The sequence below is a fragment of the Hydrogenothermus marinus genome, from assembly GCF_003688665.1.
Taxonomy (GTDB): Bacteria; Aquificota; Aquificia; order Aquificales; family Hydrogenothermaceae; genus Hydrogenothermus; species Hydrogenothermus marinus.
In genome coordinates this window covers 57,672-114,652 of sequence record NZ_REFO01000010.1, presented here as the reverse complement: position 1 = coordinate 114,652, position 56,981 = coordinate 57,672, and the positions used below count along the sequence as shown (strand labels likewise).

The 56,981-nt window shown below is 26.6% G+C and carries 62 protein-coding genes and 3 tRNA genes (2 of these 65 cut by a window edge); 20 read left to right on the top strand and 45 right to left on the bottom strand.

Annotation, left to right across the window (positions count from 1 at the left end):
• The 3 genes from hisC to CLV39_RS01010 form a co-directional block, all read right to left on the bottom strand.
• Positions 1–9: the 5' end (the start) of a histidinol-phosphate transaminase gene (hisC, locus tag CLV39_RS01020; RefSeq protein WP_121922373.1), read on the bottom strand. Its footprint begins 1,032 nt before the window's first position; only the first 9 of its 1,041 coding nucleotides appear in the window; the start codon lies at positions 7–9; its stop codon lies beyond the left edge, outside the window.
• Between the two features lie 32 nt (positions 10–41).
• Positions 42–128, bottom strand: a tRNA-Leu gene (locus tag CLV39_RS01015).
• A 62-nt stretch (positions 129–190) separates the two neighbouring features.
• Positions 191–739 carry a DUF507 family protein gene (locus tag CLV39_RS01010; protein ID WP_121922372.1) on the bottom strand — a complete coding sequence of 183 codons (549 nt, stop codon included), beginning with the start codon at positions 737–739 and terminating at the stop codon, positions 191–193.
• Positions 740–819: 80 nt separating this feature from the next.
• Between CLV39_RS01010 and aroD the strand changes: the two genes are divergently transcribed.
• Both aroD and CLV39_RS01000 read left to right on the top strand, forming a co-directional pair.
• Positions 820–1,524 (top strand): type I 3-dehydroquinate dehydratase, encoded by a 705-nt coding sequence (gene aroD / locus CLV39_RS01005; RefSeq protein ID WP_121922371.1) that lies wholly within the window; start codon positions 820–822, stop codon positions 1,522–1,524.
• On the top strand, positions 1,524–2,384 hold the full coding sequence (locus CLV39_RS01000; RefSeq protein WP_121922370.1) for a YicC/YloC family endoribonuclease: 861 nt from the start codon (positions 1,524–1,526) through the stop codon (positions 2,382–2,384). The genes aroD and CLV39_RS01000 overlap by 1 nt, the downstream gene beginning before the upstream one ends.
• On the opposite strand, the gene CLV39_RS00995 is transcribed toward CLV39_RS01000, so the two are convergent.
• Both CLV39_RS00995 and CLV39_RS00990 read right to left on the bottom strand, forming a co-directional pair.
• Entirely contained in the window at positions 2,385–2,795 is a 411-nt protein-coding gene (locus CLV39_RS00995; protein WP_121922369.1) for a molybdenum cofactor biosynthesis protein MoaE, read from the bottom strand.
• Between the two features lie 11 nt (positions 2,796–2,806).
• Positions 2,807–3,694, bottom strand: coding sequence for a hypothetical protein (locus CLV39_RS00990; RefSeq protein ID WP_121922368.1), 888 nt, complete (start codon positions 3,692–3,694; stop codon positions 2,807–2,809).
• Between the two features lie 153 nt (positions 3,695–3,847).
• Between CLV39_RS00990 and CLV39_RS00985 the strand changes: the two genes are divergently transcribed.
• From CLV39_RS00985 to ispD, 4 genes are all read left to right on the top strand, one after another.
• Complete coding sequence (locus tag CLV39_RS00985; RefSeq protein ID WP_281271961.1) at positions 3,848–4,180, top strand: transposase; 333 nt, start codon at positions 3,848–3,850, stop codon at positions 4,178–4,180.
• Positions 4,181–4,269: 89 nt separating this feature from the next.
• Entirely contained in the window at positions 4,270–4,563 is a 294-nt protein-coding gene (locus tag CLV39_RS00980; protein ID WP_121922366.1) for a metal-sensitive transcriptional regulator, read from the top strand.
• Positions 4,564–4,722: 159 nt separating this feature from the next.
• Entirely contained in the window at positions 4,723–6,354 is a 1,632-nt protein-coding gene (gene merA, locus CLV39_RS00975) for a mercury(II) reductase (RefSeq protein ID WP_121922365.1), read from the top strand.
• A gap of 49 nt (positions 6,355–6,403) precedes the next feature.
• Positions 6,404–7,081 (top strand): 2-C-methyl-D-erythritol 4-phosphate cytidylyltransferase, encoded by a 678-nt coding sequence (gene ispD, locus CLV39_RS00970; RefSeq protein ID WP_121922364.1) that lies wholly within the window; start codon positions 6,404–6,406, stop codon positions 7,079–7,081.
• Here the strand turns inward: ispD and ccsB are convergent, their stop codons facing one another.
• Positions 7,082–8,197: a c-type cytochrome biogenesis protein CcsB gene (ccsB, locus tag CLV39_RS00965; RefSeq protein WP_121922363.1), complete on the bottom strand. Its 1,116-nt coding sequence runs from the start codon at positions 8,195–8,197 to the stop codon at positions 7,082–7,084.
• Positions 8,198–8,382: 185 nt separating this feature from the next.
• Here ccsB and CLV39_RS00960 point away from each other — a divergent pair, with 185 nt between their 5' ends.
• The gene (locus CLV39_RS00960) at positions 8,383–8,649 is read left to right on the top strand and encodes a NifU family protein (RefSeq protein ID WP_121922362.1); all 267 of its coding nucleotides are present in this window, start codon (positions 8,383–8,385) and stop codon (positions 8,647–8,649) included.
• 41 nt (positions 8,650–8,690) lie between these two features.
• Here the strand turns inward: CLV39_RS00960 and CLV39_RS00955 are convergent, their stop codons facing one another.
• Positions 8,691–9,920: a glycosyltransferase family protein gene (locus CLV39_RS00955; RefSeq protein ID WP_121922361.1), complete on the bottom strand. Its 1,230-nt coding sequence runs from the start codon at positions 9,918–9,920 to the stop codon at positions 8,691–8,693.
• Positions 9,921–9,983: 63 nt separating this feature from the next.
• On the opposite strand from CLV39_RS00955, the gene CLV39_RS00950 reads away from it, so the two are divergent.
• The 3 genes from CLV39_RS00950 to CLV39_RS00940 are packed head-to-tail and all read left to right on the top strand — an operon-like array spanning position 9,984 to position 13,217.
• Positions 9,984–11,417: an NAD-binding protein gene (locus tag CLV39_RS00950; RefSeq protein ID WP_170145575.1), complete on the top strand. Its 1,434-nt coding sequence runs from the start codon at positions 9,984–9,986 to the stop codon at positions 11,415–11,417.
• A complete protein-coding gene (locus CLV39_RS00945) occupies positions 11,410–12,582 on the top strand; it encodes a cation:proton antiporter (protein WP_121922359.1) in 1,173 nt (390 codons plus the stop codon). The genes CLV39_RS00950 and CLV39_RS00945 overlap by 8 nt, the downstream gene beginning before the upstream one ends.
• A gap of 17 nt (positions 12,583–12,599) precedes the next feature.
• Entirely contained in the window at positions 12,600–13,217 is a 618-nt protein-coding gene (locus CLV39_RS00940; RefSeq protein ID WP_121922358.1) for a 3'-5' exonuclease, read from the top strand.
• On the opposite strand, the gene ychF is transcribed toward CLV39_RS00940, so the two are convergent.
• From ychF to polX, 7 genes are read right to left on the bottom strand one after another with little or no spacing between them, the layout of a single operon-like run.
• The gene (gene ychF / locus CLV39_RS00935) at positions 13,214–14,326 is read right to left on the bottom strand and encodes a redox-regulated ATPase YchF (RefSeq protein ID WP_121922357.1); all 1,113 of its coding nucleotides are present in this window, start codon (positions 14,324–14,326) and stop codon (positions 13,214–13,216) included. The two genes, CLV39_RS00940 and ychF, sit on opposite strands and share 4 nt — an antisense overlap.
• 38 nt (positions 14,327–14,364) lie before the next feature.
• Entirely contained in the window at positions 14,365–14,649 is a 285-nt protein-coding gene (locus CLV39_RS00930) for a hypothetical protein (RefSeq protein WP_121922356.1), read from the bottom strand.
• Positions 14,650–14,680: 31 nt separating this feature from the next.
• Positions 14,681–15,076 carry a hypothetical protein gene (locus tag CLV39_RS00925; protein ID WP_121922355.1) on the bottom strand — a complete coding sequence of 132 codons (396 nt, stop codon included), beginning with the start codon at positions 15,074–15,076 and terminating at the stop codon, positions 14,681–14,683.
• Positions 15,057–15,506 carry a protein-tyrosine phosphatase family protein gene (locus CLV39_RS00920; protein WP_121922735.1) on the bottom strand — a complete coding sequence of 150 codons (450 nt, stop codon included), beginning with the start codon at positions 15,504–15,506 and terminating at the stop codon, positions 15,057–15,059. Before CLV39_RS00920 ends, CLV39_RS00925 begins: the two co-directional genes overlap by 20 nt.
• 4 nt (positions 15,507–15,510) lie before the next feature.
• Entirely contained in the window at positions 15,511–16,947 is a 1,437-nt protein-coding gene (gltX, locus tag CLV39_RS00915) for a glutamate--tRNA ligase (RefSeq protein ID WP_121922354.1), read from the bottom strand.
• 34 nt (positions 16,948–16,981) lie between these two features.
• A complete protein-coding gene (locus CLV39_RS00910) occupies positions 16,982–17,377 on the bottom strand; it encodes a hypothetical protein (protein WP_121922353.1) in 396 nt (131 codons plus the stop codon).
• 2 nt (positions 17,378–17,379) lie between these two features.
• Positions 17,380–19,146, bottom strand: a complete 1,767-nt coding sequence (gene polX, locus CLV39_RS00905; RefSeq protein WP_121922352.1) for a DNA polymerase/3'-5' exonuclease PolX — start codon at positions 19,144–19,146, stop codon at positions 17,380–17,382.
• A gap of 61 nt (positions 19,147–19,207) precedes the next feature.
• Between polX and ribD the strand changes: the two genes are divergently transcribed.
• Positions 19,208–20,308 carry a bifunctional diaminohydroxyphosphoribosylaminopyrimidine deaminase/5-amino-6-(5-phosphoribosylamino)uracil reductase RibD gene (gene ribD / locus CLV39_RS00900; protein ID WP_121922351.1) on the top strand — a complete coding sequence of 367 codons (1,101 nt, stop codon included), beginning with the start codon at positions 19,208–19,210 and terminating at the stop codon, positions 20,306–20,308.
• A 4-nt stretch (positions 20,309–20,312) separates the two neighbouring features.
• Positions 20,313–21,332 (top strand): LptF/LptG family permease, encoded by a 1,020-nt coding sequence (locus CLV39_RS00895; protein WP_121922350.1) that lies wholly within the window; start codon positions 20,313–20,315, stop codon positions 21,330–21,332.
• Here the strand turns inward: CLV39_RS00895 and CLV39_RS00890 are convergent.
• Complete coding sequence (locus CLV39_RS00890) at positions 21,315–21,992, bottom strand: DUF445 domain-containing protein (RefSeq protein WP_121922349.1); 678 nt, start codon at positions 21,990–21,992, stop codon at positions 21,315–21,317. The two genes, CLV39_RS00895 and CLV39_RS00890, sit on opposite strands and share 18 nt — an antisense overlap.
• A 52-nt stretch (positions 21,993–22,044) precedes the next feature.
• On the opposite strand from CLV39_RS00890, the gene CLV39_RS00885 reads away from it, so the two are divergent.
• A tRNA-Phe gene (locus tag CLV39_RS00885) sits at positions 22,045–22,120 on the top strand.
• On the opposite strand, the gene folK is transcribed toward CLV39_RS00885, so the two are convergent.
• Positions 22,121–22,591, bottom strand: coding sequence for a 2-amino-4-hydroxy-6-hydroxymethyldihydropteridine diphosphokinase (gene folK, locus CLV39_RS00880; protein ID WP_121922348.1), 471 nt, complete (start codon positions 22,589–22,591; stop codon positions 22,121–22,123).
• A gap of 49 nt (positions 22,592–22,640) precedes the next feature.
• Here folK and CLV39_RS00875 point away from each other — a divergent pair, with 49 nt between their 5' ends.
• Positions 22,641–23,903 (top strand): L,D-transpeptidase, encoded by a 1,263-nt coding sequence (locus tag CLV39_RS00875; protein ID WP_121922347.1) that lies wholly within the window; start codon positions 22,641–22,643, stop codon positions 23,901–23,903.
• Between the two features lie 3 nt (positions 23,904–23,906).
• Here the strand turns inward: CLV39_RS00875 and CLV39_RS00870 are convergent, their stop codons facing one another.
• From CLV39_RS00870 to CLV39_RS00760, 23 genes are all read right to left on the bottom strand, one after another.
• Entirely contained in the window at positions 23,907–24,308 is a 402-nt protein-coding gene (locus CLV39_RS00870; RefSeq protein ID WP_121922346.1) for a hypothetical protein, read from the bottom strand.
• A gap of 88 nt (positions 24,309–24,396) precedes the next feature.
• A complete protein-coding gene (locus CLV39_RS00865) occupies positions 24,397–25,596 on the bottom strand; it encodes a cation:proton antiporter (protein WP_121922345.1) in 1,200 nt (399 codons plus the stop codon).
• Positions 25,589–26,077, bottom strand: coding sequence for a cation:proton antiporter regulatory subunit (locus tag CLV39_RS00860; RefSeq protein WP_121922344.1), 489 nt, complete (start codon positions 26,075–26,077; stop codon positions 25,589–25,591). The genes CLV39_RS00865 and CLV39_RS00860 overlap by 8 nt, the downstream gene beginning before the upstream one ends.
• Positions 26,078–26,090: 13 nt before the next feature.
• Positions 26,091–27,263 carry a bifunctional phosphopantothenoylcysteine decarboxylase/phosphopantothenate--cysteine ligase CoaBC gene (coaBC, locus tag CLV39_RS00855; RefSeq protein ID WP_121922343.1) on the bottom strand — a complete coding sequence of 391 codons (1,173 nt, stop codon included), beginning with the start codon at positions 27,261–27,263 and terminating at the stop codon, positions 26,091–26,093.
• Entirely contained in the window at positions 27,260–29,938 is a 2,679-nt protein-coding gene (locus tag CLV39_RS00850; protein ID WP_121922342.1) for an AAA family ATPase, read from the bottom strand. Before CLV39_RS00850 ends, coaBC begins: the two co-directional genes overlap by 4 nt.
• A 231-nt stretch (positions 29,939–30,169) precedes the next feature.
• The gene (locus tag CLV39_RS00845) at positions 30,170–30,496 is read right to left on the bottom strand and encodes an MTH1187 family thiamine-binding protein (protein ID WP_121922341.1); all 327 of its coding nucleotides are present in this window, start codon (positions 30,494–30,496) and stop codon (positions 30,170–30,172) included.
• A gap of 140 nt (positions 30,497–30,636) precedes the next feature.
• Entirely contained in the window at positions 30,637–31,473 is an 837-nt protein-coding gene (speE, locus tag CLV39_RS00840) for a polyamine aminopropyltransferase (protein ID WP_121922340.1), read from the bottom strand.
• A 12-nt stretch (positions 31,474–31,485) separates the two neighbouring features.
• A complete protein-coding gene (locus CLV39_RS00835; RefSeq protein WP_121922339.1) occupies positions 31,486–32,760 on the bottom strand; it encodes a M16 family metallopeptidase in 1,275 nt (424 codons plus the stop codon).
• Positions 32,761–32,771: 11 nt separating this feature from the next.
• Complete coding sequence (locus CLV39_RS00830) at positions 32,772–33,458, bottom strand: phosphatase PAP2 family protein (RefSeq protein WP_121922338.1); 687 nt, start codon at positions 33,456–33,458, stop codon at positions 32,772–32,774.
• A gap of 192 nt (positions 33,459–33,650) precedes the next feature.
• Positions 33,651–34,103, bottom strand: a complete 453-nt coding sequence (gene rplI, locus CLV39_RS00825; RefSeq protein ID WP_121922337.1) for a 50S ribosomal protein L9 — start codon at positions 34,101–34,103, stop codon at positions 33,651–33,653.
• A 16-nt stretch (positions 34,104–34,119) separates the two neighbouring features.
• On the bottom strand, positions 34,120–34,359 hold the full coding sequence (gene rpsR / locus CLV39_RS00820) for a 30S ribosomal protein S18 (RefSeq protein ID WP_121922336.1): 240 nt from the start codon (positions 34,357–34,359) through the stop codon (positions 34,120–34,122).
• Between the two features lie 19 nt (positions 34,360–34,378).
• Positions 34,379–34,798, bottom strand: coding sequence for a single-stranded DNA-binding protein (locus CLV39_RS00815; RefSeq protein WP_121922335.1), 420 nt, complete (start codon positions 34,796–34,798; stop codon positions 34,379–34,381).
• A 19-nt stretch (positions 34,799–34,817) separates the two neighbouring features.
• Entirely contained in the window at positions 34,818–35,138 is a 321-nt protein-coding gene (gene rpsF / locus CLV39_RS00810) for a 30S ribosomal protein S6 (RefSeq protein WP_245960266.1), read from the bottom strand.
• Between the two features lie 54 nt (positions 35,139–35,192).
• Complete coding sequence (gene pth / locus CLV39_RS00805; protein ID WP_121922333.1) at positions 35,193–35,762, bottom strand: aminoacyl-tRNA hydrolase; 570 nt, start codon at positions 35,760–35,762, stop codon at positions 35,193–35,195.
• 4 nt (positions 35,763–35,766) lie between these two features.
• Positions 35,767–36,372: a 50S ribosomal protein L25/general stress protein Ctc gene (locus CLV39_RS00800; RefSeq protein ID WP_121922332.1), complete on the bottom strand. Its 606-nt coding sequence runs from the start codon at positions 36,370–36,372 to the stop codon at positions 35,767–35,769.
• A 15-nt stretch (positions 36,373–36,387) separates the two neighbouring features.
• A complete protein-coding gene (locus CLV39_RS00795; protein ID WP_121922331.1) occupies positions 36,388–37,323 on the bottom strand; it encodes a ribose-phosphate diphosphokinase in 936 nt (311 codons plus the stop codon).
• Between the two features lie 33 nt (positions 37,324–37,356).
• Positions 37,357–37,432 (bottom strand) — tRNA-Gln (locus tag CLV39_RS00790).
• Positions 37,433–37,435: 3 nt separating this feature from the next.
• Entirely contained in the window at positions 37,436–38,260 is an 825-nt protein-coding gene (gene ispE / locus CLV39_RS00785; RefSeq protein WP_121922734.1) for a 4-(cytidine 5'-diphospho)-2-C-methyl-D-erythritol kinase, read from the bottom strand.
• Positions 38,261–38,541: 281 nt separating this feature from the next.
• Positions 38,542–40,059 (bottom strand): ArnT family glycosyltransferase, encoded by a 1,518-nt coding sequence (locus CLV39_RS00780; protein WP_121922330.1) that lies wholly within the window; start codon positions 40,057–40,059, stop codon positions 38,542–38,544.
• Positions 40,046–40,246 (bottom strand): rubredoxin, encoded by a 201-nt coding sequence (locus CLV39_RS00775; protein ID WP_121922329.1) that lies wholly within the window; start codon positions 40,244–40,246, stop codon positions 40,046–40,048. The genes CLV39_RS00780 and CLV39_RS00775 overlap by 14 nt, the downstream gene beginning before the upstream one ends.
• A 27-nt stretch (positions 40,247–40,273) precedes the next feature.
• Positions 40,274–43,036 (bottom strand): DEAD/DEAH box helicase, encoded by a 2,763-nt coding sequence (locus CLV39_RS00770; protein ID WP_245960265.1) that lies wholly within the window; start codon positions 43,034–43,036, stop codon positions 40,274–40,276.
• Positions 43,014–43,511 carry a phosphate-starvation-inducible PsiE family protein gene (locus CLV39_RS00765; protein ID WP_121922327.1) on the bottom strand — a complete coding sequence of 166 codons (498 nt, stop codon included), beginning with the start codon at positions 43,509–43,511 and terminating at the stop codon, positions 43,014–43,016. The genes CLV39_RS00770 and CLV39_RS00765 overlap by 23 nt, the downstream gene beginning before the upstream one ends.
• The gene (locus CLV39_RS00760) at positions 43,508–45,034 is read right to left on the bottom strand and encodes a LysM peptidoglycan-binding domain-containing protein (protein WP_121922326.1); all 1,527 of its coding nucleotides are present in this window, start codon (positions 45,032–45,034) and stop codon (positions 43,508–43,510) included. The genes CLV39_RS00765 and CLV39_RS00760 overlap by 4 nt, the downstream gene beginning before the upstream one ends.
• A 315-nt stretch (positions 45,035–45,349) precedes the next feature.
• On the opposite strand from CLV39_RS00760, the gene CLV39_RS00750 reads away from it, so the two are divergent.
• The 3 genes from CLV39_RS00750 to CLV39_RS00740 are packed head-to-tail and all read left to right on the top strand — an operon-like array spanning position 45,350 to position 48,391.
• Positions 45,350–46,150, top strand: coding sequence for a PhoH family protein (locus CLV39_RS00750; RefSeq protein ID WP_245960264.1), 801 nt, complete (start codon positions 45,350–45,352; stop codon positions 46,148–46,150).
• Positions 46,131–46,577, top strand: a complete 447-nt coding sequence (gene ybeY, locus CLV39_RS00745) for an rRNA maturation RNase YbeY (protein WP_121922323.1) — start codon at positions 46,131–46,133, stop codon at positions 46,575–46,577. Before CLV39_RS00750 ends, ybeY begins: the two co-directional genes overlap by 20 nt.
• Positions 46,574–48,391 (top strand): DUF255 domain-containing protein, encoded by a 1,818-nt coding sequence (locus CLV39_RS00740; RefSeq protein ID WP_121922322.1) that lies wholly within the window; start codon positions 46,574–46,576, stop codon positions 48,389–48,391. Before ybeY ends, CLV39_RS00740 begins: the two co-directional genes overlap by 4 nt.
• On the opposite strand, the gene CLV39_RS00735 is transcribed toward CLV39_RS00740, so the two are convergent.
• The 6 genes from CLV39_RS00735 to CLV39_RS00710 all read right to left on the bottom strand — a co-directional run bounded on the left by CLV39_RS00735 (position 48,362) and on the right by CLV39_RS00710 (position 54,845).
• A complete protein-coding gene (locus CLV39_RS00735) occupies positions 48,362–49,171 on the bottom strand; it encodes a metal ABC transporter permease (protein WP_121922321.1) in 810 nt (269 codons plus the stop codon). The genes CLV39_RS00740 and CLV39_RS00735 overlap by 30 nt on opposite strands.
• Positions 49,172–49,395: 224 nt before the next feature.
• On the bottom strand, positions 49,396–50,154 hold the full coding sequence (locus tag CLV39_RS00730) for a metal ABC transporter ATP-binding protein (protein ID WP_121922320.1): 759 nt from the start codon (positions 50,152–50,154) through the stop codon (positions 49,396–49,398).
• Positions 50,154–51,185, bottom strand: coding sequence for a zinc-binding dehydrogenase (locus tag CLV39_RS00725; protein WP_121922319.1), 1,032 nt, complete (start codon positions 51,183–51,185; stop codon positions 50,154–50,156). Before CLV39_RS00725 ends, CLV39_RS00730 begins: the two co-directional genes overlap by 1 nt.
• 10 nt (positions 51,186–51,195) lie before the next feature.
• Positions 51,196–51,876, bottom strand: coding sequence for a site-2 protease family protein (locus CLV39_RS00720; protein ID WP_121922318.1), 681 nt, complete (start codon positions 51,874–51,876; stop codon positions 51,196–51,198).
• Between the two features lie 67 nt (positions 51,877–51,943).
• Entirely contained in the window at positions 51,944–53,164 is a 1,221-nt protein-coding gene (locus CLV39_RS00715; protein ID WP_121922317.1) for a type II secretion system F family protein, read from the bottom strand.
• A gap of 4 nt (positions 53,165–53,168) precedes the next feature.
• Positions 53,169–54,845 carry a GspE/PulE family protein gene (locus tag CLV39_RS00710; RefSeq protein ID WP_121922316.1) on the bottom strand — a complete coding sequence of 559 codons (1,677 nt, stop codon included), beginning with the start codon at positions 54,843–54,845 and terminating at the stop codon, positions 53,169–53,171.
• A 72-nt stretch (positions 54,846–54,917) separates the two neighbouring features.
• Here CLV39_RS00710 and CLV39_RS00705 point away from each other — a divergent pair, with 72 nt between their 5' ends.
• The 3 genes in view from CLV39_RS00705 to CLV39_RS00695 are tightly spaced (at most 3 nt apart) and all read left to right on the top strand, a layout consistent with a single transcriptional unit that may run on beyond the window.
• Entirely contained in the window at positions 54,918–56,291 is a 1,374-nt protein-coding gene (locus CLV39_RS00705) for a hypothetical protein (RefSeq protein ID WP_121922315.1), read from the top strand.
• Positions 56,288–56,758 (top strand): hypothetical protein, encoded by a 471-nt coding sequence (locus CLV39_RS00700; protein WP_121922314.1) that lies wholly within the window; start codon positions 56,288–56,290, stop codon positions 56,756–56,758. Before CLV39_RS00705 ends, CLV39_RS00700 begins: the two co-directional genes overlap by 4 nt.
• 3 nt (positions 56,759–56,761) lie before the next feature.
• Positions 56,762–56,981 carry the start of a hypothetical protein gene (locus tag CLV39_RS00695; protein WP_121922313.1) on the top strand. 281 nt of this gene lie beyond the right edge of the window, so only the first 220 of its 501 coding nucleotides appear in the window; its start codon is at positions 56,762–56,764; its stop codon lies beyond the right edge, outside the window.

Below are 56,981 nucleotides of genomic sequence, written 5' to 3'. Positions count from 1 at the left end.
TAAAAACAATAATTGAACCTCTTTTTAAGTGAGATTTAAAGTGGTGCGAGAGGGGGGAATCGAACCCCCACGGCCTTGCGGCCAAGGGATTTTAAGTCCCTCGCGTCTGCCAGTTCCGCCACTCTCGCATATAAGGAACAATATTATAAAGCAAAAAAAATTTTTTTACAAGATTTTTTGGAGTAATTAGCTAAGCAAGACCCCTTTTTATTAATTCATCTTGGTAAATTCTATTGTAAAGAATTTTCCATTCAGGGGTTCCTTCTAATATTTTCTTTGAGTAAGATTTTATTCTTCTTCTTACTTCTCTGTCTATATCTCTTTCTTCTCTAACAAGCTGTTTTAATTTTTCAAATATTCTTTTTCTAATTTTATTTGGATGTTCAAAAATTTCAACAGTATCATCTGTCTCAATAAGTTTTTTTATTCTGTGGGCTACCTGGTTCATTCTTTCTTCAGGATCAAGATGTATATTTCTTTCTTCTGCTAACTTTTCTTTAACCTTTTTAACAGCAGTAGAATATCTTAGTTCTTCTGATTGGACTATATGAAGATTTTCTTCTACTAATCTTTCTGCTTCTTGTTCTATCTCTTTCTCTTCTTCTATAGCATGAACTATTATTTCTTTTACTTTCCCTTTGAACTCTTCAGGATTTTCTGGCTCTATTATATGATTTTCTATCAATTCATCTATAATATTATCTGATACTCTTTCCACCAGCTTTGCTGGTAGTTTCATATGCTTATCCTCCAAATTTTAAATAGGTTTGTTATTATATTATAATTTTAATTATTTTCCAAATATGGAGGTTTTTAAACTTGTTAAAACTTGGTGAAAAACCACTTATTGCTATACCTGTAAATGATAAAGATTTTGAAGAAACAGTAAATAAAGCTAAGGAAAAAGGAGCAAATATAATAGAACTTAGGATAGATCAATTTAGAGATAGAAATATAAATTATATTTTAGAAAAAATATCCTTCATAAAAAAATTAGGTCTATATGTACTTGCAACTATAAGATCAAAAAAAGAAGGAGGAACGCCTATTTCTGATTATGAAAGAGAAAGAATATTTAAAGAAATAGCTCCTCAGGTTGATATTATAGATATAGAACTTTCTTCAGAAGGATTAAGAGAAAAGGTTATTAAAATAGCAAAAGAGAATAATTGTCTTGCTCTTGTTTCTTACCATGATTTTGAAAAAACTCCTTCAAAAGAAGAGATTCAAAAAATAATAGATAAAGCTTTAGAACTTGGAGCTGATATTATAAAGTATGCTTTTAATGTAAAAACAAAAGAAGATGTTGCAAGAATATTATGTATTACTAATAAAAATAAAGATAAAAATATAGTTGCAATTGGAATGGGTGAACTTGGAAGAATTACAAGAGTATCTGGGTTTTTCTTTGGTAGTGTAATTACTTATTCTTATATAGGAGTAGCTTTTGCACCTGGACAAATAGAAATAGAAAAATTAAAAGATGAACTTGAGTTTTATGGATTACTAAAAGGAGATAAATAATGCCATATAGCATGACAGGAATAGGTTTTTCAGAAATTCAAACAGAAGATTATGAAATATTTGTAAGAATAAAATCTGTTAATAACAAAGGTATAGATATATCTGTAAAAGGAAGTAGAGATATTTTATTTTTTATTGAAAATGAAGTAAGGAATTTTCTGAAAAATTATTTTTCAAGAGGAAGTTTTCAAGTTTTTATTGATGTTAAATATAAAAACCCAGAAAAAATATTAAATATAGATGTATTAGAAAAAGCAGTAGATTATGTAAAAAACATAATGCAAAAAATAAATTTAAATCCATCTGATGATAAAATTTATGAAATTTCTTCATCTTTAATGTCTTCCTTAGAAAAAGAAGAACCTATAGATGAAAATCTTAAAGAAAATGTTTTTAAAGCCTTAGAAAAAGCATCTGAAGAACTAAAAAAAGAAAGAAAAAAAGAAGGAGAAAATTTAGTTAAAGATATTGAAAATAGATTAAATGAAATAGAAAATCTTCTTGAGAAAATAAAACAAGAAAAGGATAATATTATTGAAAAGCAAAAAAATAAGATGATAGAAAAATTAAAAGAACTACTCCAAGAAGAATACAAAGAAAGAGCTTTTATTGAAACAAGTATAATTGCAGAAAAATTAGATATTACAGAAGAGATTGTAAGACTTGAATCACATTTAAAAAGATTTAGACAACTTTTAAAACTTGATGAACCAATAGGAAGAAAATTAGACTTTCTATGTCAAGAAATGCATAGAGAAATAAATACTCTTGGAAATAAAATACCAGATTTTAGTAAATATACTATAGAAATAAAATCAGAAATAGAAAAAATCCGCCAACAAGTAGCTAACATAGAATAGCTACTTCCAGCTTTCTGTTTTATCTTTGAAAATTTCTTTTTTCCATATTGGAGCTCTTGCTTTTACTTCATCAACTATATATCTACAAGCTGCAAATGCTTCTTGTCTATGGCCTGCCCATACAGCTACTAAAAAAGAAGGAACTAACAATGGTACAACTCCTGTTCTATGGTGGACTACTGCATGTTTAATTCCGAATTTATTTTTGGCTTCATTTATTATCTCTTTTATAACTTTTTCAGCCATTGATTCATAAGCTTCATAATGAAGTTCTAAAACCTCTCCATCTTCTGGAGCAGACCTTGGAATACCAAGAAATATATCCACTGCACCACAACTTTCATCTTTATAAGAACTAAATATTTCTTCTAAAGAATACCAGGTTTCACCAATATATATTTCTGGAACCATTATTTACTCCTTTATAAATTTTTAATTTGTCTTACAATAATTATAAACTCTTTTTCTATTTGGGGCTTATTTTGGAAATTTTTTTCTATAAAATTAATCTGATTTAAAAATCCTTTTATCATATCTTTATTTTCATCTATAGAAACTTTATAAGCAAGTTGGAGAAAGTTTTTAGCTAGTTGTAGATAAACCTTAGATATTTCAATATTATTATTGAAATATGCTTTAGAACTATAATAAATTAAATTTTTAAATCTTACTAAATATAGATTTTCTCTACTTGTAAGTTTTATCATAGGGTCTAAAGCTATTTCTATAGATTGTTTTGCTTTTTTTAATCTAGATGCTTTCAAATTGTCGTAAGCTATAGCAAGGAAAGTTTTTGCATCTTTTAATGGATTATCTATTAATGGAAGATTAATATTTTCTGATAACTTCTGTAATTCAGATATCACTTCTTTATTCTTGGATATAGTGTAGTTGTTTAATATCTTGTCTATATTTTCCTTAATATTATCATAATCTGTTAAATTAGCTTCAATACTTTCAATTTCATACTTTAAAGAAATTAAGTCTTTTTTATAATTTTCATCTGGAAAATTTTTCATCCTTTTTATTAAGGTTTCAATATGTTTTTTAATAATATAAGAAGGAGAATAAATAGAAGCTTCATTTAAGAAAAATAAAGCAGATTCTAAAAACGTTTGTGTATTTTTTTTATTTGGTCTCAAACTTTTAAGCTCTGAATAAGCATTTAAGCTAAGATTTAGAGCTTTATATGTATATACTTTTATATTTGTTATCTGATTTTCAGTTATTGATGATGGTATGTTTTCATTTGAAATAGAAACTTTATATATAACTAAGATTAACAAAAATAAAGATGTAAATTTTTTCATTTTTAATCCCTAACTTATTTTGTTTTTTGCTTAAAGAGTATACAACAAATTTTATTGGATAAAAATATAGCTTATGACAACTTTTACCTTTCTTTTTTTAAAAGTATTAAAGCTGTTCTAAAAATAGAGAGTCAGATGTAAAATTTTGATAGTATTAAAATAATGGAAGATATAGCAAAATCAGGAATAGAATTAGCTATTAGAGTAAAAGAAACATTTAGGATAAATGTAAAACATCCATTAAGGAAAAAATCAAAAGAAGGCTGGAATAAGTTTGGTAGGTATAGATATTTAATAGAGAGTTTATTTGGTAATGTAAAACAGAAATTAGGTTCCCACTTTAGGGTAAAAAATCAAGAAATAGCTGAAAAAATGGGTTTAGCTGTTTTTGCTATTTATAATATGTATCTTTTAGTTATTTTTTTCTTTTTTATTACCGCCTTATTTTTAATAATATTTCACTTATTTTTATTTTTGATTGCTTAATTTTAGAATACCTTATTTAATTCTTGACGTTTTATTTATCTTACTATAATTTATAATTATAAATAATTATACCTATAGGGGGTATATGTATGAATAAATGTGATGTTTATCTTTCCGATGAAGCAATGAAGGAATTACTATCCCGTTTATCAAAAATTGAAGGACAGATTAGAGGAATTCAAAAAATGATAAAAAATAAAAGAAGTTGTGATGATATTCTTGTTCAGATTTCTGCTATTAGATCTGCCCTTAAATCTGTAGGAGAAAGACTGCTTGAAGAACATGTAGAATTTTGTGTGAAACCAAGAGTAGAAGCTGGAGATATTAAAGCTTTAGAAGATTTTCTTCAAGCAGTAAAAAAGTTTTCAAAAGGAGGTTGTTAAAATTAAAGATTTAGGTACCATTGTATCTTTACTTGCTGTTTCTTGATGTATACATATAGCAGTAGTTGTAAGAGATGACAATATTAAAAATATACTAAAAGCTGGACATTATAAAGGTAAGATTATAGGTAAAACTAAATTTTGAGGAGGAAACAAACTATGATAAAACTTAGAATAATAGGAATGACTTGTGAGCATTGTGCTGAAACAGTTAAAAAAGCCTTAGAATCAGTTAAAGAAGTAAAAGAAGCTAAAGTATATTTTCCTCAAGGATTTGCAGAAATAGAAACTAAAGAAGAAGTTTCAGTAGAAAAACTAATAAAAGCAGTAGAAAAAGCTGGATATGGAGCTCAAGTTATAAAAGAATCTCCAGAAATATATATTCCAAAAAAAGATATTTATGATTTATTTATTCTTGGAGGTGGCTCTGCAGGTTTTGCTGCAGCTATAAAAGCTTCCGATTTAGGTGCAAAAGTTTTAGTGGCTGAAGATAATATAATAGGAGGAACTTGTCTTAATAGAGGATGTGTACCTTCTAAATATCTTATAGAAGTAGCAAATACATTTTATACACCTTTAAAAAACCCATTTTCTGGTATTAAACTTGAAAAAGGAGAAATAGATATAAAAAAAGTTATTAATGAAAAAGAAGATTTATTAAATGAACTTAGAAAAGAAAAATACTGGAATATTCTTGATGCTTATCCTCAGATAGAGTATAGAGATTGTAGAGGAAGGTTTGTAGGTAATACATTAGCACAGGTAGGAAAGGACAAAATAAGCTTTTATAAAGCAGTTATAACAACAGGAGCAAGACCGGGTATTCCACCTATAAAAAATCTTTCTAAAGTCAAATACTATACAAGTGATGATATATTTAACATAGATCATTTACCAAAACATTTGATAATTATTGGCGGTGGAGCTATAGGTTTGGAACTTGGACAAGCATTCTTTAGAATGGGAAGTAAAGTAACTATTGTTGAAGCTTTACCAGAAATTGCGATGGTAGAAGAACCAGAAATAAGAAAAGAATTACATAAAATTCTTAATGAAGAAGGCTTAAACATACTAACTAATGTTAATATAGAAAATGTATTTGAAAATGGTAATGAAATATTTTTAGAATGCGAATTAAATGGCAAAAAATATAAAATAGTAGGAACAGATATCCTTGTAGCTACTGGAAGAACACCTAACACAAGGGATATAGGTCTTGAAACTGTTGGAGTAAATACAAATCCAAGAGGTTTTATAGAAACTAACGATTATATGCAAACATCAAATTCAGATATATATGCAGCTGGAGATTGTGTAGGAAAGAAAATGCTTGTTACTGTTGCAGCAATGGAAGGAGGTATAGCAGCAGAAAATGCTCTTTTAGGAAACAAAAATAAAGTAGAATATTTATCCGTTCCTCATGCAATATTTACTGATCCTGAAATCGGTTCAGTAGGATTAAAAGAAAAAGAAGCTAAAGAAATGGGATATGAAGTAGAAATTAGAGTTCTTGATTTTTCTAAAGTTCCAAGAGCAGCGTTAAGTCTTCTGACAAAAGGAGTTATAAAAATGATAGCTGATAAAAAGACAGGTAAAGTTTTAGGTATACATATTCTCAGTCCTCATGCTGCAGAGATTATACATAAAGCTGTATTTATAATTAAATACGGGCTTACTATTGAAGATATAATACAAGCAGTTGATGTTTATCCTACTTTATCAGAATCTATAAAACTTTGTGCTCAAAGTTTTAAAAAGGATATATCAAAGCTCTCTTGTTGTGCCCAGTAGCTTAAAGATTGACTATAATATTTTTATAGAAAATAAAAGAGGATCAAAAATGAAAATAGTAGCTATTCTTCTTGCGGCAGGGCAAGGAAAAAGATTTGGAGAAAAAAAGCAGTTTATTAAACTAAAAGGAGAGCCTTTATTCCAGTATTCTATTAATACTATAAATAAAATAGATGAAATTACAGATGTAATATTAGTCTTACCAGAAGAAGATATAGAAAGAATAAAGATTTTTTCATTTAAAAATATAAAAAAAGTAATAGGCGGAAAAGAAAGACAAGATAGTGTTTACAATGCCCTCCAAGAAATAAGTAATGCAGATATTGTAATAGTACATGATACTGCAAGGCCTTTTGCAACAGAAAAAATGTTCTTAGATGGAATAAAAAATATAAAAAAAGGATTTGATGGGAGTGTTACAGCTATTCCTTCAAAAGATACAATAAAGAAAGTTAAAGAAAATAAAGTTATTGAGACTCTCAAAAGAGATGAGCTTTATATTATTCAAACTCCTCAAACATTTAAATTTGATATCTTAAAAAAAGCCCATGAAAAAGCAAAACAAGAAAATTTTTTAGGAACAGATGATTCTTCTCTTGTTGAAAGGATAGGTGGAAATATTACTATAAATGAAGGTTCTATTTTAAACTTTAAGATTACAACAAAAGAAGATTTAATACTTGCAAAATGCCTTTTAAATAAGGGACCAAAAAAGTCCCTATTTTAATTATTCTGTTGCATAACTATGAAGTCCTGGGAAATATAGATTAACTCCAAAATAGCAGATTAAAAGCATTATAAAACCAGCAACTACTATCCAGCTTGCTGTAGTATCTTTCCATTTACCAATTGTTCTACCATGAATGTATGCAGCAAAGAAAAGCCATACAATTAAAGCCCAGTTTTCTTTTGGATCCCAGCTCCAATAACTTCCCCAAGCTTCATTTGCCCAAGCTCCACCAAGTATTATTGATGCAGTCCATATTGGAAAAGATATAGCAACTGCTTTTAATGCTATTTCTGATAATAGGCTTTTCTTAGGTAAGAATTTACCAATAGGTTTTAAAACATAAGTAGCAAAGTAAATAAATGTTAAAAGAAGTAAAACAAATATTATTCCCATTATCATTGTTTTTAAATCTTTTGCACCTGTTAATGTCCAGTAGCCAAAAGGAATTAATAAGGCTAAAGAAAAAACAAAACCTGCAATATGTTTAATATCTACTTTAATATCTTTATCAAAATTATTTCTTATTAAAAATGCAACTGATGCTCCAAATGCTATTGTAAATCCTGCATAACCTGCAAATGATGCAAGAACATGTATATAAAGCCAATAACTTCTAAGGGCTGGTACTAATGGTGAAATTTCAGTATTAAACTGATGTGCCCATATTATTAAAAATGCAACTATTGGAAAGAAAAAAGCTCCTATTGCTTTTACTTTATATTCCCTTTCAATATACAGATATAAGGTAGTAGCAAGCCAAGGAAAGAACATTAAAGATTCATAAAGATTTGTCCAAGGTGGATGGAATACTCCAAGATTATATGCTTCTATTCCTCTTACAAAAAGGCCAGCAGACTGGATAGCCCAAGCAGTGAAAGCTGTTAAAGTTGCTATTTTTGATAATTTTTCTCCTTTAAAAAATACTGCAACTATATAAAAAATTGCAGCAGCAAGATATATAATCCCGCTTATCTGAAAAAGTAATACATTATGAATCTTACCTGATAATATAGATACTGCCGTTAAACCTAAAATAAATAAAATAGAAAAAATAGTAAATGTTAGGCCAGCAGTTAGAGAAGACTTTTCTTTATATGTTAATACCTGTTCCATTTAAATCCTCCAGTTAGTAATAGCTTAGTATCTTATATTATTTAGCTTTTTTTAGTTTGTCAAACTTATTAGAACTTTAATATATGCTAAATTTCTCGTTGCTTTTTTCTTATGGTTTTTATCATAAAATTTAAGAGTTTAAAGTATATAATTAAAATGAAAATAAATTTATGGAGGTTTTAAGTATGGCAGAAAATACTGTAAAAATAGATAGAGAGAAAGTTGAAGAAGTTTTAGAAAAAATAAGACCTGCTTTAAGATTTGATGGTGGTGATGTTGAGCTTGTAGATATTGGAGAAGATGGCACTGTTTATGTTAGATTAATGGGTGCTTGTTCTGGATGTGCTATGTCTTTAATGACTTTAAAAGGTGGAATTGAGATGAAATTAAAAGAGGCTATTCCTGAAGTTAAAGAAGTTGTAGCTGTTAATTTAGAACAACCAATGTTTTAATAAAAAGGCTCCTCAAGGAGCCTTCATTTTCATTAATTTTATTAATTATCTTCTTGTCCTGAATTTTCTTGTTCTTGTGAAACCTGTTTTATTATATCTTCAAGAATATTTCCTAAAATCTCTCCCCTTTGATATAAAGTATGAGTGTTAAATACTTTATTTTTCCCATTTTTAGCTATTTCTTCTCTTTCTATAGGAGCATCTTCTAAATAATAAGCAATTTTTCCTTCTATTTCTATAGGATCCATTGGATGATATGTAACAATTTCTTGATTTTCAATAAAGAATGATTCTGCTGCTAATTTTTTTTCTACCATTGTTAATGATTGAGAAGCTATACTATAAAAAGTTGTAATTCCTAAGCTTGATGGTAAGAAAGGAGGTTGACTTAATAAAGATATTTTAGTTCTAGCTAAAAAAGTTGTAATATCTTTTAAAGAGGTTATATCTTCATATACAACAATATTTTCTTTTGTTTCTCCTCTTACTTCTCCAAGAATATTTACTTCAAACTCATCTACGGAATCAAGAATATGCCATCTTCTTAAGTTCATTGCATATCCACCAATTTCTGCAAGTAAAGCTATAAACTCTTCATCTTTTTCTTGTTGAAATTTAGTTAATACTTCTTGAAATTGTGGATTAAATTGAGATATTAAAAATCCAGATGCAAATCTTATTGGCATTTCAGGGTTTCTATATATAAGCCTTCCAAGTTCTGCAGCAAAGGTAAAAAGCCCTTCATCTAATCTTTCTTTCCAAGTATTTTCATAAATAACTGGATCTATTACTGGACCAACAAAAGCTATATCAAAATCTTTCTCCATAGCAGGTGGGATATTGCTTGGATTAACTCCCGGTGGTAAAAGGGCTACATTTTTTCCAAGCTGAGAAAGCCATTGAGCATGTTCTACATCAACATTTAAAAATAAAAGTTGATTTGAAGATATTACAGGTTTTAACTTCATATAATGAAGCATAGGATCTTCTAAAAACCAGCTTACATGGATATTCCCAACTATATCAAAAAGAGGTTTTCTAGTTCCTTTTTCATCTTCTGCAAATATAACTCCATCTAAATTAAGATCAAAAGTAAAAAGTGGTTTAAACTCAAAAAGCTTATCTACAACTTCTTGAATATTTTCAGGAGTTGGTTCTAAAGTGATAGTTTCAAATCCTTTTGCAGATAAAGATTTTTCTAATGCATTAATTATTTCTTCACCAAAATTTCTTGGATCAGGTGTTTTTATAAAGGCAATTCTTGGTTTCATTATTCCTCCAAATTTATGATAATATTATCAATTATTTTACTACATAAAAGTCAGTTTAAAATCATGGAAGAAAAAGAAAAAATAATAATTTTTGGATTAGGATATTTCAGCAGAAAATTAATAGAAGTACTTTATCCTGAATGGCCTATTATAGGCATTGATATTAAAGAAGAAAAAATAAAAAATTTAAAAGAAAAATATCCAGAAGCAAAATTTATAGTTGGTGATGCAAGTAGCGTTCTTGTTTGGAAAAGTATAAACTTTGAAAATGTAAAACATATAGTTATTAATATTAAAGATTCAGACGTTTCTTTAGAAGCATGTAGATTGGCAAGGGAAGTTTTCAATATTGAAATTCCTATTACTATCTTTTTATATGATGAAGAGAAAGAAGAACTTTTTCAAGATTTTAAAAATATAAATCTATTCAAGCCTTCTCAAATAATAGTTAATTCAATTTTGGCTTTAATAAAAAGAAATTACAAAATAGCTACAAATATAGGTCTTGGAAAAGGTGAAATAGTAGAAGTTGAGGTATCAGGTAAGTCTCATTTTACAGATAGAAAATTAAAACATATAAAGCCTTCAAAATGGAGAGTTGCTGCCATTTATAGAAACGGTGAATTAATTATTCCAACTGGAGATGAAAAAATACAAGTTGGAGATAAAGTTGTTATTATCGGAGATCCAAAAGTACTTGAAAATGTAGTTAATATACTTAAAAAAGGAATTCCTGAGTTTCCTTTACAATTTGGCTCTATTGTAGCTACAGTATATGCAGATAGATTTAGAAAAAATATTGAAGAATTATGGTATTTATATTCTAATACAAGGATAAAAAAAATATATCTTTATCCTTTTAAGAATTTTGAAATCTCTGATAAAGATAAAATTTTTATTTATCAAAAATTTGGAAATGCAGAAATAAAAAATAATATATCAAGTTTGAAAAAGTTAATAAAAATAGATAATGACTTGGATATTGCATTTCATGTTATTCCTTATAATAATTTATCCTTTTTTGAAAAATTCAGTATAAAATACATTTTTGAGAATGCTAAAAAGCCATTTTTTATATCAAAAGGTGAATTTCCTTATAAAGAAATAAAAGTATTATTAAATAGTCCAAATCCTGCAGTTGTTTTAGATATTGCCATAGATATAGCAAGGATGTTAAAAGTTGATATTAATTCTTTTTATGTTGCAACGCCAAAAGCTTTAAGATCTGAAGAGGAAGAACAGAAACTAATAGAAATTAATAATATAATTTTAGATTTTGAAAATATTCATAAAAAAAAGCTAAACCTTAAAATCCTTGAAGGAAATCCAGTGAAAAAAAGTTTAGAGTACTTAAATTCTTCTGAAGATAATAATTTACTTGTTATGTCATATAAAAAACAACACATTTCTATTTTTAATCCAAGTCCTCAATATTTAATAGCTAAAAAATGCAAATGTTCTGCATTTATAATTCCTGCTGAGGAAAAAAATGAATAATGTTGAAGCAATTTTAATTCTTATAGTTGTTATTGGTGCTTTCTTTATGCCAATAATAAGCAGAAGATTAAATCTTCCTTCTCCAGTAGCTGAAATAATATTTGGACTTTTTATGGGATTAGGTTTTAAGGATATTATTCATCAAACTGATATTTTAAATTTTTTAGGAGAACTTGGATTTATTATATTAATGTATTTAGCAGGTTTAGAAATTAAATTTGAAACTTTAAAAAAATTACCAACAAAAGAAATTCTACTATACATTTCTGTAATTATTTTAGTTATCTTAATATCATTTTTAGTAATTTATACTCTTAATTTAGCTTATATTTACTTGTTAGTTTTAATGATAATAGCTGTTGGGCTTCTATTTCCTGTACTAAAAGATGCTGAACTTACCTCTTCAAATTTAGGTCAATCAGTTCTTATAATAGCAAGTATTGGAGAAGTAGTTAGTTTAGTAGCTATTTCTTTATTTTTTCTTATTGCAGAGTTTGGTTTTTCTGAGCAAACATTATTTAGGCTTTTTGAAATATCTTTATTTTTCTTAGCTGTTTATTATCTTTTAAAAATTTTTAAGCTTATAATATGGTGGTATCCTGAAAAATTTGTATTTTTATTTGAGAATGATGATATTACAGAAACTGCAGTAAGATATAATTTTGTAAATATGTTTATCTTTGTATCCCTTGCTGCATTACTTGGCCTTGAACCTATAATTGGAGCTTTTTTTGGTGGACTTTTATTAGGAATAATTGTAAAAGAAAAAGAAAAGATAATAGAAAAACTATCTGCTTTTGGTTATGGATTTTTAATTCCTATATTTTTTATAGATGTTGGTTTAAAGTTTAATCTCCTTGAGTTGTTAAAATTAGATATTATTTATAATGCTTTTATTTTATCTATCTTGATGTTAGTTGTAAGATTTATGGCGTCTATTATTCTATATTTTTCAAAATTTTCTTTTAAAGAAATATTAATTATTCCTTTTGCTTTATCTATGCCTTTAACATTACTTGTTGCTGTTGCTACCTTAGGGTATGAAACTCATTTAATTAATCAAAAAGAAGCATCAAGTATCTTATTAACTGCTATAATTAGTGGTTTAATTTTTCCATGGATATTTAAAAATTTAGTAAAAAGATTAAATTTTATACAAAAATAAAATTTAAAGGATAGTAAATGTACAATTTAACAGTTAATGAAGCTACTTTCGTAATAGTTGATCTTGAGACTACAGGATTTTCACCAAAAGAAAATTCTGTAATTGAAGTTGCAGGAATAAAATATCAAGGTGGAATGATAATAGGCAAATTTTCTCAATTGGTAAAACCTAAAGAAGAGTTTTTATTTTCTCATATTACAGAGCTTACAGGTATTACAAATAGTATGGTAATAGATAAACCTTATTTTGAGGATATTTATCCTGAGTTTTATAAATTTATAAAAGATAGTATTTTAGTAGGACATAATATTAAGTTTGATTACTCATTTTTAAATGAAACTCATAAATTTTTATATAAAAAAGATTTAAAACTACCTTCTATATGTACAGATAATCTTGCAAGAAGAATTTTTCCAGAATTAAGGAAAAAATCCTTAGAATATTTAGCTAATTATTTAGGAATAAATTTTTACCAAAAGCATAGAGCAATGTCAGATGCAGAAGCCACATTAAAAGCTTTCCAAGTAATGCTTAACTTCCTACAAGATTATAATATTAATAAAGTTATAGATATTATTAGGCTATCTCAAGGAAAGCAAATAAACAAAAAAAATAAAACAAAAAGATATGTTTAAACGTTAAATCTAAATAGCATTACATCTCCATCTTGAACTACGTAGTCTTTACCTTCTATCCTTACTGCTCCTGCCTCTTTTGCTTTTTGCATAGAACCATATTTTATAAGCTCATCATAATTTATAACTTCTGCAGCTATAAAACCTCTTTCAAAATCTGAATGTATTTCTCCTGCTGCTTGTGGTGCTTTTGTTCCTTTTTTTATAGTCCATGCTCGTGTTTCTTTTTCTCCAGTTGTAAAGTAAGTAATTAAATCTAATAAGTTATATCCTGTTCTTATCATTTTATTTAAACCGGGTTCTTTTAATCCATAAGCTTCTAACAGCTCTTTTCTTTCTTCTTTTGGTATTTCTATAAGCTCTTGTTCTACTTTTCCTGATAAAACAACAACAGGAGCATTTTCTTTTTCTGCTTTTTCTTTTATCTGTTTTACATATTGATTATCTTCACCTTCAGGAAGGTCTTCCTCTCCAATATTTGCTACATACATTATTGGTTTTAATGTTAATGGGAATATTGTTTTTCTCATATATTCTATTTCTTCTTCTGAAAATTTATCTAAGTTTGTTCTAAGAGGTTGAATATTTTCAAGTATATCTTTAGCTTTTTCTAAAGCTTGTAATTCAAATTTTGCTTCTTTATTACCTGATTTTGCAGGTTTTAAAACCTTTTCAATTCTTTTTTCTACTGTTTGAAGGTCTGCAAGTATTAATTCTGTTTCTATTATTTCTGCATCTCTAACTGGATTTACACTTCCTTCAACATGAACAACATCACTGTCTTCAAAACATCTTACAACATGAGCTATTGCTGACACATTTCTTATATTAGATAAAAATTGGTTTCCAAGTCCTTCTCCTTTAGATGCTCCTTTTACAAGTCCTGCTATATCTACAAACTCAATTGTAGCTGGTATTATTTTTTCAGAATTTGATATTTCTGAAAGTTTTTGAAGTCTTTCATCTGGAACATCTACTATTCCTACATTAGGGTCTATAGTACAAAATGGATAGTTTGCTACACCTGCTTTTGCTGTTTCTGTTAATGCATTAAATATTGTTGATTTTCCAACATTAGGAAGTCCTACAATACCTATATTTAACTTCATTTTTCCTCCAATTTTTTTGTTGAAAATTTATAAAAAATTTAAGAAACTTCAACTTGATTTTGTATAAAATAAAGATTTTCAGTAAATATTTGATCTAATCTTTTTAAAAGATTTTCCTCATTTAGAAAAAGAGCTACCTTTTTATCAAAAGGTATTTCAAAAATAAATTTATACTTTCCGTCTCTTTGATGTTTGATATAAATATCAAATTTCAAATCTTGATAAGTTCCTGTCATCCATATTTCTTCTGTAGGCTTATAAAAAAAAAGTTCAAAGCCTTTTTCTGAAGCTATACTTTCTAATTTTTGTAAGATTTTTTCCATTATAAGCTCCATATAATAATAACCTTAATTATTATATTTCAATTTTGATTAAATTTTTTAATAAGTTGTTGTCGGCAATATATTTTTTATCTTCTATTATTAAATAGGGATAAAATTTATACTTAGTAAAATAAACAAAATCTGAAAAATTATCTTTATAATATTCATCAAATAAAAATTTATCACCTGTTTTAAAAGCAGATAATAATATTAAAAGTTTTGCATCTTCAGATGAGGAAAGCTGGAATCTTTTTATTGCTTCTGTGTAATGTCTTTCTGTAATATGCTTGCATCCTCTTAAAAACCATTTTTCATCTATCGTTAGATTTTCTTGATTTAATAATTCCTCAAAATATTCTGTTTTTAGTTTTTTACCTTCTTCAGAAATAAACTCTATTTTGCTTTTTCTAAGAGTTTTTGGATCCATTTAGTTTCCTATATAGATTTTGTAAAAATTTTAACTGATTTTCAGTTTGAGGTAAGAAACCTTTTTTTAAAACTTCATCTATTGCTGAGTTGTAATCTTTTCCTTTATATATTAAATATCCTGCTAAAAATGTACCACTTCTTGCTTTCCCATATTTACAATGGGCTACTACTTTTTTCCCTTGTTTTAAAAGTTGATCTATATATTCATAAACTGCTAAGAAATCTTCTTCTGGAATAGGATCATACATATTAAAAGGTATTCTTATAACCTCAAAACCAGATTCTTTCTGTTTTTCTGCTATAAAATCTCCGTAACTACCTTTAAGTAAATTTATAACAGTATTTACTCCTTCTTTTTGCCATATGCAAAGCTCTTCAGGTTCTGGTGCTCTACTACCGCCTATATTCTCTGTTATCCATCTAATCATTTTTTTATCCAAAATATTCTAAGGCTCTTTCTAATCTATGTTTTACTTTTTCTATTCCAATTACTTCTACTAAGGTAGCTACATCTACTCCTGAGGTTTTTCCTGTTAGAGCAACTCTAATTGGCATAAAAAGTCCTTTCCCTTTTACTTTCAACTCTTTTTGTATCTCTTTTGTTATCTTTTTAAAATCTTCTTTAGTAATTTTATCTTTGTCTTTTATTTTTTCATAAAAAGTTTGTACTACTTTATATCCTGATTCATCTTCTAAAAACTTTTTAGCATCTTCATCATATTCAAAATCATCTATAAAAAATGGTTTTGCTCTTTCTCCTATCTCCATTAAAGTTTCAATACTATCTCTTATTGCTTCCATTACTTTTTTATAATACTCAAAATCTGCTTTATATCCGAAGTTTTCAAAGAAAGGTATAGCTCTTTTTGTTAAATCTTCTAAATCTAAAATTTCTCTAATATAAACTCCATTTAGCCATTTTAGTTTTGCTCTGTCAAATACTGCAGGTGCATTATGAACATCTTTTATATCAAATTCTTTTATGATTTCATCAGGTGTTATTACTTCAGAATCTCTTTTGGGATGCCATCCTAAGAGAGCAAGTCCATTAAACATTGCTTCCGAAACATATCCATCATCTCTAAATGCTCTTAATGAAACTGCGCCATGTCTTTTTGATAATTTACTTTTATCTTCTCCAAGAATTATTGGAAGATGAGCAAATTTTGGTTCTTCAAAACCAAGAGCTCTATATATTAAAATCTGTTTTGGTGTATTTGATAGATGGTCTTCTCCTCTAATTATATGGGTTATCTTCATTAATGCATCATCAATAACTACAACAAAGTTATAAACAGGCGAGCCATCTGAACGAACAATTACAAAATCTCCAAACTCATTTACATTTATTTCTACTGTTCCTTTTATTAGGTCTTCAAAAGCAATTACTTCTCCATCAGGAACTCTAAATCTCCAGACATAGCTTTTACCTTCTTCTTCTAATTTTTTTCTCTCTTCTTCTCTTAAGTTTCTGCATTTACCACTATATCTTGGTGGTCTTCCTTCTGCAAGTGCTTTCTTTCTTTCTTCTTCTAACTCTTCAGGTGTGCAATAGCATTTATAAACATGTCCAGATTGTTTTAATTTTTGAAGATATTTATTATAAATTTCTGTTCTTTCTGATTGTCTATATGGGCCATAATCTCCACCGACATCTGGTCCTTCATCCCAAGTAATTCCTAGCCATTTTAAATCATCTATCAATGCTTCTTCATACTCTTTTTTTGATCTTTCTTTGTCTGTATCTTCTATCCTAAGTACTAATTTTCCATTATTGTGTCTTGCAAATATATAGTTAAACAAAGCTGTTCTTACATTTCCAAGATGGATATATCCTGTTGGGCTTGGTGCAAATCTGACTCTTATCAATAAAATTCCTCCATTTAAGTTTTAGACTTATATTTTAACTTAAAATTTGAGAAATTATTAATGCAACAAGTATTCCTAATATTAATGCTATTAAGGATAAAATTACATTAGATATTCTTTTTAGCTCTCTATCTGCATATTCAATAATGTATCTATTTTCTTTGTATAAAAGTGTTTTAAAAAGTTTTTTATCTATATGCTCTATAAACTCATCTTTTTCCAAATCTACTTTAGCTATATCTCTCCATTTATTTTCAAATTGAAAATACATCTTAATTTCTAAAACTCCTTTTTCTATACTCCCTCTTATTTTATAAAAATAAAAAAATTCATTTATCTCTTTAATATCTTTTTCTGCCAAATAAGAAAAAATCTTTTGAACTTTTTCATCAACAGACAAAGCAGTTTCTATATCCTTTAAAACTCCCAATTTTAAGCTCCAATTAAAATTCCTCCCATTCTTTTTCTTTTTTCATTTATAAATTTTTGTACTTCTTTCCAACTTCTAGTATTTAAAATATCTTTTTTAGTAGCCCACCCTCTTCTTGCTATAGCAACTCCTGCTTTCATATATTCAAAACTTCCTAAATTATGACTATCTGTTGATATTACAAGTTTTACTCCTTCTTCTACTGCTTTTTTAACCCATATATCATCTATATCCATTCTAAGTGGTTGTGAATTTATTTCTAAGGCAGTTCCTGTTTCTTTTGCTTTTTTTATTACTGCTTCTAAATCTACTGGATATCCTTCTCTAACTCCTATTAATCTACCTGTTGGATGACCTATCACATTTACATAAGGATTTTCCATAGCTTTTAAGATTCTATCTGTATTATCTCTATTAAAATGAGAATGGATAGAAGCAACTACCCAGTCTAATTTAGCTAAAATCTCATCTGGAAAGTCTAAACTACCATCAAGAAGTATATCTACTTCACTACCTATCTTTATAAAATCAAATCCTAAAAGCTGATTTAATTTTTTTATTTCTTCAATTTCTTCTAAAATTCTTTTTTCATCTAATCCATGGGCTACTCTTTGAGATTTAGAATGATCTGTAATAACTATATATTCATATTTATAATGTTCTTTTACAAATTTTGCTATATCTTCAATACTGTTAAATCCATCAGACCATGTTGAGTGAATATGCATATCTCCTTTTATATCTTTTAACTCTACAAGCTTAGGTAGTCTATGTTCTAAAGCTGCTTCTATTTCCCCCCTATCTTCTCTAAGTTCTGGTGGAATAAAATCCATACCTACAGATTTATAAACACCTTCTTCTGTTTCTCCTGCAATTTTTTCTCCGGTATCTACTTTAAAAACTCCATACTCATTAATTTTTAATCCTTTTTCTTTTGCTATCTCTCTAAGATGAACATTATGCTGTTTTGAACCTGTGAAATATTGAAGTGCGGCTCCCCATTCTTCATTTTTAAAAATACGAAGATCAACCTGTCTTTCTCTACCATTTGATGTCTTTATAATTACGCTTGTTTTTTTCAGACCTTTTCCAAGTACTTCCTTAACCTCAGGAAGTTTTACAAAGTAGTCCATTATTTTTTTTCTATCTTTATCTTCTGCAACTACAAGAATATCAATATCTCCTATTGTTATTTTTCTTCTTCTAATACTTCCTGCCACTTCTACTTTTTTTACTTCTTTTAATTTTTTTAGCTGTGAAACTAAATAATCAGATAACTCTAAAGCATGCCATAAAAGCATTCTTCTTTTTGATATTTCATACATTTTTAATGCTTTTAACATATTTTGTACTTTTTTAGGGCCAAATCCTTCTAATTTTTCTACTCTTCCATCTTCTAAAGCTTTTATAAGCTCTTCTTTTGTTTTAATTCCAAGTTCTTCGTATATCTTTTTTAAAGATTTTGGACCTATTCCCGGAAGATCTATAAGCTCAATAAAGTCTTCTGGAACCTTTTTCTTTAGTTCTTCATATTTAGAAATTTTTCCTGTTTCTATATACTCTTTTATTTTTGCGTATATACTTTCACCAATTCCTCTAAATCTTTGTATTTTACCACCTTGAATATAGTTTCTAATATCATCTGGCAAATCCTCTATTACATGTGCCGCTCTTTGATAGGCTCTTGCTCTAAAATTATCATCTAAAAACTCATAAATTGCTGCCATTTTGTAAAATATATTTGCAAGGTCTTTGTTTATGTTATACATTTGAATACTCCTGTTTTATTATTAATAAAAATAAAAATAATCTATTTTCGCAGGTGTTGCAATGAAAAAAGATAACTGTTTTATGAAAGTTGCAATAGAAGAAGCAAAAAAAAGAAAAGGCTTAACTCATCCTAATCCAACAGTTGGTGCAGTAATTGTAAAAGATGGAAAAATAATTGGAAAAGGTTTTCATGAAAAAGCAGGAAAGCCTCATGCAGAAAGAGAAGCTATAAAAGATGCTTTATCTAAAGGATACGATATAGAAAACTCTACAATGTACATAACTTTAGAACCTTGTTGTCATTATGGAAAAACTCCTCCTTGTACAGATGCAATTATAGAAAATAAGATAAAAAGAGTAGTAGTTGCCACATTAGATCCTAATCCATTAGTAGCAGGAAAAGGTGTAGAAATATTAAGAAAAAAAGGAATAGAAGTAAAGGTAGGTGTTTTAGAAAAGCAAGCTAAAAATTTAAATGAAGATTTTTTTGTTTATATAAAAGAAAAAAGGCCTTTTATCCATCTTAAATGGGCTCAATCTATTGATGGAAAAATTGCAACTTTTACAGGAAGTTCTAAATGGATAACAGGGAAAAAAGCAAGAGAATATGCTCATAAATTAAGAAATGAAGCTACTGCAGTTTTAGTAGGAACAAATACTGCTTTAAAAGATAATCCATATTTAACAGTTAGACATATAAAATCAGAAAAACAACCAATTAGAGTCTTAATAGATAAAGATTTAAAACTACCATTAGATTTTAATATCTTTAATAAAGATGCAAAAACCGTAGTTTTAACTTCTGAAAATGCAGATAAGGAAAAAATTAAAAAGCTACAAGAAAAAGAAAATATAAAAATTAAGATTTTACCTTTAAATAATGGATACTTTACAATTAAAGATATTTTGAACTCTTTATATGAAGAAGAGATAATGCATCTTCTTGTTGAAGGTGGACAAAATATTATTACCCAATTCTTAAAAGAAGGCTTATACGATAAAATTTCTGTCTTTATAGCACCAAAAATTATAGGTGAAGATGGAATATCAGCTGTTGGAAAGCTGAAAATAGAGGATATTAAAGATAGTATAAACTTAAAAAGAAGTAAAATAATAAGCTTAGATGAGGATACTTTACTTCAGTTTTATAAGGTAAAATAAAAGAATGAAAATTTTAACTAAAATATTAATAAAAAGATTTTTATTCTATTTTTTTGTTCTAAATGGAATTTTTTCTCTAATTGTTATTTCTTCTCAAATGCTTAGCTTACCTTCAGTTTTTTATCATATAAATATTTTTAGATTTTTAGAATCTTTAATACTTATTAATCTTTCTTTCTTTAAACTACAACTTCTGTTTTCTTTTGGAATTGCTTTTTTACTTTTAGGTATAAGTATAAGAGAAAATAGAGAGATATATGCTATTTATTCTTCTGGAATTTCAAAATCATTTTTTAGAAAAATAATAATTACTTTGTCTATTCTAGTAGCTGTGTTTTCTGCATTAGTAAGCTTTTATATAGTTCCAAAAGCAAACAGAGAAAGAACGAAATTTATTACTGTAAATGTTAAAAAATATTTTTTAGATGCTATTCAACCTAAAAACTTTAAAAATCTTCCTGGTAATTATATTATCTATATATCTAAAAAAAATAAAAATAATATGAAAGATATTCTTATTTATAACAAAAAAACAGGATATTTAATAACTGCACAAAATGCCATATTAAATGGTAATTATTTAACTCTTTTAAATGGAATTGTTCAAATTCCATCAAAGGAAGGTTTTAGTGTTTTAAAGTATGAAAAATATATATTTAATCTGGAAATTGAGTATTTAAAAAGCTATTCATTTAAAGATTTTGAATTGAAAAACCTTTTGGCTCTTACTAAATCTAATATAAAGGAAGAAAAATTAAAAGCTATTTCTGTAATATTTGAAAGAATTGGTTATATAATTCCTTTCTTTTTTCTTGGAATTATTGGATTTTTCTTAGGTATTAGTATAAGTAAAGAAAAAGATTTCTTACTTGCAGTATTTTTAACTATTCTTATAATTTATATTTCTATAAATTATTATTTAATAAAACTAATTCAAAAAGGTAGCTTAAATCCTTTATTATATATTTTTATAATTACTGTCATCCTTTTTAGTATATCTCACTATTTATATAAGAAAAATTAGAACTTGAAATAAACCTATCAAAAATCCAATTACTGCTCCTAAATATGTAATATATTTTAATTGATTTTCCGAAATGCCAATAATTATCTTTTCTAAGGTTTCAATATTAATATTCATTAATGTATCTTTTATTATTCCTTTTATATCAAGCTGAGAAATAATATAAGGAATTTCTTCTTCAATATTTTCTATTATCTTATCTGAGGATTTTTTATATAAATCTTTTTTTATTTTTTCTTTTATAATAGGAATTAATTTGTCTATAGCTTTTTCCAATGCAGAAGCAACAAAAAATCCTTTTATGCTTATTTTTCCTAAGGATATACCTTCTTTTATACCTTTTTTAATATCTTCTGCTATTTCATCTATAATCTGGTTAATAACAATCTCAACTCTTTTTTTTACTTTCTCTTTATAACCTATCTGTTCCAGCATCTGAATAATTTTTTCTTCTGGCAAAAGATGTTCTGCCACTGTTTGAGCAATATTTTCTGCAATTTTTTCTCTTTCTTTTGGAATTAAACCTGGTGTAAAAGGAAGTGTATATCCAAAAAATTTTACTTCATTATATGGTCTAAAAAGCATCTTTATAGCTAACCAGTTGGTAATATAACCTATAAAAGCTCCAACAATAGGAATTAATAAAATCTTTATTTCCATATATACCTCTTGCATTTATAGAATAAACTTTATATAATATATATCCTAATGTGGCCAGGTAGCTCAGTTGGTAGAGCACGCGGCTGAAAACCGCGGTGTCGGCGGTTCGATTCCGCCCTTGGCCACCATTATTCAATAATATATTTTTCCTCAAGTTCTTCTAAAAGCTGTTTTACTGATTTATTTAAAACTGGATGTATAAAATCTGGTTCTAAATCTACTAAAGGCTTTAAAACAAAATCCCTTTCATAAATCCTTGGATGTGGTATCTCAAGATTTTCAGACTTAAAAATTAAATCTTCATAAAAAAGAATATCTATATCTATCTCTCTTGGACCCCAATGGAACCTTTTTTTTCTACCAACCTTTTCTTCTATTTCTTTTAGTTTTTTTAAAAGTTCTTCTGGCTGAAGATTTGTATATCCAACAATTGCAGTATTTATAAAATCATCTTGATTTTCATATCCATAAGCTTTTGATTTGTAAAGTTTTGCAAGCTTTATATCAAAAACAAAATCAGATAATAAAGATATTGCTTTTTTTATATTCTCTTCTTTATTTCCAATATTTGAACCAAGTCCTAAAAATATTTTCTTCATATCTACCGAAAATTATATAATAATTACTAAAACTATTATAAGGGTAAAAATGAGAAAAATATTAATTTTATTAGTTATATTTAGCTTTTCTTATGCTTCTGTAGATGATTTATTAAAAGAAGCATCTTTTGAAATTACTGAAAAAAGAATATTAAAAGATTTCAAAATTGCTTTTGAGTCTTATAATGAAGGTCTTTACAATATTACAGAAAAAAGCTGCCTTGATTTTCTAAAACATGCTTCATTAAATGATAAAAACAGAGGAAAAATTTTAGAACTACTTGCTTTTACTTATTTTAGAACAAGAAATTACTGGGCAATGGAACATTATGTTGAGAAAGAGTTAGAAAAAGGAAAGAAATTTTTAGATGATGATACTCAAAAAAGAGTTTTTGTTCTTTTATATAATCTTTTTTTAAATAAACCGAAAAAAGCAAAAAAAATAAAAGAAAAATTTAGATATATATGGGATATAAAATATAAAAAATTAGATTTACCTGATGAATTAAAAGATTTTACCCCTTATGTAAATATATTTCCTTATAATGATACAAGATTAATCGGATTAAACAAAATATATTTTTCAGATGAAAATCAAACTTTATATGAAGTTGGATACAAAACAGATATGGGTTATGATGAGTTAAGGGAATCTAATCCTTTTTTAAATCCTTTTGATATTAGAAAAGGAGAGGCAATATTCTTACCAAGGAAAAGATTAATTCCTGCTTTAAAACCAAAATCAGATGAGATATATATAAACCTTACGGAAAAAAGACTTTATTATATATATAAAGATAAATATGTAATCACTTTTCCAATAGGTATTGGCACAGATGACGCAAAATCACCAGTAGGAATGTTTAAAATAACAGAAAAAAGAGAAAATCCTGCATGGTATGTACCTGATAATATAAGAGAAGAAAATCCAAACTTGCCAAAGATAGTTCCACCGGGACCAGATAATCCTCTTGGTATAAGAGCTATGAGATTAGGATATAGTTCTTATCTTATTCATGGTACAAATAAAAACTTTGGGGTAGGTTTAAAGGTTAGTCATGGATGCATAAGACTTTACAATAGAGATGTTAAAAGATTATATGATTTAGTACCTGAGGGAACTAAAGTTTATATTTATGAAAAATTTATAAAAGCATCTTATATAGATAATAAAAAATATATCGAAATACATGCTAAAACTAAAAATGAAATGGAAAAACTAAATCTAAATATTTATGCTAAAAAAATAAATGAGAATTACTTAAAATTTGTAAAAAAAGAGAGGAGAGGATTTAGCTATCCTCTCTATTAATACTTATTTTTTTAACAATCTTTGCTGAATTAATTTTTCTAAGTTTTCGTTAGTTCTTTTTAGCTCTTGTTCTAAATTAGCTATACTTTCAGAATTTTTATCAGCTTTAACATTAGCTTGATTTGCTTTGTCTAAAGCTTGATTTGCTAACGCTTCAATATCATTTAATTTTTGTTTAATTTCATTATCCCCTACTTTAAGTTCATCAATTGCAGATTTGTTATTACTTACATCAGTTTTTAAAGTTGCTATATCTTGTTGAACATCAGAAAGTTTTTTCTCAAGTTCAGCTTGTTTTTGCTTTACAGGTTCTAACTGCTCTTGAACGTAAGCTTTTGTAGCACAAGAGCTAAATACTGTACCTGCTAAAACTGCAATAGTTCCTAATTTTAAAATCTTTTTCATTTTGATTCCTCCATATTTTATAAATTTAATTTACAATACTAATTTTAACCCATAATTAGAGTTTCGGCAATTTTAAAAATTTATAAAATCAAGTATAAATTTCATTTATATTTCTTTTTTTCTTCCTTTTCCTTTTCTTAGGTATTAAATAATATCCTAATTTATCTGCAAACTGAACAAAGATAGTTCCAATAACTGCCATAAAAAGAACATATATACCAACAACTGGAATCAGTTTTGGTGGTGTATATTTTGCCATTACAATAGAAAACTCTCCTCTATTTATAATAGAAAAACCAGTTATTATTGAACTTCTTTTGGAAAGACCATAAATTAAACCACCTATTAATCCAGTTAAAAATTTTCCAAATATAGATAAAATGATTATCACTAAAAGTGCAAATATATATTTTTCTTCTATATCAAGAGAAAAAGTTATAGAAGCTCCAAAAAACATGAAGAATATTGCTACTGCAAGTTCTTTAATAGAAATAAGCAAACTTTCTACTTCTTCCCCTTTACCAGTTTCTGCTATTAACAATCCTGCTAAAAATGCACCTAAAGCCTCAGAAAGCCCTATTATTTTTGTAAATCCAGCAAATAGAACTATAAAACCTAAAGTAAAAAGTATAAAAATATCATCTTCTAATATATTTTCTATCAATTTTGATATATATTCTTTTAAATATTTTGATATTAGCCAGATACCGACGAAAACTAAAGCTATTTTTAAAAATATAATATTTATTTCTAAAAAAGAAGGATTTGTACCTATTGAAAATGCAGCAATTATTGCAAGAATTACAGGTGCTACAATATCCTCAAATACCATTAAACCTAATATTAATTCTGTTTCAGGGTTTGCTATTCTATGATTATCTATTATAGTTTTTGTTGTAATTGCAGAAGACGATGCATAAGCAATACCTCCAGCTAATAAGGATAAATATAAACTAAAATGAAAAACAAGATACATTACAGCAAATATTAAAACGAAATTAAATAAAAAATCCAAAGTACCTATCGGTAATATTTTTTTGCCTGTTTCTATTGCTCTATCAAAATTAAACTCAAGTCCAAGATAGAAGAAAAGTAAGATTATACCAAGTTCACTAAGTTTTTCTATAGTTTCATCATGATGTACTAAACTTCCTGCAAAAATTCCAACTAGGATAAAAAATAGAATAGATGGAAGTCTTAAAACTTTACCTACGATTCCTCCTATAAAAAGAGAAATCATTAAAATGCCAAATAGTATAAGGAAATTAAGACCAAAAGCACTATGCATTTATTTTAAACTCCTTAATAAAATGTTCTATCTGTTCTCTTGTTCCAACTAATACCAAAGTATCATTTGGTTTTATAATTTCATCAGGAAGTGGGTTTATAATAGTTTCTTCTCCTCTAATAATAGAAATTACAGTAACTCCTGTTTTTTTTCTTATCTCAAGTTCTGATATTTTTTTATTAGCAAGAGGTGAATCTAACGGAACTTTTACCCATTCTATAGCAAGGTTCTTAACTAATACTTCTTGTAGCTTCTCTTGTTCTGGTTTAAAGTACGTACCTGTTAAAATACTTCCAAGTTGAGTTGCTTCCTCCTCATTTAATACAATATCACAAAGAGGGTCCTCCATATCATCTTTTTCAAAATAAAAAATTTCTCTTTTACCTGTTAGATGAATAACTGTAACAATCTTATCTCCATTAGAAGTTGTTATTGAGTATTTTTTTCCTATCCCTGGTAGATCTGTTTCTTTAAACTCCATCTTTTCAAACCTCCTATTTAAAGACATTTTTTAATATAAATAAAGCAGAAGATTCTTTATCCATTGGTGGTATTTCTATTTTTTCTCTATTTTTAAAAATTATTATTCCTGTATGCTCTCTACTACTAAAAACATTTAACTTGTTTGCTACTATTACATCTAAATTTTTTCTTTGTAATTTATCTATTGCATTTTCTAGGATATTTTCACTTTCTGCTGCAAAACCTATTAAAACTTGATTTTTACTCTTTTTTTCTCCTATAGTTTTTAAAATATCTGGATTTGATTCTAATTCAACTATTGGCTTTTCTTTTGCTTTTTTAAGTTTTTGTTTACTATATGTTTTAGGTTTAAAATCTGCAACTGCAGAATTCATTATTATAATATCTACTTCAGGTAAATATTTCATAACTTCTTTATACATATCTTCTGCAGAAACTACATCTATTTTTTCAACTCCATAAGGTTTTCTTAAACATGTTGGTGCTGAGATCAAAATTACTTTTTTAGCTCCAAGAACGTAAGCCATTTTTGCAAGGGCATAGCCCATCTGTCCAGAAGAATTATTAGATATATATCTAATAGGATCAAAATATTCTCTTGTACCTCCTGCACTAATTAAAACTGTTTTATCTTTTAAAGGTTTATCTTCTATTGAGTATAATATTACTGTTTCTATATCTTCAATATCTGCAAGTTTTCCTACTCCTTCTTCACCACAAGCAAGGATACCTTCTTTTGTTTCTACAAAAATATAGCCTCTTTCTTTTAATATTTTTATATTTTCTTGGGTGGCTGGATTTTGTAGCATTTTAGTATTCATTGCAGGGGCTATAACTATTGGTTTATCATAAGCTAAAGCTACGGATGTTAAAAAATTATCTGTTAAACCTATTCTTAATTTTGCCAAGGTGTTTGCTGATGCTGGTGCAATTACAAAGCTATCTGGCCATCTTGCCATATAGATATGTTCCAATCCTGTTTCTCCATCTTTCCAGTCTGATAATACTTCATACCCTGTCAAAGCTTTAATAGTTAACTCTCCTACAAACTGCTTAGCAGAAGGTGTCATAATAGCTTTAACTTCTGCCCCTTTTTTTTGTAAATGTCTTATAAGATCACAAGCTTTATATGAGGCTATAGAACCTGTTATTCCAACAAGAATTTTTTTATCTTTTAAAATCATGCTATCTCTCTAACTTTTCCTTCTTCTACATAATATATCTGATCTGCTGCATCTTCTATTTCTCTATCATGGGTCACTATTATTAGCTGTTTTACATATTTTTTATTTTTTAGTTTTAAAAGTATATTTACAAGTTCTTCTCTTCTTTGTTGATCTAAGTGGATTGTAGGTTCATCAAGGATTAAAAACTCACTTTTATTTCCAAGAAGATGACTTAATGCAAGTCTTAAAGCAAGGCCTAATGCTACCTTTTGGCCTCCACTTATTGCTTCAGTAGATATGAATCTATCTTTTCTTTCATAGGTTGGTACTTGTATTGATATATCAAAATTCTCAGAAAACATAATCCTTTCAAAATTAAATCCAAATGCTTTAAAAATTATCTCTGTTCTTAGTGGAAGTTCTTTTAATGCTTTATCTCTTATTATTTTTTGTATTCCTCTTGGACCAAGAGATATTTCAAGTTTTCTATATTTTTCTGCTTTTTCTTTTAGTTTCTTAAGTTCTTCTTTATTTTTTTCTAAATTTTCAATTTCTTTGCTTATAACTTTTTCTTTCCCTTCTACTTCTCCAAGGTTTAAGATGATAGGATTTAGTTTTTCATGTATTTGTTTTGATTGAGTTTCAAGTTCTACTAATTTTTGTTTTTCTCTTTGTAGATTTTCTTCTATATTTTCATATTCCTTTAACTTTTGGTTCAATATATGAATATTTTTATTAATAGTATTGATTTTATTTTCTAAATCTTCTAAATCTCTTTGAATTTTTTCTTTTTGGGATATAAACCCTTTTACTTTTATATACTCTTTCTCTTTTTGTTTTAACTGATTTATCTCTTCTTCTAATAATTTTATATCTATAATCTCTTCAATTTTTAAATCTTTTAGCTGACTTTCTATCTGTCTTATATTATTTTCTATACTTTCATTTGATAACTGCTTTACTACTTTTTTACTTTGAATATATGTTTGATAGTTTTCTTCATTTTCTTTTAAAAATTTTTCTATCTCTTCTTTCTGTTTTTCTAAATCTTCAAGTTTTTTTAATCTTCTTTCTATAAGTTTTATTTTTATATTTATATCTTCTTTTTCTTTTTTTGCTTTTTTATGCTCATCATAAAAACTTTGAAACTCTTTTAAAAGTTCTAAGGATTTTTTCTCTTCTTCTAATTTTCTTCTTTTTTCCGTTCCATGTTTTTTAATTTGCTCTATCTTTTCTTCAAGCTCTTTTTCCTTTTCTATTAAATCTTTAATTATTTCTTCTTTTGAATGAGATTCTACAGGTCTTAAACATTTTGGACAGTTACCTTTTAGATTTTCTATATCTCTTATTTGCTGTTTAATCTCTTCTATTTTATTTTTCAAGGTTCTATGTTCTGTTAATAAATCTTCTCGTTCTTTTTGGTATTTTTCTATTAAGAATTCACTATCCCTTATCATTGATTTTGCAATTTCTGGATTTAGCTTTAATGTATTAAATATTCTTTTTAGTTTTGTAAGCTGATTTGCTATTTCTAAAGCTTGGTTTTGGGTTTCTTTTAAAATATTTTTTATTTGTTGTAGTCTTTCTTCAAGTGCTTTAATCTGTCCTTTTTGTTGAGAAAGTTCATTTATTTTTTTATTTAGATGTTGTAATTTTTCTTTATTTTCTAAGTAATTTTTTGCAATATCTTCTAAATTTTTTATATTTTCTAAATTTTCTTCTAATTGAGATTGTTTTTCCTTTAAGTGGCTTAATTTTTCTTTAAGTTTTTGAGATTGTAAGTAAGCTTTATATATCTTTTCTTTTTCTTTTAATTGCTCTACATACTTTTCAAGTTCAGGTATAATTTGTTCTTTTTCTTCTATCTGTTTTAATACTTCTTTCTTTTCTTCTATTTGCTGATTTAGTATTTTTAAATTTTCTTGATTTTTATCTATTTTTGCTAAAATCTTTTCTTTTTCTTCTTTTTTAGAAAATAAGCTATCTACAAGCTGATTTTGTATTTTTATTTTTTCTTCTATATCTGCCTTTTCTTTTTCTATTTTTATTTTTTCTTTTTCAAGTTCAGCTTTTTTTTCTTGTAATTTAAGTATTTCTTTTTTTAAGCTTTCTTCATCTGGTAATGTTTTAGATATTGCTTCTATCTGTGTTTCAAGATTTCTTCTCTTTTCTCCATATTTATCAGACAAAATCTGATAAAGGCTCATATCTAAAAGCTCTTCAAAAACTTTTGTTCTTTCTTTTGGTTTTAGTTCTATAAGTCCTTCTATATCTCCTTGTTTTACAAGAATTGAAGTTGTAAATGTTTTTGATGCTATTCCTGTAAGTTTTGGAATTTCTTTATTAATATTTTTTTGATAATAAAGTCTATAGCTTCCTTTTTCTTTTTTATAAACTGCAGAAAGAGTATTATGGGATTTCCCTGTAAGAGTTATTTCTCTATAGATTTTGTATTGGTTATTTCCTTTAAAAAATTCAAGCTCAACAATCGCTTGTCTTTTTCCCCATTGTACAAGTTCTGATATCTTTCCTTTAGAAGAGTTTCCATATAAAGCAAAGTATATAGCCTCTAAGATAGAAGTTTTGCCTGCTCCATTATCTCCAACTATTGCAGTTATACCTTCTTCAGCAAAATTTATTTTTGTATCTTCATGTGCTAAAAAATTTTTTATATTTATTGATTTTAAAATCATTACCTTTACTTGTTTTTCCTTTATTTAATTTTCTATATATAATTTCTTTTTAATTTAAAAGATTTTAACATAAGGTGTGGATACCTTAAAAGATATAACTATTTCTAAAAAAGACTATAGAAAAAAAGCAATTAAATATAGAAGGCTTGAAAAAAACTCAAAATTTATTCAAGAATAACGATAAAAAGCTATTATTCTTAAAACAATGTTAATAATGGATAAATTAAAATATTACTTATTTACTTCTCTACCTAACTTTTCTTCTACAGATTTTATTTTCCCTGTAAGTCTATCCTTTCTTCCTTTTCTTATATCAAATTTTGCAACTGCATAAACTCTATTTGCATAAGGTTCTAACTCTTTATAAGCTTTTGCTAAGATCTCTGTAGCCTTTTCCATACTATCAACTTCAAAGATTGTTGACATAGCTGTAAGTTTATAATTTATTCCTTCTTTTTCTATCATATCTATAATTTTACTTACATATTGGCTTTTACTTTCTCCAACATCTGTTGGAAACATTGAAAACTCAACTAAAACAGATAAATTTTCTGCCATTTTTATACCTCTTCTATGAAGTTTTAACTAAATTTATTTCAAAAGGTAGATTTATATTTTCCCTTTTACTCTAATCAAATATTTCTAATCAAACTGCATTATTTTTTTATCATATTTAAACCTTCAACTTTTTAAAATTTTTATTGCTCCTCTATCATATCTTTTATAAACTGAGGAACTGCTTTAAATAAAGATTTATAAATATCCTCATTTATATATTTTGTTTTTATATTTTTTAATTTTTTATAACCTTCATCATCTTCCAAAATATTTATATTATCTGATGCCATCGTATAGCTCCACATTCCTGCCGGATATGAGGGTACAAATCCTGTATAAACACCAAAATACTTAAAGGATTTTTTTATCTCTTTAACTGCATTCTTAAAAAACTTTTCTTGCAAGAAAGGACTTTCTGTTTGAGCTACCATTATTCCATCTTCTTTTAATGCTTCTTTTACTTTGTCATAAAAACTGCTTTTAAATAAAACTTCTGCAGGTCCTATTGGATCAGAAGAATCCATTATTATCACATCATAGTAATTTTTTCGCTCATTTAAAAACTCGTTACCATCTTCTATATATATTTTCACTTTATCATCTCTTAATTTTCCTGAAATATTTGGAAGGTTCTTTTCAGAAATAAGTATCACTTCTTCATCAATCTCACAAAGATCAACCTGCTTTATAGAAGGATGTTTCAATATCTCTCTTACACTTCCTCCATCTCCACCTCCTATGACTAAAACTTTTTCAGGGTTTTTATGCTTTACTAAAGCAGGATGTACAAGCATTTCATGATACATAAACTCATCTTTTTCTGTTGTTTGGATAGCTCCATCTAATACTAATACTTTCCCAAAATCTTGATTTTCAAAAAGATAAATATTTTGGTATTTTGAATGAACATTTTTTAGCTGTCTTACTTTTAAAGTTAAACCTACATTTTCTGTTTGATATTCTGTAAACCAAATCATTTAATCCTCCATTTAAGGTTTTATTACAACTGCTATATTTCCTTTTGGAATATATTTTTTATAAGCTTCTAATATATCTTTTTCAGAAACTTTTTGAATATTATTTATATAATCTTTATACATTTTGTAGCCAAATCCGATAGTTTCAAACCATCCTATATAATATGCTTGTTTTTCCCTTGTTTGTAAATCTAAAAGATAATGTCCGATTATTTTTTCTTTTGCAATATTTATCTCTTCTTTTGAAATTCCATTTTTTACAGATTTAAATACTTCTCTAATTCCATTTAAAGAGTCTTCTGTTTTTTGCGGTGCTGATGATATATAAGCTATAAGGTTTCCAATATTAATTCTTGTTGGATATACAGTTCCAACTGCATAAGCAAGCCCTCTTTTTTCTCTAAGTTGTTGGAATAATCTTGATGTAAATCCATTTCCAAGAATAGCATTTAATACTTTCATTGCAAAATAATATTTTTCTTTAGCTCTTGGTGCATTATATGCTACTAAAATAGTTGATTGGGCTCCTTCTCTTTTAAATTCTTTTGTTTTTTCTCCTTTTATTTCTAGTGAATATTTTGGAAATTGATAATCTTTATTATCAAGATCTTTTAATACATTTTTAATATATTTTTCTGCTTTTTCATATGGCATATCTCCAACAATAGAAAAAACAATTCTATGTCCATTTAATAACTGTTTTAATCTGTTTTTTAAATCCTTTTTTGTAATTGTTTTTAAATCCTCAATTTTCCCAAGAGGTGAATACTGGTAAGGGCTTCCTTTATAAACCTCTTCTCTTAATTTTTCAAAAGCATAAGAAAAGCCTTCTTCTTTTTTTGCTTTTATCTGGGCGATAGTATTTTCTATTTCTTGTTTTAGTTTATCTTCTGGAAAAGTAGGATTATAAAGAATATCCTTTAAAACTTTCATTCCTTTTTTAAAATCTTCTACTTTTACTGAAAACTCTATTGTAGAAAACTCTTCAGCTGTAGAGCTACTTATTCCACCACCACTATCTTCAAAAACTTTATTTATTTCAAATCCTGAATGATTTTTACTTTCTTTTAAAAGCATTCTCATTAGAATATGTGTAAGTCCTTTTTTGCCTTCAGGGTCTTCTATGCTACCTCCTTTTATAAATAAAACTCCTGATATTATTCCTTTACCTTTGGTTTGTTTATAAAGGATGGTAGCTCCATTTGGTAATATATGTTTAATCACTTTGTTTCCTCCTGCAAATGCTATATTAAAAATGAAAATTAAAGCAATAATTATTCTTATCATCTTAAACCCTCTTATAGTTTATATTTTAAACCAACTAAAACTTCTTTTTTTGAAATTTTTACTGATCCAAAAACTCCCCATCTTAAACTTAAATTCTTTTCAAGCCATTGTCCTATATATACACTTGATAAACCTATTACACCACCTGCAACAACATCTGAAAGATAATGTTTATTTTTATAAATACGGCTAAAACCAGTTAAAACAGGTATAGAATAAAGAATATAAGGCGTAATACCTTCATTATAATATTTTGCATAACTTCCAAAAATTGCAAATGCAAAAGCAGTATGTCCTGAGGGAAAAGAGTAATGGTCTGAGTCATCAGGCCTTTTTCTATGAGTTATATATTTTATAGGGAAAACAATTGATGCAGATACAAGTGCTGAGGCAATAGCTACTCTTGAAGCTTTGGCAAGTTTTTGATCTTTCAAATAATATCCTAAAGCATAAGTTGATATTGGAATTGCAATAGCATATCCGGAACCTGCTTCATTAAAAATATTTGTTGTTTTATCTAAAAAATCTGATTTATTTTTCTGAGTAAATTCTTTTATATCATTATCTATAGCAAATGAAAGCAAAGTTAAGCCTGCACCTATATAAAGAATTTTTTTATTAAATTTAAAATCTATTTCTTTTTTTTCTGTAGCAAATGCAAATAATGGAATTAAAAGTATAATGAAAAATTTTTTCATACTAAAAACCTAGTGAATATATTAATAACTACTTGATTTTAGCATAAAAATAAGCTCTATAAGTTTTTAGCAGTGTAAATTTAATTAAGATCCGTCTAAATATCTGAAGTGGAATGTCTATGGATTTCTATAAATAATCAAACTCTAACAGGAAAAATTTTTAAAGAAAAGGTGCCAATTAAGGCACCTATTTTATTGTTCTTCTGGGATGATATTTATTTTGATTTTTGCTGAAACTTCTGGATGAAGTCTTATAGTTATATTATAAGCTCCAAGGTCTCTTATAGGATTTCTAAGCATTATTTTTTTCTTATCTATTTCCAATCCTGTCTTTTCTTTTATTGCTTCTACAATATCTGCAGAAGATACTGAACCATACATCTTACCAGTAGGCCCAACAGGTCTTGGAATATCAAGCTCAAGTCCATCTATTTGCTGTGCTATTTTTTCTGCTTCTTGTTTTTGTTTTTCAAGCTTTCTTGCTTTTTGATTTAAAATATCTTGTACATGTTTTACATATCCTTCTGTTGCAGGATATGCAAAGCCTTTTGGAATTAAATAGTTTCTTGCAAATCCAGGTTTAACATCAATAATATCTCCTAATGTACCCCAACCTTCAACATCTTTAACAAGAATTACCTTCATATATAAAACCTCCTAATCACATTATTACATATGGTAGTAAAGCAAGTTGTCTTGCTCTTTTTATAGCAACTGCAAGCTTTCTTTGATGTTTTCCACAAGTTCCAGATATTCTACTTGGTACTATTTTTCCTCTCTCTGATATGAACTCTTTTAATATATCAACATTTTTATAATCAGGTTCTATTCCTTCTGCACAAAACTTACAATATTTTTTTCTTTTTTGGAAAAATGGTTTTTGTTGTGGATTATTTGCCAATTTAATTTACCTCCTTTGTTTAAAATGGTACATCTTCATCAGAAGATATATCTTCAATATCTTCTGGTAAGTTCATAGGCTCTTCTTTTTTAGGTGCTGATGAAGTTTGCTCACCAGCTGGTACATTCAACAAATTAATTTTAGTAGCTACAATCTTAATTTTACTTCTTTTTTCACCACCAGATGTTTCCCATCTATCTTGCTTTAATTGTCCTTCAATTAATACCTGTGTCCCTTTTGATAACTGTTTTCCAATTCTCTCTGCAAGAGCTCCAAATGTTTCAATATCAAAAAATGATGTTTCTTCTTTCCATTGATCATTAACTTTATAATTTCTATTAACTGCTATAGAAAATGCAGTAACCTGTGAACCTGAAGGTAAGAACCTTATTTCTGGATCTCTTGTTAATCTTCCAATTAAAAATACTTTATTAAGCATTTTTATACTCCTTTACTGCTTAAGCAGCAGTTTGCTCCTCCTTAGGAGGTTTAATCTTAAAGTTTAAAAATCTAATGATATTTTCATTAATTCTAAGATTTCCTTCTAACTTAACTGGTAATTGTGTATTTTCTGTTTTGTAATTAATAATGTAGTAATTAGCATTCCTAAAGTTTTCTATAGGATAAGCAAGCTCTTTTCTTCCCCAGTCTTCTTCTTTGTAAATTTCCCCTTCATTTGAAGTTATAAGATTTTTTACACCTTCAAGAACTTTTTTTAGTTCCTCTTCGGTAAGAGTTGGTTTGACAGCAAATACAAGCTCATAATACCTCATGCACATTCCTCCTTTTGGTTGATTTTAAATCAGCCTTCAGCTAAAAGCTGAAAGCAAGGATTAAATTAACTTTTTATTGCAACTATCTAAAGATTTGTCAACACCATATTTTAGCACATTTAATAAACATTTTCCTGCTTCATTAATTACTTTTTCAACTAACAATTTTTCATCTTTATTAAATGGTGATAAAACATAATCAGCAACTTGACTTTTATGCTGAGGTCTTCCTATACCAATCTTTAATCTTGGAAAATTTTCTGTTTTTATATTTTCTATAATTGATTTTACTCCTCTATGGCCACCACTTGAGCCTGATTTTCTAAGTCTTATACTACCAAGAGGTAGATCTAAATCATCATATACAACTAAAATCTCTTGAGGAGTTAAATTATAATCTTCTAATAAATTTTTAACTGCTATTCCACTATTATTCATAAAAGTTTGGGGTTTTACAAGTAAAACATCATGTTCTTTGCATTCTATAATTTTAGAAAAACAGCATTCTTTTTCTTTTTTAGGGCATTTAAGTAAAAAAGCCACAATGTCAACTACCATAAAGCCGACATTGTGGCGGGTATTTTTGTATTGTTTGCCAGGATTTCCTAATCCAATAATAGCTTTTATCATTTAATTATTCGTTAGTTTCTTCCACCACTTCTTCTGTAATTTCTTCAGTTTCTACTTCTTCTTCAGGTAAGATTACAACAGCAACAACTTCATCAGGAGTATTCATTATTTTTATACCTTCTTCAATTTTAATATCTGCTACGTGTAAAACATCATCTATATCTAAATTAGATACGTCAACTTCTATTTTTTCAGGTATCTTTCTTGGTACAGTTCTAACTGTTAAAGTATGTAAATGTTGCTCTAATAAACCACCTTTTTCTAATCCTTTTGGTTTTCCAACAAGCTCAATAGGTACTTCTACATCAAGCTCAACTCCAAAAGTAACTTCATATAGATCTACATGTATAGGAGTATCGCCAAGATAGTTGTATTGTATATCTTTTAATATACAAACTCTTGGTTCTTCTTCTCCTTCAATATTTAAATCAATTAAAAATGTTCCATGTGGCCTATCTGCAAGATCTTTCCAATAAATATAAGCATGTGCATTTTCATGGCCTTTACCATAAATTTCTACAGGGATATATCCTTTTTTTCTAAATTGTTTTACTTCACTTTTTTTTCCAATTTCTCTTTTTAGTGCTTTCCACTCTATTCTTTGAACCATTTATTAACCTCCTTTTTATACAAACAATGAACTAACAGAACTTTCTATATTTATTCTTTTAATAGCTTCACCTACAAGCTCAGCAACAGATAAAATAGTTAACTTATCAAATTCTTTTCCTTCAACTGGAATAGTGTTAGTTGCAATAACTTCATCTATAGCAGAATTTTTTAATCTTTCTACAGCAGGTCCTGAAAATACTGGATGAGTACAAGCAGCTATAACTGATTTTGCACCTTTTTCAAGAAGCATATTTGAAGCTGCAACTATAGTTCCTGCAGTATCTATAATATCATCTATTATTATTGCATTTTTTCCTTCTATATCCCCTATAACATCTAATGTTTCAACAACATTAGGTTCAGGTCTTTTCTTATATATAATTGCAAGACCTACTCCTAATTTATTTGCAAGAAGTCTTGCTCTTTCAACTCCACCTGCATCTGGTGATACTACCACTGCATTCTCTATCTCTTTATTTTTTAAATAATCAAGAATTACAGGCAAAGCATATAAATTATCTACAGGGCAATCAAAAAAACCTTGAATTTGAGCTGAATGAAGATCTACTGTTAAAACTCTTTCAGCACCAGCTTTTTGAATTATATCAGCTAAAAGTTTTGCTGATATTGGAACTCTTGGTTTATCTTTTCTATCTTGTCTTGCATAAGCAAAATAAGGTATTACAGCTGTAATTCTATGTGTAGAACTTCTTTTCAAAGCATCTAATAGAAGTAGCAATTCCATTATATGATCATTGATTGGAGGAACTAAAGGCTGTATAACAAATATATCAGCACCTCTAACATTTTCCTTTATCTGAACTCTTATTTCACCATCACTAAATCTTGAAACTAATGCATCAACTAATGGTACATGTAAATAACCAGCAACTTCCTTAGCAAATTCTGGATTAGCATTTCCAGAGATTAATTTTAAATGTTTACTCAATGTATTAATTCCTCCATTATTTAAGGAAGTTAATGGCTGGGGAGGCAGGACTCGAACCTGCGACACCCAGATCCAAAATCTGGTGTTCTGCCGGCTGAACTACTCCCCAGCATTAAATGAACTTAACTTTGAACAGCTTCCAATTCTTAGCTTTACAGATTATATCAACCTCGTTACCAGGTTCACCAATTACATAAACTGCACTTCCGCTTCCAGTTATATTACCTATATATCCTAAATACTCAACAGTGTTTAAAACTTCTCTTATAGTACCTATATGCTCCTTAGCTATAATCCCTAAAGTATTCTCTATATTTTCTACTAACTTATTCACATCAAATATCAGGCTATCTATTTTAGCCAAATCTTCAAGTTTTGTCAACATTTTATAATCTACTTTTGAATATATATCTTTAGTATCTGAAGGTATATTTGGATAGATAATAAAAACAGGATTTTCATATTTTATATCTGTATCTTCTAATATATCACCTTTCCCTGTAACTTTAACAAGTCCTTCTTTAAAGAAGAAAGGTATATCAGAGCCAATACTTGCTCCTAATTTTATTAATTCTTCTTCAGAAAGAGGTTTTCCAAACTTATCATTAATATATTTTAAAATAGTAGCAGCATTGGAACTTCCTCCTCCAAGACCTGCACCTACAGGAATATTTTTCTCTATAAATATCTCTAAATTAACTTCTAATCCTGTATAATTTTCAAACTCTTTTACAGCTTTATAAACTATATTTTCTTTACCTTCTGGTACAGAAGGATTTGAACTACTTACTTTCAAGATAGGTGATGGTTTTACAAAAATCCTATCATAAAGGCTAACTTTATGCATATAAGTATATATATTATGATAACCATCAGGTCTTTTTTCCGTAATCCATAAGCCCAAATTAATTTTAGCTGGTGATAATAATATTTCCATTTTTTCCATTTTCATTTTTTAGATAACTTAATTTTTATTTTATCATATACAAATTTATATAATATTTTCAAAAAAAATACATCAACTTCTTATTAAGCTGTTCTAAAATTAATACACAAAACAGCAATAATCATAATAAAAAAGATAAAGAAAAAAGTTTCTTATCTTATAGCAGATGGAACAGGATTTAGTTTTGATGATATTTAAATACTTAAAAATATTTTTAATTAATCATTCTTTTAATTTAATATCTGTATATTCAGAATATGAATAGGTCAAATTTAATTTGCTTTAATTAAAACTGAGTATCTTTTTTCAAATAAATCTTTTTTTATTCCTAAAACTTTTAGATTTTTATATTTACTCAGTTCTTTTAGATATTTTTTTCTTGTAATAATGTAATAATTACCTTTTTTTATCTGTTTTATAGGCTTTATTGGTGTTTTTATATAAAAAGCAAAAGCAGGATTAAAACTTTTATAATAATAAACCTTTGATTTATCTTCAATTAAAGGAAGTAATTGCATAACAGGATTTTGTTTATCAATTGGTGGATAGATAAGATAAAAAAAAGCCAAAACAAAAGCATAAGAAAAACTAAATAAAACTAAATATGATTTAATCAAATCTTTTTTTATAAAAAATAAAGCTAACAAGCCAGCTATTGTTAAAAATAAGAAACTAAATCCTAAATATGCTAAATCTTCAACTTCTGTTTTCAATCCAAAATAAGATAGTAGCGCTAATAGAATTGTCAAAAATATATATATCAATAAACTTATCTTTAAATTTTTTCTATAAACTGAACTTAATAAAAAAGAACCTATTAAAATAGCAAGCGGTGGATATGATGGAACTGTATAGTTTGGTAGTTTTGTTTTAGATATAGCGAAAAATATTATATAAACAGATGCAAATATAAGTAAAAATATATTAATATCCTTAAATTTTTCTTTCCAAGCTTTACTTATAGCTTGTAAAATAAATACAGAAAAAGGTAAAAGTCCTAAAAAGACATATAAAAAGGTTATTAAAAATATTCCACCATGTCCTTCCATACTATCTGAGAATCTATGGATATTATGTTTAAAAATAAACTCCTTAATCCATATCCAATCTGTTTTTAATCCTACTGCTATATACCAAGGTAGCGAAATAGCTAATATTAAAATTATTCCTTGAATAATTTTTAACTTAAATATCTCTTTAAGCTCATGTTTATAAGCTAAAAATAAAAGAACTATAAAAGATGGTAAAACAACTGCTACAGGTCCTTTTGTTAAAACTCCAAAAGCCATAAAAATATAAAAAAGCCATAAAAATGTCTGCTTTTTTTCTTTGTGAAAAATATAAAAGGAAAATAAAGATGCATTTATAAAAAATATTAAATAAGGGTCTGGCACTGCCATATGAAACTGGATAGAAAGATGTAAAGATGCAATTAATACTATAGCTGAAAAGATCGCAACTTTGAGATTGTAATATCTTCTTGCAAATAAGAAAGTAGCAATAACTGTTAAAATACCAAAAACTGCTGAAAAAAATCTTGCTGAAAATTCATTAAATCCAAATAGCTTATAGGCAAAAATCATAAAGTAGTAATGCATTGGTGGTTTATCTGTTCTAAGCTCATAATTAAAAGTTGGAACTATAAAATCATTTCTTTCAAGCATTTCTCTTGCACAAACAGAGTTTTTTGCTTCATCAAGACTATAAATAGATATTCCCCATATATTTGCAAAAAAAGATATTGCTGAAAGTAAAAAGATTAAAACTAAAGCTATTTTAAATCTGCTCATTATAGATTATTCTAAAGAAAGATTTAGAGTATTTACAAACAGGACATCTCCAGTTATCTGGAAGTTCTTCAAATGATATTCCCGGTGATATATTATGAATTTCATCTCCTTTTTCTGGATCATATATATATCCACATATTCTACATCTTCTTTTCCCTGTATCTAAATTTCTAACTTTTATTTTCAAGTTTTACCTCATTGGAAAACATTTTTTTTATTTTATCATTTTTAAAATTTTATATATATGCTCTAAATTTTTATATCTAAATTTTATGCTGTTTGAGGTGATATATTCAGGTTTTGTTTTTTCTATAAGTTTTACTGTTTTCTCAGGACTAAGTTTTCCAAAATTTATTTCACAATATTTATTTTTTATACTTATTTTTTCAATTCCAAGATTTGTTGCTTCTTTTTTTATCTTTTCTAAAGATATATATACTTTTAAAGCAGAAGGTATATCTTTATAAAATTCTGATAGATACTCTTCAAGTTCTTCTATTTCTTCTGAGTCTAATGCTTTAGAAAAAGAAAGATAAATATTCATTCTTTCTTGAGGATTTTCTATAAATGTTTTTGGTATATATCCTTCTATATCTGTTTCTATTTTTGTTTCAAAAGCTTTACCTTGCTCTTTTTCTATACTTTCTTTTAAAAGTTTTACATAAAAATCAAATCCAACTGCTTTAATATTTCCACTTTGTTCTACTCCTAAAATATTCCCTGCTCCTCTTATTTTCATATCTTCTATTGCAACCTTTAAACCTGAACCAGGTCTTGTAAGTTTTAAAATAGTAGAAAGCCTTTTTTCTGCATTTTCTGTAATATTTCTATCTTCAGGTAAAAGTAGATAGCAGTATGCTTGAATATTTCCTCTTCCGACTCTTCCTCTTAAATGGTAAAGCTGTGCAAGTCCAAAAAGATCTGCTCTTTCTATTATTAAAGTGTTTGCTGTTGGTATATCTATACCTGTTTCTATTATTGATGTTGAAACTAAAATGTTTAGCTTTTTATCTGTAAATTCCATTATTTTCTTTTCTATTTGAGAAGGTTTCATTTTTCCATGAATAAAATCTATTTTCAGGTTTGGAAATAACTGCTTTAACTGATTTGTTTTTTCTTCTATTGTTTCTACTCTATTATGTAAATAAAAAACCTGTCCATTTCTATTTATTTCCCTTTGGATAGCCTGTTTTATAATATCTTCATTGTATTTAACAACATATGTTTTAGTTTCAACTCTTCCTTCTGGTGGTGTATTTATAACTGACATTTTTTTTAATCCTGAAAGTGCCATATTTAATGTTCTTGGTATTGGTGTTGCTGTAAGATAGATTGTATCTATATCCTTTTTTATCTGTTTTATTTTTTCTTTTGCTCTTACTCCAAATCTATGTTCTTCATCTATAATAAGAAGTCCAAGATTTTTAAATTTAACTTTATCACTTAATACCTTGTGAGTTCCTACTAATATATCTATTTTTCCTTCTTGCAGTTCTGTTAGGATTTTTTCTGTTTCTTTTTTTGATTTCAATCTTGAAAGATTTTCTACTTTTATACCAAGTGGCTCAAGTCTTTCTTTAAATTTTTTATAATGTTGTAAAGCCAAAACTGTAGTTGGCACTAAAATAAGAGTTTGTCTATTGTTTGTAGCTGATATATAAGCGGCTCTTATAGCAACCTCTGTTTTCCCAAAACCTACATCTCCACAGATTAACCTTTCTGTAGGTTTATCAGATTTAAAATCATTTTCTATATCTTTTATAGCTTTCAACTGGTCAGGGGTTTCTAAAAAAGGAAATGTTTCTTGAATATATCTTAAAAGCTCTTTATCAAAGTTATATGGCTTTCTTGTTGTTGACTCTCTTTCTTTATATAACTTTATAAGTTCTTTTGCTATTTTTTCTACGGATTTTCTTACTTTTTTCTTTAAGTTTCTCCAAGAAGTTCCACCTATTTTATCCAGTTTTATAGGAATATTTAGATCATATTTATGGATTTTATCAAAATGTAGATATGAAACATTAATCTTTTCTCCATCTGCATACTCTAATACCATAAAATCATAATCTTTTCCTCTTATTGTTTTTGTTTCAATTCCTCTAAAAATTCCAATTCCATAATCTTCATGGATGATATAATCACCTTCTTCTAATGGCTTTATATCTATTTCTGTTTTTGATTTGTAATCTTTGGGTATAAATGATTTTCTTTCTATTTTTAAAAATAGAGGTTTTGTAATAGGAAGTTTTACAACTTCAAATCCCTTTATATGAGAGTTTGAAATAGCTTCTTCATCAATAACAAAATTGTTTTCTTCTATTATTTTAAAATCTTTAAAAAATTCTAAAAAATTTGTAGCTTCTTCCTTTTTAAAATCTAAATCAAAAAACTCATTATAATATACTGGAAAATCATAAAGAGGAAAAATATCTATGTTTTGTATTTTTTTCTTTGTTAAAAGCTTTGAGATTTGATAAATTCCTTCTATCTGGTCTCCAAAAAAATCAATATCAAATACACCAATAAATGGAATATTTATTCTTAATATTCCACCTTTAAATGAAAACTCACCTTCATTTTCAACTTTTTCTTCTTTTATATATCCAAACTCTATTAATCTTTTTACAAGATTATCAAAATTTATCTCTTTTCCTTCTTTTAAATGAATAAAATCTTTATTTTTAGCCACTTTTATATTTTCAGATTCTTTAGTCAGTATAAAAAATGAATCTTTATTTTTTTTAGATAAATATATAGCATAGTTTCTTTTAAATTGAGCTAAAGTATCATGAATTTCTGTATTTGATGGAATATATAGGACTGGAATATTTTTATTAAAATAATTTAAAAAAGCATTTAGATTTTTTTCTATTTCTAAGGCTCTTTTTTCTGAATCTATAAAGATTAAAGCCTTATTAAAATCTTTTGCTAATTTATATTCTAAATATGAACTGTTAGAAATTTGTAGATTTGTCAAACTCATCAACTTTCTTTACTGATTTTACCTGTTTACTTCTTTTTATATAAAACTCCTTTTTAAAAACATATTTTGGCACATAATATAAAAGTCCTAAAACTAAAATCAAGATAGATGCACCTATATAATCCTGAAATTTAAAATAAGGGGCTTTTATAATTATCTCCCTTAAAACTGCTATTAAAGTGGTTTTAACAATTAAAGAGGTATCAACTATTCTTTCTTTTAGATAAATAATTAATAATCTAAAAAGCTCTGTTAAAATAAATAGATATAAAAATTTAGGAATTATATCCATAAATTTTGCTTCTTTATACATAATTAAAGAAATAATATCAAAGATAGCTACAATACTTACATAAAATATAACTAAGGTTAAGGCAAGAATTATAAGGTCTTCAAAAAATTCTAATGTATTTCCTAATGTTTGATGAACTTTATGAGGAGATACTAAATTACTCCATCTTTTTTTCATCTTTCTATAACCCTTTTTATTATTGTAAGTCTTTCATTTACTCTTATTATATTTGATGATAATTTATTCCATTTTTTTATATCTGAAATTCTTACTTTAAACTTTTTAGCTATTTTCCCTAAGCTATCTCCTTTCTTTACTTTATAAAAAATGTATTTAAATTTAGGTTTTCTTTTTTTAACTTTCTTTTTTAGATATGAAACTCTATGTAGCATAGCCTTTCTTTGTAAATTTTTATTAAAAACTTTTTTATAAATAACAATTTTTTGATTTGGTAATATATAGCTTTTTATATGATTCCATTTTTTTAAACTACTAACACTAACTCTAAATTTTCTTGCTATTTTACCTAAGGTATCTCCTCTTTTTACTTTATAAATAATTCCTTTTTCTGTATATTGGATATCTTCTGTTGTATCAACTACTGAATAAGAATATAAAGGATATGCTTCTATAGTTGTTGGAACTTTTATATAAGTATTAGCAATAACATAATCATTTTTAAGATGGTTTATTTTCTTTAAATAAGAAATAGTAGTTTTAAATTTTTTAGCTATTTTACCTAAGGTATCTCCTCTTTTTACTTTATATTCTTTTAAAGCTTTATATTTATCAAGTTGTATATCTTCTAAAACTACCTTTAAAGTATTTCCATATCCTTTTGGAAGATATATATTGTAAACTCCATCATCAGGTGGAGTTTTTCCTTTTAAAAGATGAGGATTTAAATCTTTTAGTTTTGAGTAAGGAACTTTCAATAAAGTTGAGATTAAATCTAAAGAAATTGGCTTATCAACTTGTATAACATCAAAATTTATTTTTTGATTTTCATTATTTTTCAAAATCTCTTTTACAACAGTTAATGTTGCTAAAAAGCTTGGAACATAATTTCTTGTTTCTGGTGATAGATAATTACGAATATCCCAGAAATTTATACCACCATATTTATTAATTTTTCTTATTATATTACCTTCTCCTGAATTATAACTTGCAAGAGCAAGTCCCCAATCATTAAAAATACTATATAAATCTTTTAAATAATAAGCAGCTGCTTCCGTAGATTTTATAAGATCATATCTTTCATCTATCCATTTATTTATTTTTAATCCATACATTCTAGCTGTTTGAGGCATAAACTGCCATAAACCTGCTGCCCCTGCAGGAGATTTAGCTTTAATATTAAAATGACTTTCTATAATAGGTAAGAAAACAAGATCATCAGGAAGTCCATGTTTATTAAATATAGATTTTATTATAGGAATATATTCTCTACCTCTATCAAGATACTTTTCTATAGCATATTTATTTCTTTTGAGGAGATATATTCTATTTTTTGTTTCTAACTTCTCTGGTAATGTAAGATGAATATTTAATTTACCCTTAGAATAAAAATTTTGAACAACCGGAGAATTTTCAACTGCAAATTTTACTAAAAAAGATATATTATTTAAATCTTCATCTGCAAAAGCTGTATTTAATATAAAAAAAATGCTAAAAACTAAATATTTAATTTTTTTCATCATAAATGATGATTCCTTGTAAATTTATATGTTTTATATAGTAAAATTTTTATACTAATTATAACATTTCTTAAAAATACAAACTTGAAAAAATATAAAAATGTATAAATTATCACTAAAATATAATTTATTAGGAGGTTTAAAAAGATTTTAAAATTAGAGATAGAAATACCAAGAGATGCCTTTTTTAGTGTTGTTGGTAAAAAAGATGAAAATCTAAAATATTTTGCAGACATATTCAATATAAAAGTTTTCTCAAGAGGAACATCTATAATAGCAGAAGGTGATGAAGAAGGATTAGATAAGTTTGAAGAATTTATGGAAAAATTATCTACTTATTATCAAAAAGGACATTTTTTATCTTCTAATGATGTAAAAAATATGGCACTTGGATATAAATTACAGCTTGAGCAAAACTCAGAGCCTTTATTTGATGGAAAAGCTATATTATATAGCCACAGAAGAAAACCTATAATGCCAAAAACACCTACCCAAAAAATGTATGTAGAAACTATAAATAAAAATGATATTACTTTTGGAATTGGACCAGCAGGGACAGGTAAAACTTATTTAGCAATGGCAGTTGCAGTTTCATATTTAAAACAACAAAAAGTAAATAGAATTATATTAACAAGACCTGCAGTAGAAGCAGGTGAAAAACTTGGATTTTTGCCAGGTAGTTTAACAGAAAAAGTTGACCCATATTTAAGACCTTTATATGATGCCCTTTATGATATGGTAGATTCAGCAAAAGTAAATGATATGATAGAAAAAAATATAATAGAAGTTGCACCTCTTGCATTTATGAGAGGAAGAACCTTAAATGATGCTTTCATTATCCTTGATGAAGCTCAAAACACAACAAGAGAACAGATGAAAATGTTTTTAACAAGAATTGGTTTTGGTTCAAAAGCAGTAATTACAGGAGATATTACCCAGATAGATCTTCCAAAAGTTTCAAGTTCTGGACTTGTTGAAGCTATGAAAGTTTTAAAAGATATAGAAGGAATTGGATTTGTAAAATTTACAGAAAAAGATGTAGTAAGACATCCAGTTGTTCAAAGAATAATACAAGCTTACGATAAATATCAGGAACAAAATGAACAAAATAATAATTGATAAACAGATTTATGATAGATATATTACAAAAGCTTTTATAAAAGATATTACAAATAAAATTCTAAACGAATTAAACCTTGATAAAGTAGAAATCGGAATAACATTAACAGATAATAAAACTATCCAAGAGCTAAACAAACAATGGAGAAACAAAGATAAACCAACAGATGTTTTATCATTTCCAATAGATGAAAAACCGCCAGCATATAGATATAGAATATTAGGAGATATAGTTATATCATTACCTTTTGCAAAGAAACAGGCAGAAGAGATTGATTTTACATATAAAGAAGAAGTTTTAAGGCTTTTGACCCATGGCATACTTCATCTTCTTGGATATGACCATGAAACATCAGAAGAAGATGCAAAAATAATGTTTGATTTACAAGATAAAATTTTTGAAAAAGTAGCAAAGGAAATAAAATGAAGTTAAGATTCCTTCTTTTTCTATTAATAATAAATATTTCTTTTGCATCAGAAATTAAGTGGCTATCTTTTGAAGAAGGATTAAAAAAAGCAAAAAAAGAAAACAAGCTTATTCTGATGGATATCTATGCAAAATGGTGCCATTGGTGTAATGTAATAGAAAATACAACATATAGAGATAAAGAAGTTATTGAGTTAATAAATAAATATTATATTCCTGTTAGAGTAGATGCAGAAAAAAGACCAGATATAAATAAAAAATATAATCAAGGAGGTCTTCCATCTACTTTAATACTTGATAAAAATGGCAATATAGTATTTGGAGCTATATATGTTGCACCTGAAGATATGAAAAAGCTTTTACTATATTTTGCAAAGATGTCGCCAAAAGATATAGAAAGTCAAGTGGAAAGAGTAAAATTCCATCAAGAACTTAAATATAGAATTTTTCAAAAAAATTTAAAAGAAAAACAGATAAGCCCAGTTTATATAAAAAAAATTTATAGATATATAAAATTAAGATATGACAAAAAGTATGGAGGATTATTAGGAGCACCAAAATTTCCAATAAGACAGGTTCCATATTTTTTAATGCTCTATTATATATTTTATTCTGATGATAATGCTAAAAAACTTGCAGAAAAAACCCTTTATGCATACTCAAATCTAATAGATAAAATAGAAGGAGGAAGCTATAGATATAGCACTAATGAATACTGGACAAATTTCCATTATGAAAAGCTTTTAAGAGACCAAGCAGAGCTTTCAGTAATGTATTTTAACGGATATTCATTATTTCAAAATAAAGATTATTTAAAATTTGCAAATCTAATTTTAAAATTTGCTAAAAATAAACTTTATGATAAAAAAACAGGCTTTTTCTATAATTCTCAAGGAGCAGATATAGTTGATAAAAATGATACTCTTTTAGTTTCAGGAGAAGACTACTTTATAAAAAGTAAAAAAGAAAGAGAAGAAATAGAAAAAAAAGTAGGATATAGCCCAAGAATAGAAAAAGATATATATTTTGCCAATAATGCTTTAATGGTTTCAGCTTTAGCATATTCTTATGTTTATAATAACTCTAAAGAAGATTTAAAAATTGCAGAAAACCTTACAAAAAATATAATAAATCAAGCTTGGAAAGAAAAAGGAATAATACATTCTAAAGATCTAAATGAGTATTATCTAAATACTCAGGTTTATTTTTTAGAAGCCCTTTTAAATCTATATCAAATAACAGGAAATAAATATTATTTAGAAAAAGCTAAAGCTTTAGCAGAAATTATATTAAAAAATTACTACTCAAAACAGCTTGGAATATATACAGATTTAAAAGATATAGGTTTAAATATTAAGAATATCTCATTTATAGATGACATTTTTGCAGTAAATTCTAGACTTATAAAACAGCTTTATATTCTTTCAGCTTTTACCGGAGATGAAAAGTATTTCCAAAAAGCAAAACAGTTAACAAAAAAGCTACCAGCAAGAGCAAGTATAGATACAGCTTTAGCTTATTTTATTTTTATTTATAAACCTGCAGTAATACATATTATAGGATTAAAAAAAGATAAAGATAAATTCATAAACAAATCATTTAAAGTTTTTCCTTATTATGTATTTACTCAGTTTGTAGATAAAAATGATAAAATTCTTCTGAAGAATTTAGGATATAAACCAGAAAATAAAACAGTTATATATCTATGTAATATCTCTATGTGCTTTGAAAAACTAAATAATGTAGATGCTCTAAGAGAAAAAGTATTTAAAATCTATAAAAATTTAGCTGAATTTAAAAATCCTTTTGATTAAAATAACTATTCCAAATATTAAAGTGTATAAAAATACAATAAATGTACCTGCAGGAAAGTCAAAATAATAGGATATAAAAATCCCAATCACAACAATAAAAACGCTAAATAATATAGAAAAAAATAAAATCTTTTTATAATGCCAAAAAAACTGATTAGCAAAAGTTGCAGGAAGTATCATCATAGCAGATGCAAGTATAACACCAACAAGCTTTACAGATAAAACAGTAGCTATAGATATAATAGTTATAAGACTATAATAAAAAAAGGAAGTATTTATACCTGAAGTATAAGCTACATCTTCATCAAAACAGCAATATAATATTTTCTGAAAAAAAATATAAATAAATCCAAGAGAAAAAATAGTAAAACCTATTAAAATCTTAATATCTAAATCTGTAATAGTTAAAATATTTCCAAATAAAAATGTAAATAAATCAGTATTGTAATTAGGAGATTTAGACATTATTAAAACACCAAAAGCCATAGAGAAAGAGAAAAGAATTCCTATGGATATATCTTCATGAATTTTACCATGCTTACTAATATACCCAATTAAAAGACCTACAATAACAGCAAACAAACCACCAACTAAAGTAGGGTTTATACCTAAATAAAAACCTATTGCAAGGCCACCAAAGGTTGCATGAGATATACCAACAGATATAAAAGACCAGTTTTTAGCATTTATAAATAAAGAAATTACTGAAAGAAGTATAGCTAATATAATTCCACCTATTAAAGCATTTTGCATAAAAGGAATTTGTAAAATTTCAATCATTAAAGTCTCTTATTTTTTACTTTCCATTTCTTTATCTGTTTTATAGCTTATCCAAGCCATATAGCCAAATCCTATTAATATAATTAAACCAAGCATTATTCCTAATATTTGAACTATTCATAACTACCAACTCTAAACTGGCCTTCTAAAACTTTAGCTTTTTCTATCTCTAACTTTTTAAGCTCTATTTCTTGCTGGTCTTTATCCATGATTACACAGATTAATTATATTTGTATCTTATCACAAGTAATACATTCTGGAGAATGAATAAGCAATTTAACTTCTGAACCATAAAGCTTTGCTAAAACATCTTTATTTAAAAATCCTTTAATATCCCCTAAATAATGAAGATACCTATTAAGACCTACCACCTTATCAACAAAACTTCCTATTACCCCTATATCGTGAGAAACCATAACTATAGTCATTCCTTTTTCATCTCTTAACTTTTTCATAAAATCATAAAAACTTTCTTGAGCTACAACATCTATTCCAGTAGAAGGTTCATCTAAAAAAACTATTTCAGGATTTGATATTATAACTCTTCCAATAGAAACCCTTTGTTGTTGTCCACCTGATAAACTACTATATGGATAATTTGCAAAATCTTCCATTCCAACTAATTTTAAAGTTTCTAAAGCTTTCTCTATTTTCTCTTTTTTTGAAAGTTTAGAGTTTATAAGCCCAAATAAAACAACATCTAAAGCAGATAGAAAAGAGTTTTTTACTGGTGATTTTTGAGGTAGATATCCTATTTTGCCTGTTTTAACTGCCTTTTTGTTTGGCATTCCAAGTATTTTTACTTCTCCAATTACAGGCTTTATAAATCCAAGTATAGTCTTTAAAAGAGTTGTTTTCCCACTACCATTTGGACCAACAATAGCAACAATTTCTCCTTTTTTAATTTTCAAATTTATATCTTGCAAAACAACTTTTTCTCCATATTTAACTGTAAGATTTTTTACTTCAATAGCTAAATCCATTAATTAACCTTAACAACTATTTTCCCAAAAAATTGTCTACTTAATAATTTTTCATAAGCTTTTTTAACATCTTTAAAATCAAATACAGAATCTATTACTGGTTTTAATTTCCCTTCTTTAAAAAATTTTAAATAATTGGCAACTTCTCCTTTAGTTCCCATATAAACTCCAGATATATCTAAGTTTTTACCGAAAATAGTTCTTAAATTTATTGTTGGCTCTGCTCCTGTTGTTGTTCCAAAGGTAATAACTTTTCCACCTTTTTTTGCTATCTGTATAGATTTATTAAAAGTAGCTTCTCCTATATGATCAACAACAATATCACATAATTTTCCATCTGTAATTTGTTTTACTTTCTCTACAAAATCCTCTTTTTTATAATTAATTACAAAATCTGCTCCTATTTGCTTTGCTTTTTCAATCTTCCAATCATCTCCTACTGATGTAATAACTGTAGCATTATAAAGCTTTGCAATTTGAATACCAGCAGTTCCAACACCAGAACCACCACCATGAATAAAAACTATCTCTCCTGCTTTAATTTTTCCTCTTGTAACTATAGAATGCCACATTGTTGTATAGGTAATACCTATTGTAGATGCTTCCTCAAAGGATAAATTTTCTGGCTTCTTAAAAACATTTATAGCAGGAACTTTTACATATTCTGCAGAAACACCATCTGTTAAAACTCCAAGTACAGAAAAATTACTACACTCATTGTCTTTCCCTGCTAAGCATTTTTCACAATAACCACATGAAAGCCCTGGATAAACAATTACTTCATCACCTACTTTTACATTTTTTACTGCTTCTCCTACATTTTCAACAATTCCTGAAGCATCTGATGCAAATATATGAGGCATAGGAATTTCAACAGGATATTTACCTTCCATTACCCATATATCAAGATGATTTAAAGAAAATGTTTTTACTTTTACTAAAACTTCATCTGCTTTTATTTTTGGTTTTGGTCTTTCTCCTATAACTATATTTTCATAATTCCCATGTTTTTCATAGTATGCTGCTTTCATAATTCTCTCCTTAACTACCTAAGAATAAAGATGTTAAAAATTTATAAGGTGGTAGTATTACATAATTTAAAATACCTGTAAAAAGTAATATTACAATAATTATAAATCCATATTGCTCTAAACTTTCTAACTTTCTTTCTAAAGAAGGAGATGCTAAACTCATTATTACTCTACCACCATCTAAAGGTGGAATAGGAATAATATTAAATATTGCAAGAATTACATTTATCATTACACTATATTTAAAAAATATTACAAGAGGAAGTATTACAGATTTGACAAATCCTATTCCAAAAATTGATATTATAAAAGCAAGGAATTGCTGAGAATTAAATATTTGATATAAAATTCCAAAAATAAAAGCTAAAAGAAGATTAATACTTGGACCAGCTATAGCAGTTAAAGCCATTCCTTTTTTATAACCTAATTTTTTAAAATTTAATGGATTTATAGGAACCGGTTTTGCCCAACCAAATAAAACAGGAGATTTAAATAAAAGTAATATAGCAGGAACAAGTATTGAACCTATTGGATCTATATGTGGAATTGGATTAAAAGTTAATCTTCCAGCAATTTTAGCAGTATTATCACCAAGTTTATAAGCAATATATCCATGTCCTATTTCATGCATAATTACAGCTAAAAGTAAAGCAGGAAGCATAAATATAAGTTGCATAAAATCAAAACTCATTTTTTACCTCATGTTGAAATTTTAAAGTATTTTACAATAGTTCAAGATTAGAAATATATAATCTTTTTCACATTTTTCCAATTTGAGATATTAATGTATAAATAGGTCCCATTAATGAAATCATTATTAATGCCATAAACCCACCAACTATACCAATTACTATAGGTTCTATCATTTTAGCTATATTTTGAGTAATATAATCTACTTTTTTGTAATAATAATCTGCTATATATGAAAGCTGAGTATCTAAACCTCCTGTTTGTTCCCCCACAGATATCATTCTTATAATAAGAGATGAAAATAGATTTTGCTTCTTTAAAGCCTTAGATAAACTTTCTCCCATCTCTATCTCTTCTCTTACATTTCTAATTGCTACTTTAAATAAACTATTATTCATTGCCTTTTCCATAATATTTAAAGCTTGATATAAAGGAAGTCCAGCAGAAATCATTAATCTCATATATTCTGCAAAAAATGCATAATTAAAATTTTTAAGAATAATACCAATAATAGGAAGTTTTAATAAAACCTTATCTGATTGATATTTAAATTTAAAAAATTTTCTTCTTAAGAATAAGATTATTATAATAGCTAAAACTAAAAATCCTAACATTTGAAAAAAATAGTTTTGGGTAAATTCTGAAATTGCCATTACCATTCTTGTTGTCCAAGGTAGCTCTATATTCATAGTTTTAAATGCTTCTATTATCTTAGGAAGTACATAAACAAGCCAGAAAATCATTGCTGAGAGTGTAGAAAAAAATGCAAAAGCAGGATAGATAAGAGCTTGCTTTGCTTTTGATTTTATATCTTCAATCTTTCTTAAATGCTCAGCAGCATCTTTTAAAGTTTGATCTAATGTTCCTGTTTCTTCTCCAATTTTAAAAAGAGATATTACAACATCACCAAAAATATTTTTATATCTTTCTACAGCCTGAGATAATGGCATTCCTCCTTGAATCTGGAATGAAATATCAAGAAGCATATCTTTTATAGCAGTATTTTCTGCATCTTTCGCTAAATCCATAATACCTGTATTTAATGGAAGTCCTGATTGTACTATTAAATGTAAATTATCTAAAACTTCTATAAGTTCTGCTTTTTTTATTTTTTGAAAAAATTTAGAGATATTTAAATATTTAAAAAATCCTGGTAATTTATGTATTTTAATAGGTGTTAATCCTGAAGCTTCTAAAATATTTAAAAGCCTATTTTCACTATCAACTTCAAACAGTCTTCTTATTTTATTCCCTTCTATATCTATAGCTTCTACAGAAAATAGCGGCATCTTTTTATCCTACAACTCTTTTTATTTCTTCAGGAGTAGTTATTCCTTTTAAAACTTTAATTAAGCCATCTTCTTTCATTAATCTCATTCCTTTACTAACAGCCTTTTTTTGTATAGCGAGAGGTGTTGCACCTTGAACTATTAAATCAGATATTTCTTCATCTATTTCTAATAATTCTACAATTAATGTCCTTCCAAGATAGCCAGTATTATTACAATGAGAGCATCCTGTTGATCTTTTTAAAGTGATATTTTCTTCTAAATCTGATATGTATTTTCTCAGCATACTTTCAGGAAAACCATATTTTACCAATTCTTTAGCCTTTATTTTATATTCTGTTATACAAAAAGTACAGTTTTTTCTTATAAGTCTTTGGGCAGTAATTGCAGAAATACCAGAGGCTACCATATAATCTTTTATTCCCATATCTATAAGTCTTGGTATAGCACTTACTGCATCATTTGTGTGTAATGTAGATAAAACAAGATGACCAGTAATTGATGCTCTTATTGCCATTTCTGCAGTTTCTTCATCTCTAATCTCACCTACTAAAATCACATCAGGATCCTGTCTTAAAAATGATCTTATAGCTCTTGCAAATGTATAACCTGCTTTTTCGTTAACTTGTGTTTGTTTAATAAATGGAAATTTATATTCTATAGGATCTTCTACAGTAAGAATATTTTTTTCAATAGCATTAATCCTTCTTAAAGCAGCATAAAGGGTAGTTGTTTTACCAGAACCTGTCGGACCTGTAACTAATATTATACCTTGAGGTTTTAAAAACTGATTTTCTATCTTTTCATAAATATCTTCTTCAAAGCCTAAACTTCTTAAGTTAAATAAAGAAATATTTTTAGATAAAATTCTTATAACAACATTTTCTCCAAAAGCAGTAGGAACTGTCGAAACTCTAAAATCATATTCTTCTTCAAAGAATTCATGTGAAAAAGAACCATCTTGAGGAAGTCTTTGTTCTGCTATATCTAAACCAGCAAGTATTTTTACTCTTGAAACTAAACTTGAATGTAGATTTAAAGGTATAGCATTAAAATGGGTCATAATTCCATCTATTCTATAAAATACATGAGATGCAACACTTTCAGGTGATATATGTATATCAGTAGCTCTATTCAAAATGGCATTATCTAATATTAAATCAAATAATTTTGGAATTTGAGTAGTAGTACCTGTGCTTACTGCTTCTTGAACAATTTTTTCTATCTCTTTTTCTATAGGATTTTCAAGTAAATAGTAATAAACTTCTATAGTTTTTAAGATACTTTCTTTATCTGCAACATAAAATTCAATCTCTAAATTTTTATATCTTCTTTTTAATATATCTATAGCATTTATATCGTAAGGATTTGAGATTGCTATTTTTACACTTTTTTCAGAAATATCAAAAGGTATAACTTCAAGTTGTTTAGCTACTTCCTTAGGTAAACTTTTAAGTGCTTCTTTAGTTGGTGGATACTGGGATAAATCAATATAAGGTTTATTTGCTTGTTTTGCAATTGCTTGAGATATTTCTTTTGGAGAAACAAAAGAAAGTTCAACTAAAATTTCTCCTAAAAGACCACCTCTTATTTTTTGTATTTCTAATGCTATTTTTATATGCTTTTCTGTAATATATCCTTCTTCTTTTAAAAGCTGTCCTATAGGTTTTCTTTCAGGCATAAATATAAGTCCTTGATTTATTTTTTTATAGTATATATCATTTTAAATAAAATAAATAAAAAGTGAAAACATATGTTTAAATCAATTTATATTTATAAAAATTTAATAAATATAGTTTATCTGAAAAAAAACAGAAACAGATATAGATTTTTAAAAAAGGAACTTATTTCTTTAAAAGAAAATAATAAAGTTGCTAATTTAATTGACAAAAATTATAAAAATTTTGTCAATTATAGCTTTTTTAATATAGAAAATACAAGAGTAGAAATACCTTTAGTTAAAGATAAAAAAACAAAAGAAGTTCTTATAGAAGCTAAATTAAAAAATCAGGATATAGATTTAAATAAATTCAAATATATTCCTATTTTAAATAATGTTGAAACAGATAGAGAAATATATAATATATATTTGATTCCTTATTCTATTTTTAAAGAACTTAATTTAGAAGATAAAAATCTATATATAGAGTTATTTAGTTTGCCAATATTTTCTATTTTTTCTATTTCTAAAAAATTTTTTAAAGAAAAAAATACCCTTCATATTTATTCAGATAAAAGTCAACTAATAATAGTTCTTAATGAAAATGAAAACTTAAAATATTTTAGAACTATTGAGATTCCTTCTCATATTTCTTATCCTTCAGAAAGCTATATTAATTTTCTTTATGAAAATATAAACCTTACTTTCAATTATATAAGACAATCTATATCTATTAAAATAGATAAAATTATTATTTCCGGATTAGAATCCCAGTCGGAAGAATTAGCTAATTTAATCTTTAATTTTGCAAAATTACCTTTATGTAGTTTAACCTATCAAGGATTTTTGGAAAACTGCTCTGGAGAAGATTTTCAACAAAATATAATTAATATAGGAAATCTTTTCATTGATAAATCTGAACATGATATTAGACCAGCAAAATATATTCATGATAAAAATTTTTATAAAATATCAAAGGTTTTAATAAGGATTTTAATCTTTTTAATATTTATATTATCTATTTTTCCTATTTTAAAATTTAAAGATATTCAAAAAAAACAACAAGAGATATCAACTTTAGAAGAAAAGATAAAGCAAAGTTATATAAAAGGTTTAATGAAAGTCTCTGGGTTTAGTGAGAAAAAAAGTATTTACTATACTAATTATTTAAAATTAATAAATGATGCTCAAACTAAGAATGCTATTATTGCTTTACAGAAAGTTTTCCCTATTTTAAGTTTACATAAATTTAATTACATAGACTCTCAAGTTAAAGATAACAGTTTTGAGATTTCAATAAGAGATAAAATTAAGTTTAGCAATCTTTTAGAGATAAATAATTTTAAAAAAAGATTTTATGAAAAATTAAAAGCTATATCTAAGGATTATAGTATTACAGATAACTCAAAATTTGATATTAATAAATTAGAAGCTACTATATTTCTAAATGTAAGAGGTAATTTATGAGAGTAATATATATTTTATATTTTTTTCTTACAATAGTTTTGTCATTTATAATAATCTTATTCCTTTCATTAATAGATATTGAAAATAGATTGTCAAATGAAAAAGAGAACCTTGTTAAATATCAAAGAGAATTAAGAATTTCTTTAAAAGAAAAAGAGCAAATTAAAAATTTAGTTCAAAAATTAAATTTAAAAACTGTAAACAAAGAGGAAGCTTATAATATCTGTTTACTTTTCTTACAAAACTTAAAAGATAAATATCCACTAACAATAGAATATATAAAAGATAAATCAAAATTTATTGAAGCAAAAGCAAATTTACAACTAAATTTAGATAAAGAAGAACTAAAAAATTTAATAACTTATATGCTAAGAAACATTTCTCCTGTAATCTCAATTAATAAACTTCATATAACCAACGAAAGAAAATATATGGAAATTACTCTAAAACAGCCTTATATGGAATAAAATATGGATTTAAGAATTTATATAAAAGCTTTAAATATAGGGAAAAATCATATTTTTATGTTAATTTTGCCATTTATAATATCCATATTATTTATACTTTCTTATATATATTTAAAAACATATATACTTCAAATATTCTGGGGGGATACTAATTTACAATATAAAATTGCTTCCATCAAAAAAGCTCCTACTAAAATTACTTTTATTTCAGTAAATGAAATAG

What these genes read in the sequence shown, in the direction of transcription:
- CLV39_RS01010 (WP_121922372.1), bottom strand. Translation starts at nt 739, where the DNA reads ATGAAACTACCAGCAAAGCTGGTGGAAAGAGTATCAGATAATATTATA.
- CLV39_RS01000 (WP_121922370.1), top strand. Translation starts at nt 1,524, where the DNA reads ATGCCATATAGCATGACAGGAATAGGTTTTTCAGAAATTCAAACAGAA.
- CLV39_RS00995 (WP_121922369.1), bottom strand. Translation starts at nt 2,795, where the DNA reads ATGGTTCCAGAAATATATATTGGTGAAACCTGGTATTCTTTAGAAGAA.
- CLV39_RS00990 (WP_121922368.1), bottom strand. Translation starts at nt 3,694, where the DNA reads ATGAAAAAATTTACATCTTTATTTTTGTTAATCTTAGTTATATATAAA.
- CLV39_RS00980 (WP_121922366.1), top strand. Translation starts at nt 4,270, where the DNA reads ATGAATAAATGTGATGTTTATCTTTCCGATGAAGCAATGAAGGAATTA.
- merA (WP_121922365.1), top strand. Translation starts at nt 4,723, where the DNA reads ATGATAAAACTTAGAATAATAGGAATGACTTGTGAGCATTGTGCTGAA.
- ispD (WP_121922364.1), top strand. Translation starts at nt 6,404, where the DNA reads ATGAAAATAGTAGCTATTCTTCTTGCGGCAGGGCAAGGAAAAAGATTT.
- ccsB (WP_121922363.1), bottom strand. Translation starts at nt 8,197, where the DNA reads ATGGAACAGGTATTAACATATAAAGAAAAGTCTTCTCTAACTGCTGGC.
- CLV39_RS00960 (WP_121922362.1), top strand. Translation starts at nt 8,383, where the DNA reads ATGGCAGAAAATACTGTAAAAATAGATAGAGAGAAAGTTGAAGAAGTT.
- CLV39_RS00955 (WP_121922361.1), bottom strand. Translation starts at nt 9,920, where the DNA reads ATGAAACCAAGAATTGCCTTTATAAAAACACCTGATCCAAGAAATTTT.
- CLV39_RS00950 (WP_170145575.1), top strand. Translation starts at nt 9,984, where the DNA reads ATGGAAGAAAAAGAAAAAATAATAATTTTTGGATTAGGATATTTCAGC.
- CLV39_RS00945 (WP_121922359.1), top strand. Translation starts at nt 11,410, where the DNA reads ATGAATAATGTTGAAGCAATTTTAATTCTTATAGTTGTTATTGGTGCT.
- CLV39_RS00940 (WP_121922358.1), top strand. Translation starts at nt 12,600, where the DNA reads ATGTACAATTTAACAGTTAATGAAGCTACTTTCGTAATAGTTGATCTT.
- ychF (WP_121922357.1), bottom strand. Translation starts at nt 14,326, where the DNA reads ATGAAGTTAAATATAGGTATTGTAGGACTTCCTAATGTTGGAAAATCA.
- CLV39_RS00930 (WP_121922356.1), bottom strand. Translation starts at nt 14,649, where the DNA reads ATGGAAAAAATCTTACAAAAATTAGAAAGTATAGCTTCAGAAAAAGGC.
- CLV39_RS00925 (WP_121922355.1), bottom strand. Translation starts at nt 15,076, where the DNA reads ATGGATCCAAAAACTCTTAGAAAAAGCAAAATAGAGTTTATTTCTGAA.
- CLV39_RS00920 (WP_121922735.1), bottom strand. Translation starts at nt 15,506, where the DNA reads ATGATTAGATGGATAACAGAGAATATAGGCGGTAGTAGAGCACCAGAA.
- polX (WP_121922352.1), bottom strand. Translation starts at nt 19,146, where the DNA reads ATGTATAACATAAACAAAGACCTTGCAAATATATTTTACAAAATGGCA.
- ribD (WP_121922351.1), top strand. Translation starts at nt 19,208, where the DNA reads ATGAAAAAAGATAACTGTTTTATGAAAGTTGCAATAGAAGAAGCAAAA.
- CLV39_RS00895 (WP_121922350.1), top strand. Translation starts at nt 20,313, where the DNA reads ATGAAAATTTTAACTAAAATATTAATAAAAAGATTTTTATTCTATTTT.
- CLV39_RS00890 (WP_121922349.1), bottom strand. Translation starts at nt 21,992, where the DNA reads ATGGAAATAAAGATTTTATTAATTCCTATTGTTGGAGCTTTTATAGGT.
- folK (WP_121922348.1), bottom strand. Translation starts at nt 22,591, where the DNA reads ATGAAGAAAATATTTTTAGGACTTGGTTCAAATATTGGAAATAAAGAA.
- CLV39_RS00875 (WP_121922347.1), top strand. Translation starts at nt 22,641, where the DNA reads ATGAGAAAAATATTAATTTTATTAGTTATATTTAGCTTTTCTTATGCT.
- CLV39_RS00870 (WP_121922346.1), bottom strand. Translation starts at nt 24,308, where the DNA reads ATGAAAAAGATTTTAAAATTAGGAACTATTGCAGTTTTAGCAGGTACA.
- CLV39_RS00865 (WP_121922345.1), bottom strand. Translation starts at nt 25,596, where the DNA reads ATGCATAGTGCTTTTGGTCTTAATTTCCTTATACTATTTGGCATTTTA.
- CLV39_RS00860 (WP_121922344.1), bottom strand. Translation starts at nt 26,077, where the DNA reads ATGGAGTTTAAAGAAACAGATCTACCAGGGATAGGAAAAAAATACTCA.
- coaBC (WP_121922343.1), bottom strand. Translation starts at nt 27,263, where the DNA reads ATGATTTTAAAAGATAAAAAAATTCTTGTTGGAATAACAGGTTCTATA.
- CLV39_RS00850 (WP_121922342.1), bottom strand. Translation starts at nt 29,938, where the DNA reads ATGATTTTAAAATCAATAAATATAAAAAATTTTTTAGCACATGAAGAT.
- CLV39_RS00845 (WP_121922341.1), bottom strand. Translation starts at nt 30,496, where the DNA reads ATGGCAGAAAATTTATCTGTTTTAGTTGAGTTTTCAATGTTTCCAACA.
- speE (WP_121922340.1), bottom strand. Translation starts at nt 31,473, where the DNA reads ATGATTTGGTTTACAGAATATCAAACAGAAAATGTAGGTTTAACTTTA.
- CLV39_RS00835 (WP_121922339.1), bottom strand. Translation starts at nt 32,760, where the DNA reads ATGATAAGAATAATTATTGCTTTAATTTTCATTTTTAATATAGCATTT.
- CLV39_RS00830 (WP_121922338.1), bottom strand. Translation starts at nt 33,458, where the DNA reads ATGAAAAAATTTTTCATTATACTTTTAATTCCATTATTTGCATTTGCT.
- rplI (WP_121922337.1), bottom strand. Translation starts at nt 34,103, where the DNA reads ATGAAGGTAATTCTTGTTAAAGATGTTGAAGGTTGGGGTACATTAGGA.
- CLV39_RS00815 (WP_121922335.1), bottom strand. Translation starts at nt 34,798, where the DNA reads ATGCTTAATAAAGTATTTTTAATTGGAAGATTAACAAGAGATCCAGAA.
- rpsF (WP_245960266.1), bottom strand. Translation starts at nt 35,138, where the DNA reads ATGTGCATGAGGTATTATGAGCTTGTATTTGCTGTCAAACCAACTCTT.
- pth (WP_121922333.1), bottom strand. Translation starts at nt 35,762, where the DNA reads ATGATAAAAGCTATTATTGGATTAGGAAATCCTGGCAAACAATACAAA.
- CLV39_RS00800 (WP_121922332.1), bottom strand. Translation starts at nt 36,372, where the DNA reads ATGGTTCAAAGAATAGAGTGGAAAGCACTAAAAAGAGAAATTGGAAAA.
- ispE (WP_121922734.1), bottom strand. Translation starts at nt 38,260, where the DNA reads ATGGAAATATTATTATCACCAGCTAAAATTAATTTGGGCTTATGGATT.
- CLV39_RS00780 (WP_121922330.1), bottom strand. Translation starts at nt 40,059, where the DNA reads ATGAGCAGATTTAAAATAGCTTTAGTTTTAATCTTTTTACTTTCAGCA.
- CLV39_RS00765 (WP_121922327.1), bottom strand. Translation starts at nt 43,511, where the DNA reads ATGAAAAAAAGATGGAGTAATTTAGTATCTCCTCATAAAGTTCATCAA.
- CLV39_RS00760 (WP_121922326.1), bottom strand. Translation starts at nt 45,034, where the DNA reads ATGATGAAAAAAATTAAATATTTAGTTTTTAGCATTTTTTTTATATTA.
- CLV39_RS00750 (WP_245960264.1), top strand. Translation starts at nt 45,350, where the DNA reads ATGGAAAAATTATCTACTTATTATCAAAAAGGACATTTTTTATCTTCT.
- ybeY (WP_121922323.1), top strand. Translation starts at nt 46,131, where the DNA reads ATGAACAAAATAATAATTGATAAACAGATTTATGATAGATATATTACA.
- CLV39_RS00740 (WP_121922322.1), top strand. Translation starts at nt 46,574, where the DNA reads ATGAAGTTAAGATTCCTTCTTTTTCTATTAATAATAAATATTTCTTTT.
- CLV39_RS00735 (WP_121922321.1), bottom strand. Translation starts at nt 49,171, where the DNA reads ATGATTGAAATTTTACAAATTCCTTTTATGCAAAATGCTTTAATAGGT.
- CLV39_RS00730 (WP_121922320.1), bottom strand. Translation starts at nt 50,154, where the DNA reads ATGGATTTAGCTATTGAAGTAAAAAATCTTACAGTTAAATATGGAGAA.
- CLV39_RS00725 (WP_121922319.1), bottom strand. Translation starts at nt 51,185, where the DNA reads ATGAAAGCAGCATACTATGAAAAACATGGGAATTATGAAAATATAGTT.
- CLV39_RS00720 (WP_121922318.1), bottom strand. Translation starts at nt 51,876, where the DNA reads ATGAGTTTTGATTTTATGCAACTTATATTTATGCTTCCTGCTTTACTT.
- CLV39_RS00715 (WP_121922317.1), bottom strand. Translation starts at nt 53,164, where the DNA reads ATGCCGCTATTTTCTGTAGAAGCTATAGATATAGAAGGGAATAAAATA.
- CLV39_RS00710 (WP_121922316.1), bottom strand. Translation starts at nt 54,845, where the DNA reads ATGCCTGAAAGAAAACCTATAGGACAGCTTTTAAAAGAAGAAGGATAT.
- CLV39_RS00705 (WP_121922315.1), top strand. Translation starts at nt 54,918, where the DNA reads ATGTTTAAATCAATTTATATTTATAAAAATTTAATAAATATAGTTTAT.
- CLV39_RS00700 (WP_121922314.1), top strand. Translation starts at nt 56,288, where the DNA reads ATGAGAGTAATATATATTTTATATTTTTTTCTTACAATAGTTTTGTCA.